Source organism: Candidatus Avelusimicrobium sp. (genome assembly GCF_050873505.1).
In the GTDB taxonomy this organism is placed as follows: domain Bacteria; phylum Elusimicrobiota; class Elusimicrobia; order Elusimicrobiales; family Elusimicrobiaceae; genus Avelusimicrobium.
The window spans coordinates 115,344-160,304 of record NZ_JBNMIY010000005.1; the positions used below are offsets into that span (position 1 = coordinate 115,344).

The following is a 44,961-nucleotide window of genomic DNA, read 5'->3' on the forward strand; positions in this document are numbered from 1 at the left end:
GCTGTACTTGACGGAAGAACTGCCGCAGTTTAAAAACAATATAATCATTTGGTTTAGAATCCTTATATAGGGCTCCCGCAGGAGCGGAATTTTGAAGGAAAATCCTTCCTCATTATTATTGTAGCAAAAAGAAACGCGGCGCGTTTGGATTTATAAAACAAGAACCCCAGGGCGGACCCGGGGTTCTTGTGCGGATACAAATAAGATTAGTGCGCCTTTTTAAGCGTCAGGACGCCGTCTTCAAAGAACCACTCTTCAATAAGCGCGCCCGTTTCGCTGAATTTTTTGGTTACGCCGTGGGGTTTTCCGTCCTTGTGGGGGGAGATAAGCGCAATCGTGCCGTTGGGGTGATAAATAATTTTATCGCCCACGATTTTATCGTTCTTATAGGTGCACTCGGAGCGCAAATCGCCGTCGGGCGTATAGACCTTGCTCACGCCGTTTAAGTAGCCCTTTTTATATTCGGCGCTTTCCAATACTTTGCCGTCCGGGTAGTATTTTACTTCTTTGCCGTCTTGGATGTCGTCCACGTACGACAATTCCTTATACAGGCGGCCCGTCGGGTGGAAGACGCGGGCTTTGCCTTCCAGCATACCGTCTTTGTAGAATTTTTCAATGCTTACTTTGCCGTTTTCAAAATAAATCTTGCAAATGCCGTTTCTCTGCCCGTTTTTAAATTCGCACTCAAAATAGACTTTGCCGTTTTCAAAAAATTCCTTTACAATCCCGTCGGGCATCGTGCCGGAGTGTTTTTCAATATCCAGGTTCTTATCCAAGGTTTCCTGATACACTTCCTTCCCGTCCACATAGTAAGTGCGCACAAAACCAACGTGCAACGGGTCGTTTAAACTGGTTGTCTTTCTAACGATATCTACCATATGCTTATTTCTCCTCCGACGCATTTTTGGCCGCTATATAGCCCGAGGCCCAGGCAAAATGTAAATTAAATCCGCCGCTTTTTCCGTCCACATCCAATAATTCACCCGTGATAAACAGCCCCGGGCATTTGAGGGACTCAAATGTATTATAGTTTATTTCTTTCGTGTTTACACCCCCTGTCGCGGCCATTGCTTCGGTCCACGGGCGCAAGCCCACGGCCGTAAGCGGCCACGCGGTGAGTGTTTCCCCTATACGTTTTAAACTGTTTGGGGTTTGCTCACGCATAGGGATATTTTTACGAAGCCCTATAAAATCAATCAGCAAATTAGCAATGCTTTCGTGCAAAATCCCGGCAAAAAAGTCCTTGGGTTTTCTAGCCGGGAATTGTTTTAGGCGTTCCTCCAAGAATTTTTTAGGTTCCTTTATTTGCGGGAAAAAGTTAATCGTCAGCGGCACATTTCCGTGCGTGAGTGCGCGCGATACGGCGGAACTAACGTTAAGTACCGCGGGGCCGTTTACACCGTAATTTGTAAAAAGAATTTCGCCTTCCGCCCGGGCGAGCAGGGTTTTATCCAGCCAGGCCGACAGTTCCACTTGGCTGCGGATACCCGTCAAGCGGGCGACGGCGGTTTCCTTTACGCAGAGCGCGCTTAACGTGGGGCGCGGCGTGATAAGGGTATGGCCCAGTTTTTTGGCAAGTTCGTAGCCCGCGTTTGTGCCCGTTAGTTGCGGGTACGCGCACGAACCGCACGCAAGCACCAATTTTTTGGCCTGAAAGGTTTGCCCTTGCTTTGTAGAAATTAAAAAGGTTTTGCCGTGCTTTACGCGGATTACTTCTTGCCCGGTTAAAAGTTCGGCTCCGGCTTCTTTTACGGACAGTTTAAGGGGTTCGGCTACGGCGGTGGATTTGCCCGTCTGCGGGAAAACGCGCCCCAAGGCTTCCTCTTGCGTGAGTACGCCCAACTGGTGGAAATAATCAAGTGCGTTTTGGAACGAAAATTGTTTTAAGGCGGACGAAATTAACTCCGGGTCCGCGTGGTAGTATTCGGGCGAAACATTGGCGTTTGTCAGGTTACAGCGTCCGTTGCCGCTAACCAAAATTTTGCGTGCGGGCAGGGCGTCTTTTTCCAGCAAAAGCGTTTTTTTACCGCGGCGTGCGCACTCCCGCGCGCATATCAGCCCGCTGGCACCCGCACCGATAATAATTACGTCGTAGATAGGCAAATTCATTTCATACAGTTTAGCAAAAAAAGAGGCGCTTTTCACTCTTGACAGTCCGCCGGGTAAGTATATACTATAAAAAGTAGCCAAAAAGGAGGGGTTTATGAGAATCGGATTTTTACTTTTTATTTTAGGGTTGAGCGTTACCGCTTCCGCCCAAATGTATCGCGTGGGGGGAACCTCGCGCGCGAGTTTCGGCTCCCAACAGGCGGAAGAGTCTGCTTCCGCACCTGCCACGCGCACTTTTAGCAGTTACGGCGCGAGACAGCAACGCACGCAACGGAGCAATAATTCCCAGACTACTGCTCCCACCGCACAGTCGGATGCTTCCGCTACCCAGCAGACTACCCCGGCAACAACAGGCAACGCGGCTCCGCAAACTCCGGCCGCGGGTAAAGGGAGCAAGGCAGACCAGAAGGCCGACAAAAATCAAAATGCTGGTCCCAAAGAGGGGGATAAAAAGGATAGCGGCGACCAACAGCAAGCGCAAGCCGCTGCAATGAGCCAAGTGCAGGCAATGATGAACAGTTTTGGGCTTTCCGCCCCGCAAACGGGCGTGCCGCAGACGACTGGACAAAAGGACCAAAAGACTGCTGGTAACCGGGGCAATACTTCCCGCGCGGGAAATGCTAACGCTTCTTCTCATCGTAGCGGTTCCTTTAATAAGGATACCAGTACGACTACCCCGCAAGTGCCGGATATGTCTGCCATAATGCAGGCGGCAAGTTCCGGGCAGATGCCGGACTTATCGGCCCTAATGGGCGGGCAAAGCACCGGGAAAAAATAAAACGCAGATAATTTTAGGCTGAAAAAATCCCCGGGCGAGTGCCTGGGGATTTTTATCTTGACTCTTTGCAAACGGAACTTATACTATATAACAAGGAGATTAAAATGAACCGTTTTCTTATTATTAGTGGTATTATGCTGGGGGCATCTGCGTTGCAGGCGGCTCCGGTTACGCAGGTTTCCGTGTCGCACCCGACGACCGCGGTGTCGGTCTCTCGTCCAACGACGGGGGCGGTTTCCGCTAAACCCACTACCGCCGTACAGGTAAAGAAGCCGACAACCTCGGTTACGGTTTCCAAACCGGCCACATCCGCTTCGGCCAGCCACCCGGTTACGGTGCCGATCGCCAGCCGTCCGGCTACTACGGTGGAAGTTTCCCGCCCGGAAACGCAATCCGCCGCCACCCGCCCTACAACGGGGGGAGAAACATCCGTTGCCAAAACGGGGAGCAATGCTTCGGTGGGGGGCAAAAAAGCCGCCGCGCCTGCTCCAATGGCGCAGGCCCAAACTTCTATGAGCAACTACCAGCCGATGAAGGCCAAAGATTTTAAGACAACTAAACCGCAACAGGCAGCGCAGCTAAGCGGGGGCGATTCGGGTTTGCAACCGTCTGCCGCTGAACAGGCCGCCAAGGCCTCGGCCGCGGCTGCTATGAGCGTAGCCAAAGGCAAGGACCCGTCCGCCGCTACCGCACAGACGATTCAGGGGCAAAATTCGGGTACAGGCTCAGCCTTGTTAAACTTACTCAAACAAAAGGCCGCCGGAAATACCGCCAAATAGTTGGCCCATAAAAATTTTTTGCATATCCCTTGGTGTATTATTATGCGCCAAGGGGGTTTTATTGCCTTTTGGGGAGTTCCTAATAAACAGACTGGATCCCGGGTCCACGCCCGGGATGCCCTCCATTTTTATAAGAGGACCTTTTCCATTGTCATCCCCGAGGAATTTAGTCGGGGATCTGTTGTTTCGTAAGAGAACAACAACAGCGAAAGACAGATTCCCGACTACGACACTCGGGAATGACAAGAGAAAAAGACTATGTATTAAACAAGCGGTCACCCTGAATTTATTTCAGGGTCCAGCCGAGGATTGACTCTCTTACGCTGGATACTGAAACAAGTTCAGTATGACGACTAAAAAATGTAGTTTTTGTCGTTGCGTTTTCGTAGTTCTTTTTTAAGGGGTTGTTTCATTTTTTTTTTTTGTTAAAATTTTGATAAATTGCGGTGGTCGTACCCGGATGTATCCGGTGTATAAAAACGCGTATAAAAGGCCGTTTTGCTCAAATATAAAGGTATTAAAAGGAGATAAAAATGAACAAAAATAAAAAGGGCTTTACCCTGATAGAATTGTTGGTAGTAGTTCTCATTATCGGCATATTGGCGGCGGTAGCAATGCCGCAATATACCAAAGCGGTAGAGAAAAGTCGTATGACGGAAGCCTGGACGACTTTAAATGCTATTGAGAAAGCGATTGCTGTTAAAAATTTGGAAACAGGGTCTCTTACGGAACAATATAAATTTGAGGATTTGGATTTATCTTTTGTGGATAAGGATGGAAAACCTGCTACTGGAACTTATTTTAACACGAACAATTTTAGTTATGAAATTACTAGTTCTTATAATGGAACAGGGTATCATGGCCGAGCGATTCCCAACCAAAAGGGAGGATTTGATGAAGAACGGTATATGTTTTTAACCTTGATTAATGGCAAACGCTATTGTGCAGGGGGAAACAGTAACAATACGGGATGTCAAAAATATGCTGGCCTTACTAAGTCAGGTGGAACGGGTTGTATAAGTGGAAATATTTGTTTTACTGAATAGGTCGTTTTTTCGTAAAACTACCCCGCTAATTTATGTTAGCGGGGTAATTTAAAGTATTCCTTTATCCTACATCGTTTTGCCAAATTCCAAGGCTTCTTTCAGTTTGCCTGTTTTGATAATTTCGCCCGGCGCACCTACGCCGCCCGCCAAAACCATACCGCGGTCCTTCCAGCCCAAATAGTTGGCAATGCTGTGATAGGTGGCTTTTAGACCGTCATAGTCGCCGTCTTTTTCGGTGCCTTCGGCCGCGGCCAGCAGTACGCACTCTTTAATTTTCAGTTTGCGCGGGGCAATGTCCTTCATATACGCATACAATTTATCAATAGCGGCCTTTAACTGCGCGCTCATCGTAAACCAATACAAGGGTGTGCAAAATACCAGCATATCGGCCTCTTCCAACATCGGGGCCAATTTGTCAAAGTTATCTTTAAACACGCACGGCTCCTTGGCGGACCAGCATTTGTCGCACGCGTGGCACGGAAGCACCGGGTGAAAAGCCGTCTCAAACACTTTTACCGTGTGGCCCGCAAATTTGGCCCCTTGAATAAACGCATCCGCAAGGAGAGCCGAATTGCCCAGTTGGCGCGGGCTGCCCGTAAGCACTAAAATATTTTTACCCATATAAAAAAGTCCTCCAAACCGTCCGCCCTTTTAAGCGGAAAAAGAATATTTAGATTATAGTTTTTTGCCTGCGTTTTGGCAAGTATAAAAAAGTCCATTTTTCCCAATACAAAAAACGCCCCGCAAGCGTATGAAAAATTGATAAAATATACCTATGCAAACTACTATCTGCGCCTTGGCCAGCGGTATGGGCGGAGCGGTGGCGTTAATTCGCCTCTCCGGCCCGCAGTCGCTCGCCTTATTTTTAACGCTTGCCCACCGCCAAACGGCGCCCGAGCCGCGCAAACAAATTTTCTGTACGCTTTACGACGGTAACGACGTGCTGGATAAAGCCTTGGTAACGTATTTTAAAGCCCCGCACTCTTACACCGGCGAGGACGTGGTGGAATTTGCCGTCCACGCGTCGCCTTACATCAAGGGGCGGCTTTTGGAACTGCTGTGCGAAAACGGGGCCTCTATGGCGCGGCGGGGGGAATTTTCCCAACGGGCGTTTTTAAACGGAAAAATGGACTTAGTAGAAGCGCAGGGCCTGTGCGATTTAATCGCTTCGGGCAATAAACAAGCGCACAAACTGGCTATGGACTCGCTGGACGGCAAACTGTCCGCGCGCTTGGCCGATATGAAGACCAAACTTTCCGAACTTTTGGCGCAAATAGAAGTCCGCTTGGACGATGTGGACGAGGAAATGACGCCGCTGTCCGACGAGTTTGTATCGGGCGAAATAAACGCGGTACTGGCGCATATCAAGGCGTTGGCTGACACCTTTTCCGTCGGAAAATATATTAAAGACGGCCTCAAAACCGCTATCGTTGGCGCACCTAACAGCGGTAAATCCAGTTTGTTAAATGCCCTTGTCGGTTTTGACCGGGCAATAGTTTCCTCCGCTAGCGGAACCACGCGCGATACGGTGGAAGAAACGCTTGAAATTAACGGGCAAAAAATTATTTTGACCGATACCGCAGGCATCCGCGAACACGCCCTGGACCCGGCGGAAAAAGAAGGGATGAAGCGCAGTTTGCGTGCAATGCAGGGCGCGGACCTGATTTTATTTGTGTTGGATTCTTCCCGTGCGCTTACGCAAGAGGAAAAAGATTTATGGCAGGATATCCGCCGCCAACCAAAGCGCACTCTTATCGTGCTGAATAAAACCGACGCCGTGCAAGCCCCGGTTTGCCCGCTGACGGAGTGCGGAAATTATACGGTTTTGCCCGTATCTTGCAAAATGGGCAATGGGTTAAATGCCTTAAAACAGGCCATTACCGCCGACATTACCGAAGCGCAAACGGCGGATGGGCTAATGATTTCCAACCTGCGCCATTACGAGGCGTTAATCAACGCACAAACCGAGTTGGAAAGCGCGTTAATCCGCTTGGCCGCCCACGCGGGGGGCGAAATTTACGCCGAGCACCTGCGCCGCGCGCTTAATTATTTACAAGATTTGATTGGAGAGGTAACGCCCGATGACGTATTGGGGATTATCTTCTCCAAGTTCTGTATGGGGAAATAAATGTTTGTTTGCGAAGATAAGTATGACGTTATTGTAATCGGGGGCGGGCACGCCGGGTGCGAAGCCGCCTTGGCTTCGGCCAAATTGGGGACCAAAACGCTCCTGCTTACCCAAAGTTTGGATACGGTGGCCCAAATGTCTTGCAATCCGTCCATTGGCGGGATTGCCAAGGGGCAAATCGTGCGCGAAATTGACGCCTTGGGTGGTGCTATGGGCCGCGTAACGGACCACGCCGCCTTGCATTATCATATGCTTAATACGGGCAAGGGCCCGGCGGTGCACTCTCCGCGCGTACAATGCGATAAAAAAGTTTACCAGTTTACCTTTAAACATTTTTTGGAATTACAGCCCAATTTGGACATTATGCAGGACGAAGCCGTCAAAATTTCCACTTCGGATAACGGCGTAAACGGCGTGCTGACCCTGCGCAACACCTTTTACCATACCAAGGCCGTTGTGTTGACGACGGGCACCTTTTTGGCGGGGACCATACACATCGGTACCGAAATGTTTAAGGGCGGCCGCTATAATGATATGCCCTCTGACGGACTTGCCAAAAACTTGCGCGAAGATTTACATTTGCATATGTTGCGCTTTAAAACGGGTACGCCGATGCGTATTAACGCACGCGGGTTGGATTATTCCAAATTCCGCTTGCAGCCGTCGGATAATCCGTTGCAGCCTATCTCCCACTTTACCGATGTAAAAGCCCAACAACAGCGCCGGTTTTTAAGTTGCCACATTACCCGCACCACCTTGGAAACGGATAAAATTCTGCGCGCCAATTTCCAACGCTCGGCTATGTATAGCGGGCATATCCACGGGATGGGGCCACGCTATTGCCCGTCGGTAGAGGATAAAATCAAAAAATTCCCCGATGTTACCAGCCACCCGCTGTTTTTGGAGCCGGAAGGCTTCCATACGGAGGAATATTATATACAGGGCTTTTCTACCAGTATGCCCGAGGACGTTCAGCGCGCCTTGATAAAATCTGTGCCGGGTATGGAAAACGCCTCTATCACGCGCCCCGGTTATGCGGTGGAATACGACTTTTCCGACCCGCGCGATTTGTTCCCGTCGCTGGAAAGCAAACTCGTGCCCAACTTGTTTTTAGGCGGGCAGATTAACGGTACGACCGGGTACGAAGAGGCCGGCGGACAGGGGTTAATGGCGGGTATCAATGCGGCCTTAAAAACCTTGGGCAAGGAGCCCTTTGTCCTGCGCCGCGACGAAGCCTATATCGGCGTGCTTATTGACGATTTAGTAAACAAGGGCGTAAACGAGCCCTACCGTATGTTTACCTCGCGTGCCGAATACCGCATTTTACTGCGTAACGACAACGCGGATTTGCGCCTAATGCCCCACGCCTTTGAACTAGGATTACTGGAAGAAAAATATAAAGCGCCGTTTGAAAAATACCGCGCCTTGTGCGAGAAATTAATTGAACACCCCGGCGCACAAGTGGACGAAACCGACGAAGATTTATTCCCGTGGACGGTGGAAAAGGCCCGCACCCACGCCGATATTCACAATAAATACGCAGGCTATTACGAGCGTAATAAAAAGGATGCCGAAAAACTGGCGGAAATGGATAATATCAAAATTCCAGAAGGGTTTGACCCGTCCGCCGTGCGCGGCATTTTGTTTGAAAGCGCCCAAAAACTGCGCGAGGTAAAACCGCAAACCTTGGGGCAGGCCGGGCGTATCCCGGGCGTAACCCCGGCGGATTTACAGTTGCTGGCGGTGCATATTGAACGCTACCGGAGACTCAAAAATGCTCAAAACGCTGACTGATTTTGCTCAAACGCTTAACTTGCCGCTTACCCAGGCTCAGGCCGAAAAAATGCTGGCCTACGCCAATTTGGTTTGGGGCAAAAAGGACTTTTTAAACTTAACCAGCGCGGCGGATTTAAACGAAGTCATCACCCGCCACATTTGCGACGGCCTTACCGCGGCGGCCAAAATAAACGGCCTAATACACGCTAAAAAGGTGGACTCTCCGCAGGTGGCCGATGTTGGCGCGGGGGCCGGGTATATCGGTATTACGGTGGCGCTTGCTTTGCCGGAAATTCAGGTAACGCTGGTGGAAAGCATTGAAAAGCGTTGCTCGTTTATGAACTGGGCCCTTATGCAACTGGGCATTAAAAACGCCAAGGTAAAACAGGCTCGCCTGGGGCAGGGTACTTCGTTTCAATTTGATTTTGTAACCGAGCGCGCGATGGGCCAACTGCCCGATATATTGGAAATTTGTTTGGGCGCGCTTAAACCGGGCGGAGTGTTTATTGCTTTTCAGGGCGAGCACCCGCAGGCCGATATGTGCCACCCGGAAAAATACCAAGGAATTTTGCTAGGTGTAGAGCGTTATACGTTGCCGGATGACAATAAAAAGCGTCATTTGGCGTTGTTTGGAAGAATTTAATGGATACCTTTAAAAAGTTAGCCTGTCTTGCGCTGATACTTGCGGTGCTTTTATGCACGCCGCACGTTTTGCGTTCGTTCGGGCTGACGGCCAAGGACGTGGTAAATGCCTTGTTCTCGGAAACGCCGCGCGAGGATGCCGTTCCGCTCCCCGTGCCCGAAAAGGAAGCCCCGGCGCCCGCTGTGGACCCCAACCGCGGGCACGCGCGCGAAAATAGGCCTGATATTTCGGTGCCGCCCCCGGCTTCGGCCTCGGCGGTGGAATATTCGCCCGAAGAGGAAAAGAAATTTAACGAAATGATTTCCGGCTTGGAACACGTGGCCTTAAATGCGCCCAAGAGCGAAGGGGCCGCCTTGGAAGCCGTCCCCGTTCCGGCTTACCGTCCGACGGATTCCGCGCATAAGGTGCGTTGGTCTCCGCCGCCGCCCGGCTTTTTAACGGCGGATACGTTTAACTATTTGATTTACCGCGAAAAAAATCCCGTAACCGAAAATATCAAAACGGTGTTGGATACGATTCACGGCAATTTGATGTTGGATTTAACTCCGTTTACGCTGGTTATCAAACCCAACAAAATTTTGGTTATGCTGTTTGGCGAAAAGGACAGTTATATGAGTTTTACCAAGCGTCCGGCGTGGTCGGGGGCGTCGTCTGACTTGCGGGCCGATACAATGTATGTAATAGAGGGGAACAGTTTTTATCCGCTTTCCGTACACGAACTGACGCACCTGTATTTTGACGGGTACTTTTTGCCGACGATATCGCCGTTGTGGCTGTCCGAAGGGATGGCGGTGTATATGCAAATTTACGCCACCAAGCAAAAGCCCAGTTGGGTGGACAGAAGCCTCTTGCGCATTGTGAAGGGTACTTATATCCCCTTGGAAGAAATGACCCAAACCGAGGATTTGAGCCAATATCCCAACGATAAAGCGGAACTGTGGTACACACAGGCGTATAGTTTGGTGGATTATTTGTTAAATTCCCGCTCGCGGGACGAATTTTATAAATTAAGCACGGAAATAAAGGCCAAAACGCCCTTGCACCAGGCCTTGTACCGTGCGTTTGGTATGCCCTTTAATAAGGTGAGCGTATTGGAAAATGTGTGGCTGCACGATTTGCAAAAGGCCTATCAGGCGGGAAAACTGGTTTCACCCCAAAAAACACCCGCCCCGCAGAAGCCGGCTGCTAAAAAGCCGGAACCCGTTAAGCAACCGCAGGCCGCAAAACCGGCCCCCAAACCGCAGCCCAAAAAGGCACCCCAGCAAACGAAAATTAACAAATTGCAAATGGTGCCCGTGATGAAGTATTAGGAGAATTTTATGACAGAACAACTTTGGACCCATATCCCCATTATGGCCGCGCAGATAGCAGACTATTTGCTTACCAATTTTGAAGGCACTTATATTGACGGTACCCTGGGCCTTGGCGGGCACACCAAGTATTTTTTAAGCCATTTGGGCGCGCGTGCGCGTGTGTTGGGCTTTGATAAGGACGAGGAAGCCCTGAAAATGGCCCAAGAACGCGTAAACGACCCGCGTTTAAAAGTGTTTCATAAAAGTTATACCGAGGCCCCGGCGGTGCTGAAAGAATTAAATCTTCCGGGTGCGGACGGCGCGCTGTTTGATTTGGGGTTAAGTTCTTACCAGTTGGATAACCCGGCGCGCGGATTTAGCATTTTGCGCGACGGCCCCCTGGATATGCGCTTTGACAAGCAAAATCCGTTAAGTGCGGCCGTTATCGTAAACACTTGGCCAATGGCGGAATTGGAGCGCGTTTTGACCCAATACGGCGAGGAACGCAACGCTACCAGAATTGCGCTTGCCATTATGCACGCCCGCAAGGAAGCCCCCATTGAAACCACCCAACGCTTAAAAGAGGTGGTGGAAACGGTGTACGGTCCCAAGCGCGGTAAAACGCACCCGGCCACGCAAACCTTTCAGGCGTTGCGTATTGCCTGCAATAGGGAATTGGAATCGGTGGAGCAGGCGCTTAATTCGCTGGCGGAAATCATTAAGCCGGGCGGACGGGCGGCTATTTTAACCTTCCACTCGTTGGAGGACCGATTGGTAAAGACCCATTTTAAGGCCTTGGCGCAAAGCGGGGAGTGGAAACTGGTTACCAAGCACGCCCTCGCGCCGGATTACGCAGAAGTCCGCCAGAACCGCCGTGCCCGCAGCGCTAAATTGCGCGTAATTGAAAGAGTGAAAAAATGAAATACTTTGTTTTATTATTTATTTTGTGTTTGTTTGGTTTTATGGTGGCGGCGATGCGTATTGAAATTAACCGCTCGGGCCGGGCGATTAGCCAGGTGCAAAACGAGGTGGAAATCAAAGAAGCCCGCAACCAATATTTGGAACTGGAAATTGCCCGCTTGTCCGGGCCCCAGCACGTTACGGCTTACGCGCAGGAAAAGTTGGGCTTGGTGCCCGCCAAGCCGCACGAAATTATTATTTTGGATGATAAATAAGTATGTTTAAAAGACCCCTCTCATCCCCGGATGTATTTAACGTAAAAAGCCGGATGAAGATTGCCGTAAGGCTCATTTTAATTGCGCCGCTGCTGATTTTTTGCAAACTTTTTTATATGCAAACCTTCCAGCACGACGAGTTTTCCTCCAAGGCCGAGCGCGCCATTTATAACTACTTGGCCGAGGACCGCCTGCGCGGGAAAATCTTGGACGTAAACGGCCGGGAACTGGCCGAATCGGTCCGCACGCACTCCTGCGGTGTAAATAAACGCTATGTAAAGGACAAAAATAAAACGGTAGCCTTTTTGTCCGAAACATTGGGCATCCCCAAAAGCCGCATTTTGGAAAAGTGGAACCGCGCTTCCAACTTCTTCTTTGTGGCTAAAAAAATTAAGCCGGATAATTACATTAAAATTTCCCAAATTCTGCGCACGACACTGGGGCAAGGGTTAGAATTAACCCCGGAGTACGAGCGTATCCACCCGTACGGGCAAAGTGCGCTGGATATTGTGGGCGCGGCCAACTCCAAAAACTTGGGGCTTTCCGGCGTGGAACAAATGTTTAACCGCGAACTCAGCCAGGACATCAGCAAAAAGCGCGCCAAACGCGCCCGCCGCGGCGAAATCATTTACGACAGAAAATTAAAAGAGGAACTTTCCGTCGCCAACGTCTATTTGACGATAGACGAGGTCGCCCAGTTCTATGCCGAAACCGCCCTCAAACGCGCGGTGGATTCCGTAGGGGCAGAGCACGGCATTGCGCTGGTGCAGGAGCCGAAGACGGGCAAAATTTTAGCCGCCGCTTCCTACCCGGTTAAAGACGGTCAGTCCTTGGCGTTCCAATTTACTTATGAGCCGGGTTCTACGTTTAAAACGATTGCCGTTTCCTCCGCGTTGGATGCGGGTGTCGTTAGCGTTACGGACAGTATTGATATGGAAGGCCGCCGCTGGGAAGTGGCCCGCGGGGTCGTTGTGCGCGATAACCAGCACAAAAAGGATTTCCTTTCTATCCCCGAAATTATGCAGCTTTCCTCTAACATCGGCGCCGGGAAAATTGCCGTAGAATTGGGAGCCAAAAACCTGTTCTACTATATTAAGGCCTTCGGTTTTGGCACTAAGACGGATATTAACTTTAACGGTGAGTCCAAGGGCAATGTGCCCCCGTATAATAAATGGACCAAAGTAGATACCGCCACCAAGGGCTATGGCTACGGGGTGGCCGTTACGCCTATCCAGTTGATTAACGCCTATTCCGCGGTGGCAAACGGCGGCGTGCTGATGCAACCGCACCTGATTGACCGCATTGAATACGCGGGCGGCAAGGTGGAAAAACTTTCCAAACCCGTAAAAATCCGCCGCGTCTTGCGCGAGGAAACCTCCCAAACGATGATAAAAGTGTTGGAAAGCGTGGTAGAGGCCGGTTCGGGCAAGCGTGCGCGCATTACGGGCTATAACGTGGCCGGAAAAACGGGTACGGCTGAAAAGTTGAGCAAAGAGGGGGGCTACGCCAAGCGCAGCCATATTGCTTCGTTCTGTGGTTTTGTGCCCGCCAGCGACCCTCAATTTACAATTTTGGTAGTTTTAGATAACCCCGCCAAATACACCTTTGGCGGTACCGCCGCCGCTCCGGCGTTTAAAGAAATTGCCGAGCGGCTGCTCGCCTTAAAGGGCGTTCCACCCGACCAGTTGGACTTTGAGCCGGGCACCAAGATTTGATTTAGTAAGGAGACCGTATGAAACTTAATTTGTCTGTCCGCAAAATTGCGGAAATTACCGGGGCGGAACTTATTTCACCCGCGCCGGATACACTTGTAACCGCTTTCGTTACCGATTCGCGCGTGGTGGCCCCGGGCGATGCGTTCATCGCCTTGAAAGGCCAAAAGCACGACGCCCGCAAATTTATCCCCGATGTGCTTGCCAAAGGGGCAAGCGTTATCTTGGCCGAAAAAGGCTTTGACGTACCCAAAAATTCCAAGGCGTCCTTTTTGCTGGTGGATGATTCGTTAAAGGCGCTCCAAGCCCTTGCCAAATACCACCGCTTAAACAGCACCTTAAAGGTGGCCGCCATTACGGGTTCCAACGGGAAAAGCACCACCAAGCAAATGCTTCGCGCCATTTGCGAAACCGCGGGCGAAACGGCCGCCAATATGGGTAATTTTAACAACCAGTTTGGAGTGCCCTTTTCCTTATTGGAAATCCAGCCCAAACACAAATTCGGCGTGTTTGAACTGGGCGCTTCCCACCCCGGCGATATTTTGGAAACGGCCTCTTTGGCGGTGCCGGATGTGGCGGTAATTACCAATGTGGGGCCGTCCCACCTGGAATTTTTCCACGATTTGGAAACCATTTATAAAACCAAAACCGAAATTGCCCAATGTTTAAATTTCGGCGGAACCTTGGTGTATAACGCCGACGATGAATATTTATCCCGCCTGAAAACGGAGTTTAAGGGCAAAAGTTTGTCCTTTGGCTTTCATCCGGGGGCGGACTTGCAGATTTTAGATACCGAAAAATTCTCGTTTACCTATAAAGGCGAAGCCTATGTGCTGGATTTGAATTTGGCCCGCCACGATAAGTTAAATGCGGCGGCGGCCGCGGCGGCGGCTATTGCCTTAGGACTGTATATGGATAATGTAAAGAAAGGGCTGCTTTCCTTTACGCCGATGCCGATGCGTATGGAACATTTGCATAAAAACGGCGTGGAATTTATCTTGGATTGCTACAATGCCAACCCGGCCAGTATGAAGAACGCCTTGGAAATTTTGGGCCGCGCTTCCGATGAACCGCGCGTAGCGGTGCTGGGCGATATGAAGGAACTGGGCGAAACCTCCAAGGAATACCACCGCTTGGTGGCCAGAGAAGTGCTGGATAATCACATTAACTACTGCTTTTTGGCGGGGCCGGAAATGAAATATGCCTACGAAAAATTGCAAACGGCGCCGGGCGTAAAGGTGTTTTACGCCGAAACGCCCCAAGGCTGGACGGGCGAGTTAAAAAAGGTGCTTGCCAAGGGGGGCACTTGCTTGGTGAAAGCGTCCCGCTCTATGAATTTTGAAAATATTTTAAAGGAGATTTAACCCGTGCTTTATTATTTATCGCAATTTACTGATAATATCAGTTTTTTAAATATATTTAGTTACATCACGTTCCGTACCGGGGCGGCGATTTTTACGTCCTTTTTCCTGACGCTTCTTATTGGACCCAAAGTGGTGGCCAAGTTGCGCTCCTACAAAATCCAGCAGATTGAACGCCAATACGGCCCTGCGTCCCACTTATCCAAAAGCGGTACGCCGACAATGGGCGGACTACTGATTTTTGTCAGTTTGATTGCCAGCGTCCTCTTGTGGGCGCGGTTGGACAGTAACTATATTTGGCTGCTTGTGTTTACCACGGTTACCCTTGGGATTGCGGGCGTAATGGACGATTACACCAAACTCGTTAAAAAGAACCCGGAGGGTATGAAGTCCTCTATCAAATTGGCTATCCAGTTGTTTACGGCGGTGGTTGTTGTGGGCTATTTGGCCTTAAATCCGCCAAACGGGGAATATTCTACCTCGCTTATTATCCCGTATATGAGCAAGATGTTTATTGACCTGTCCGTTTTTTATTTTGCGTTTGCAATGCTCGTGATTGTGGGCTCGTCTAACGCTACGAACCTAACGGACGGGCTGGACGGGCTGGCCAGCGGCTGTATGGTGTTTACAGCGGCCACTTACGGGATTGTGGCGTACCTGGCGGGCAATTTCCACTTTGCGGACTATTTAAAGATTATTTATGTGCCGGGTGCGGGGGAAATTACCGTGTTTATGGGCGCTCTTATCGGGGCGTGTATGGGGTTTTTATGGTTCAATTCCTACCCCGCGCAGGTATTTATGGGCGATACCAGTTCCCTCTTTTTGGGCGGTGTAATCGGTACGGCGGCCCTGTGCGTAAAGCAGGAACTTTTGCTCCCGATTGCGGGCGGTATTTTTGTGTTGGAAACCGTGTCCGTTATGCTGCAAATGGGGTACTTTAAATTAACGCACGGCAAGCGGCTTTTTAAAATGGCGCCAATTCACCACCATTTTGAACTGATGGGCGTGCCGGAGCCAAAAGTGATTGTGCGCTTTTGGATTGTGGGCGCAATGCTGATGCTGTTGGCCTTGGCCTCGCTTAAAATCCGCTAACGCTTATGAAACTATTTAACAAGGCGCCCCAGCGGCGCAACACCTTTACGCGGCGCACCCCGTCTATGGCGGGGCGCGGGTTTTCCGCCGGGCGGCAGGCCGGGTGGAGCCCGCTTAAACTGGATATGCGCATAGCGTTTATTGCGTTTGCGTTTGTGCTCTTTGGGCTGATTTTTACCTATTCGTCCAGCGCGTTTGATTCCACGCTGTTTTTTAAACGCCAAATGCTGTTTGATTGTATGGGCGTGTGTGCGGCGTTGTTTTTGTCTCAGACGTTTGACCGTTTAATGCGCATTAAACTGTTTAAGCCGATAAACCTAATGTATTTTACCTGGGTGCTGCTAGTCATCGTGCTTTTTACGCGCCAGCAGGCCAATGTGCACCGCTGGATTGACTTCGGCTTTTTTAAGTTGCAACCTTCGGAAATCGCCAAAGTAACCTTGGTAATTTACATTGCCGATTATTTGGAAAAGGTAGCCGGACGGCTGGCCAAAAATTGGAAACTCCTCATTAACCCTATGCTGGTGGCGGGGATTACGCTCGTGCTTATTTTGGCGGAAAAGGACTTGGGTACGCCTATGCTTATGGGCGGCGTATTTGCCTTAATGCTGTTAATGGCGGGGGCGCGCTTTTTGCACTTGTGCGTGCCGGGCATTGTTTTACTGCCTGTGCTGTACCGTTTGCTCTTTGGCGTGGGGTACCGGCGCGACCGTATGTTATCCTTTTTAAACCCGTTTGCCACCGAGGGCTCCACGGGCTACCAGTTGGTGCAATCGTTTTTGGCGGTGGGTTCCGGCGGTTGGTTCGGCAAAGGGTTAGGTAATAGCGAACTGAAACTGGAATATTTGCCTGCGGCCCATACGGACTTTATTTTCTCCATTATGTGCGAGGAAGTGGGGTTGTTTGGCGGGGCGATTATTTTGGGCTTCTTTTGCTGGTTGCTTATCCAAGGGGTCAGTTTGGCCCGCATTGCCAAAACGCATTTCCGCAGTTTTACCATTTTCGGGCTGACTTGTACCATTTGCTTGCAGGCATTTTTTAATATGGCTATGGCTATTGGCTTGCTGCCCACCAAGGGTATCGCCTTGCCGTTCTTTTCCTACGGCGGTTCGTCTGTGATTATGACGCTGGTGATGATTGGCATTATCCTAAATTTGGCCGCTGTGGATAACACGCAAAATAACGTGCGCGAGGACATCACGCACTTTAAAAACAGGAAAAAATAATATGAACAAACGCTTTTTAATTGCTTCCGGCGGAACGGGCGGGCATTTTTACCCGGGTTTTGCGCTGGGGGAAGAATTTAAACGCCAAGGGTGCGAGGTGCTTTTTGTAGTCAGGAAAAATGACCCCGCCGCCAAGGTTTTGTCCGCACACGGACTGGCGTATAAGGAAATTGACTTTATGGGCTTGCCGCGCTCTATTAATCCCGTTCGGCACGTTAAATTTGCGGGCAAATTGGTTAAAGCCTTGCGCCAAACGCGCCAAATCGTGCGCGAGTTCCGGCCGGAGGTGGCTATCGGCACGGGTGGATATATTTCGTTTCCGCTTATTTTTACGGCGCATTTTATGGGTGTAAAAACGGCGGTGCACGATTCCAACGCCCGCTTGGGCTTAGCCAATAAAGTATGCGGCAAATTTACGGACCTTTTTATGCTGGGTTTGCCTACGCCCGAAAAGGTGAAAAACGGCGTACTTACCAGTACCCCGGTGCGTGCGGAATTTGGCCTGCCTGCGGACCGTGCGTCCCAATTAAAGGCGCTTCATTTGGCCCCAACAAAGCCGACTGTGCTGGTAGTGGGGGGGAGCCAAGGAGCCAAGGATTTAAACGGGGCGGTAGCCGCTTGCGCCAAGGCGTTTTCCGCTTGGCAATTTATCCATATTACGGGCGAGCGTTGGTTTGAAAGCGTGCGCGGGTTGTATGCGGGGCTTTCCAATGCGGCGGTATTGCCGTATTCACACGAAATTTACGCGCTGATGAAATCGGTAGATTTGATTATTTGCCGCAGCGGCGCGAGCACACTCGCCGAACTAATGTGCTGTAAGTTGCCCGCTATATTGGTGCCGTTTCCGCACGCGGCGGCCAACCACCAATATTTTAATGCTAAAATTTTTGCGGACGCCGGGTGCGCGCAAATCGTGCCGGACGACGCCCATTTGCCCGCGGCGCTTGCGCAGGCCTTTAAGGCGCTTGTGCAGGGGAATACGGCTGAAAAATTGGCCGCTATGCGTGCCGGGTATGACAAGTTGGCGCTTCCTAATCCTTTAACGGCTTCCCACGCCATAGCCGAACGGTTAAAGAGTTTGTAGGTATAAAGCGGGGGGCTGTTGTATTGTCATTCCCGAGTGTCGTAGTCGGGAATCTGTTGTTCATCATTGTTACACCCTTCCGAAACGACAGATCCCCGACTAAATTCCTCGGGGATGACGACAATGCCAAAAGCCCCGAGCGGTAGATTCTGAAACAAGTTCAGAATGACCGCCTTTTTAATAAAAACAGATCCCCGAACCCAGCGGGCCGCCAATTCAGGCTCCCCTCAAATAAATAACGGCTCTTGTCTTATGTCGTCATCCCGGAGGGTTTTTATCCGGGATCTCGTTGTTTGTCGTGGATGTCATTCCCGAGTGTATGCCGACGCGGAGCGTTCGGGAATCTGCCGTTGTTGTTTAACATATAAAAAGCACCCCGGGGTTAAAATACCCCGGGGTGCTTTTCAAATTAGGCTAAGTTACATACCTTTAATAAATTTACACATTTGTTCACCGGTTTCTTTGTCAGCAGAACCAACAATACAACTTTTATTCGCCGTATTATCAGGTCCATACCAAAAATTATAAATGTATGGTGTTCTAGTGGTACCTGTTACGGTCCCGTCAATACGCCAAACATCTACTTTTCCCTCGCTTCCCCATCCCAAATCATAAACAAAGTATTTAGTTTGATATGCTTGACAGTTTTGCCCGCCGTTTGTATATTTACCAGCAATCCAACTTCCGCCTTTTAAAGTAACATCGGCAATTTGTGCTTGCGTGCAGGAATTGGTAGCATCCGGGTTGGCCTGCAAATATCTTTGCGTGGCATCCACAATCGCCTTGGCGTTAATAAGCCCTTCCGTCAGGCGCGCCTTTTCCACGGCGGTTTCGTACTGAGGCAAGGCAATGGCCGATAAAATGCCAATAATCAGCACCACGACCAAGAGTTCAATTAAAGTAAAGCCCTTGTTATTCATAATTTCTCCTTAAAAAAGTTTACACACATAGTATAGCAATTTTGGCGCGCTCTTCAAGCACTAAACTTGACATAAAAGACAAAATTCATTATACTAATATATGAACATATGTTCATATATTTAAATTAATAGGACTTAACAATGAACAAAACCCCTAAACACATTTGCAAGCCGTCCTTGCAACTGCCCGAGGATACCCTCTACGATTTAGCCGACCTTTTTAAAGTGTTTGGCGACAGCACGCGCCTGCGCATTTTGTGCGCGCTGTTTAATTGCGAGCAATGCGTCCAGCACATTGCGGACGAACTGGGTATGACCCACTCGGCCATTTCGCACCAGTTGCGCTTTTTAAAGCAAAACAAACTCGTCAAAAACCGCCGGGAGGGGAAAACGGTGTTTTACTCGCTGGCGGACGAACACGTCAAACGCATTTTTGACCAAGGGTTAGAACACATACAGGAGGGGTTATGAGTCATCATCACGAACACGCTTGTTCTGCTTGCCACGCCTGCGCGTGCGCCCACGGGCACGAAAGCGAACCGCAAGGCGGAGAGTGGAAGAAATTAGCCGTAGCGGCGGGGCTATTTGTTATAGGTTTTGCCTTGCCCGTGTCGCTTTATATAAAATTGCCCCTTTATTTGGCGGCCTATTTTATCAGCGGGGCCGAGGTGTGGCAGGCCTGCTACCACAATATAAAAGAGGGCAATTACTTTGACGAAAATTCCCTTATGGCAGTAGCCACTTTGGGCTCGTGGTGCATTGGCGAATTTCCCGAAGCGGTGGCCGTAATGCTTTTTTACCAGGTGGGGGAATTGTTGCAGGAGTACGCGGCGGGCAAATCGCGCAGCAGTATTGTAAGTTTAATGGATTTGCGCCCGGATTTTGCGCGCCTCGTTAAGCAAGGCAAAGAGGAAAAAGTCGCCCCGCAGACGGTTAAGGTGGGCGATACGGTGCTTGTGTTGCCGGGGGAACGCGTGCCGCTTGACGGGGTGATTGAAAGCGGACGCGGCCATTTAGATACGTCCGCCTTGACGGGGGAATCCCGCCCGGTAACCGCCCAAGCGGGCCAGCAAGTGTTGGCGGGGGTAATCAGCGTGGACGGTACCTTGCGCGTAAAGGTGGCAAAGACGTACGAAAATTCCGCCGTTGCTAAGATTTTGGAACTGGCCGAAAATGCCGCCAGCAAAAAATCGTCCGCCGAAAAATTTATCACGCGTTTTGCCCGTATTTATACGCCGGCTGTGGTGTTTGCCGCGGTGGCGGTAGCCGTGTTGCCGCCGCTTATTTTGGCGGATGCGTCGTTTAAAACGTGGTTTTACCGCGCGCTTATTTTCTTGGTGATTTCTTGCCCGTGCGCCTTGGTAATTTCTGTGCCGCTGGGGTTCTTTGGCGGGATTGGCGGCGCGGCCAAAAACGGCGTGCTGATTAAGGGTAGTTCGTACTTGGAACAATTATCGCACCTTTATACGCTGGCGTTTGATAAAACGGGCACGCTCACGCAAGGCGTATTTGAGGTTACGGGTACTTTCCCGGCGGGGAACGCCACGGAAAAAGATTTGCTTAAATTGTCGGCGGCGGCCGAGCATTATTCCAACCACCCGATAGCCAAGGCTGTTTTGCAGGCGGTCGGGAACGAAAGCGAACCCGCCGAAAATGTGCAAGAGGTGGCGGGCGAGGGGATTTGCGCCCAGATAAGAGGCGCGCAAATTTTGGCCGGAAACGAACGCTTAATGGCGCGCTACAAGGTGGAAAATGTGCAGACGGGGCGCGGAACGTGCGTATATGTGGCCGAAAATGGCGTTTTTAAGGGTCGTATAGAATTGGGCGATAAGGTAAAACCTGGCACCAAAGAGGCTTTAAAAACCTTACAAAACGGGCTTGTTCACCAAGTGGTGATGTTGAGCGGGGACAGTATTTCCGCCGCCGAAAAAACCGCCTATGAACTGGATATCAAGCACGTTTACGCGGGGTTGTTACCCGCCGGAAAGGTGGAAATTTTGGAAAAATTAATGGCAAATACGCCCAAGGGATTTGCTACGGCTTTTGTGGGCGACGGCATTAACGATGCACCCGTTTTGGCGCGCGCTGATTTGGGTATAGCAATGGGTGCGCTGGGCTCGGATGCCGCCATAGAAGCCGCCGACGTGGTACTAATGACGGACGAGGTAAAAAAGATTATCTCGGCAGTTAAAATATCACGCAAGACCCTGCGCGTGATTAAGCAAAACATTGTGTTTGCGCTGGTGATTAAGGCCGCTGTGTTAGCCTTGGGCGCGGCGGGCGTAGCCAATATGTGGAGTGCGGTATTTGCCGATGTGGGCGTATGCTTATTGGCGGTGGCGAACTCTTTACGCCCGTTATACTTTAAGGAGTAGTCAAATATGCTATAATAAACGCAGTGCGCAAGGTCAGCCTTGCACCGACAATTTAATGTTTTTGGAATCCTATTGAAGAATAGGAAGGCTTTGGAAAATCCAAAGTTCTGAGAGAGTCCAAAAAACAGTTAGTTTAGGCAGAAGATGAGGGGAAGTCATGAGCCCCTTGTCTTCTGCCGAGTGTTTCGCACATATTTATATGGGCGGGACCACGGCTGTTTATTGGCAAGACTTCTCTCAGACTTGTCCTAACCAGCCGTTTTTTTCAGCCTTCCTTTGTTTTTCATCCTAGTTACCGCTTCATTTTTCATAGGTTCCGTTCGCTTTCATACGTTACAGCACATACGTATGAACGGGAAAGGGGCTTATGCACATCTCCGCCAAGAGTCAGGCCCCTTTCTCCTGTTTAGTGGAGGAACTTTTTTATGCAAATTTCCGTAGTTATTCCGTCTAAAAATGGCTTGCACCATATGAAGGAGTGCCTGCCTACCGTATTGGCCGCCGCAAAAAAATCCACCGTCCCCGTTACTATTACCGTAGTGGTGGGGGACTCTTCGGACGGTTCTATGAAGCAGGCTCCTGCGCTTTTCCCGCAAGTTAAATTTTTGGAAAATCCCAAACACGGGGCATCGTCCGCGCGCAATTTTGGTGTAGAGGCCGCGCAGGGCGAGTGGATTTGCTTTTTTGATAACGATGTGTTTGTGGAGGAAGATTTTTTTAATACGGCCCAAAAATATTTTTTGCCAGCGGAGTTATTTTGACCTGCTTGGCGGGTTTGATGAAAATTTGGACCCATATATGCTGGAAGAAACGGACCTGGTATATCGCGGGTTAAAGCGCGGGTGGAAAGTGATTTATGCGCCCGATACCAAGCCGCGCCATAAATGCGGCGGCACCATTAACAGCAAGAAAAATAAATTTACACAATTTTTATCCAAGCGCAATCGCACTTGGTTTGTATGGAAAAATGTACACGATACCTCGCTCTGTTTGTCGCACTGGGTACGGTTTGGGTTTGCCTTTTCGCCACGGTTGTGGAAAGAGTGCCTGAAAGGATATCCTGTTTTTCGTCAAGCCGCCCAGCACGAAAAGTCCGCCCGAAAAAAGACGGATTTGGAACTGTTGGAAGAATCCAAAGCGTTTGAACATAAGTGCAACACAAAAGAGGTGGAATTGCAGCAACAGAAATTAAATATTAAGTTAGGGGTGGATTATTTACAGGCCCGGTTAAACCGATACACTCATAAATATACTTCTGTAAATAAAATTGCAACGCATATGCTGTGGGCCTGTTTTTTGGCGGCTGTCAGTAAAAGACAACAATCTCAACATAATTCTGGCACAGTGCGCATTTGTTTAACCATAGAAGGCGGTATGGGGGATATGTTAATGAGCCTAAATTTAGCCACGGCCTTTTACAAAAAATTTTGTAAAGATCAAAATATAGAATTTTTTGTATGCAGTTATAATGTTTCTTTGTTACCGCATTTAACCTCAACACAGTTTCATTTTTTATCACAAAATGAACGCGATGCCCAAGTGTTTGATTTAAAAATAACTTGCAACAGAACTCCTATTGTTCAGTATGCAAACTTGCAAAGGCTATCTTCGGACCTGCTGGGCTATGTAGAAAAACTGCTGGATTTGGAAAGGGAATATAAATATTTTTTAACTGTTCCTTACAAAGATTGTATTACTCAAAATATTGTATCTAATCTTCAAAAACGTTGGGCACAGCCGGATTTAGTAAATGAATTTAATTTACAGGAGGATTGGCTCCTTGATGTTCCAATAGATCGGGAAAAAGAAACCTTGCAGAAATTTGGTTTAACAACGAAACCATATATAACTATAAACCGCGAAGTTGGCGACACTCAATTAGTGGATAGCACCAAGTTGTGGCCAGTGGAGTATTACCGAAAATTGGTAGATGAGTTAAAGAAAGTAGCCCCGCAATATCAAATTGTTGAGGTGGGGCGCGGAAAGGGCGAGCGGTTGGGAAATACCCATAAAAATTTGGCGGGGAAAACCTCCATAGAAGAAATAAAAGTTATTTTGAAAAATGCTGTGCTTCATATAGACAGCGAGGGCGGCCTAGTCCACTTGCGCCACGCATTAAAGGGCGGGCCTTCCTGTGTGTTTTTTGGGCCGAGTTCCCCTGAGGTTTTGGGGTATTCGGAAAATATTAATTTGTGCAGCCATGCCTGCCCTATCCATTGTGAATTTTATTCCCGCACTTGGCAGGAAACCTGTATTAAGCAAAAGCACATTTGTATGAATACTATTTTGCCTGAATATGCTTTAAAGCAAATTAAAATTAAATTAGGGCTTTAATATGGAAAAAGAAGATAAGTTATATTTAAAACGCAAGTATGGACATTGCAAATTTCTGTTTTTTGTTCATTTAATGGGGAGATATATTAAAGGTTTATATCATCCAAGTATTAACATTAAGAAGCCATTAGTGTTGGGGCACGGTAATATTATTTCGTTTGTGCCAAAAGGAGTACAAATAGAAATATACGGAAATAACAATAAGATAGAAATAGACCCAAGTGTAAAAAAGTGGGATGGCCGTATTGTAATAGGTAATCCCGGCACCAATACGCCAACGCATAACTGTCTTGTGCATATTGGCAAAAATTCTGATTCTAATGGCGTATGGATTGATTTGTTAGAGGATAATTCCTCTGTTATTATTGGTGATAATTGTATGTGCTCGTGGAATATCCATATTTTTGCAAGTGATTCTCATACTATTTATGATGTTACAAGTAAAAAATTGCTAAATTGGGGTAAAGAAATTATCATTGAAGATAATGTATGGTTGGCTATGGATTGCACTATATTAAAAAATACTTTTATCGCTAAAAATTGTATTGTGGGGCTTCGGCGGTGGTGTCTGGTAAGTTCACGGAGGAAAACTGCGTAATTGCCGGGAACCCCGCAAAGGTTGTAAAGCGTGGCGTGGCTTGGGATAGGCGCAGACCAAAGGAATATATTAAAGAATATCCAATGAATTAAAAAACCCCGGGGAAAGTAAATCCCCGGGGTTTTCCTCACATAAAACAACTTTTATTTGCGTTTGTAGGCCAATACATCCTTGGCGGCGGCTTGCGCAGCAGCCAAACGCGCTATCGGCACGCGGAACGCGGAGCAGGACACGTAGGTAAACCCTTCGCGGTGGCAAAATTCTACGCTGGCTGGGTCTCCGCCGTGTTCGCCGCAGATACCCACCTTCAAGTTGGGTTTCGCGTCGCGTCCTTCGGTTACGGCGTGTTCAATCAGCATCCCTACGCCACGCTGGTCAAGCGTTTGGAACGGGTCTGCTTCCAAAATACCTTGCTTCAAATATTCGGGCAGGAACGCGCCAATATCGTCGCGCGAGAAGCCGAACGTCATTTGTGTAAGGTCGTTGGTGCCGAACGAGAAGAAATCCGCTTCTTGCGCTACTTCGTAGGCGAGTACGGCCGCACGCGGGATTTCAATCATCGTACCGACTGAAAAGTGGAGTTTCTTCACTTTCGTTTTGGCTACCACTTCGTCATAAGCGGCGCGGATGAGTTTCTTTTGCGTGATGATTTCATTCACGTCGCAGGTGAGCGGAATCATTACTTCGGGTTCCGCCTTTACGCCCTCTTTAATAAGTTCGGCGGCGGCTTCAAAAATTGCGCGGGATTGCATCGTGGTAATTTCCGGGTACGTTACGCCCAAGCGGATACCGCGGTGCCCCATCATCGGGTTGACCTCGTGCAGGCCAGCGGCGCGTTCTTTAAAAACATCCAGCGTAATGCCCAACGCTTCCGCCAGTTCGGCCTGCTTGGAAGGCAAGGTCGGCACAAATTCGTGGAGCGGCGGGTCCATTAAGCGCACGGTTACGCCATATCCCGCCATCGCCTTCATCGTGGCCTTGATTTCCTTCTTCATATACGGGAAAAGTTCCTCTACCGCGGCTTTGCGTTCGGCTTCGTTGCCGGAGAGAATCATTTTGCGCAAGATAAAGAGCGGTTTTTCGGAGTTTTTGCCGTAGAACATATGTTCAATGCGGAAGAGGCCGATACCTTCGGCGCCGAATTTGCGGGCGTTGATGGCGTCTTCTTCCGTGTCGGCGTTGGCGCGTACTTTAAGGACGCGTACTTTGTCGCAAAGGGCCAAAAAGTGCATTAAGTTTTTGTTGCCCTCGCCGGCGGCCAACATTTTCAAAGCCCCGTCATAGACGTAGCCTTTCGTACCGTTTAAGGTTAAAGCGTCGCCCTCTTTAAAGGTTTTGCCGCCCATTTTAACGGTTTTGGCTTCCAGATTGATTTCCAGTTCGCCACAGCCTACGATGCAGCATTTACCCCAACCGCGCGCAACCAAAGCCGCGTGAGAGGTCATACCGCCGCGCTGCGTTAAAATACCCGCGGCCGCACGCATACCCTCAATATCTTCGGGGTTCGTTTCTTCGCGCACTAAAATAGCCTTTTTGCCCGCTTCTTGCAGTTTAATAGCGTCAGCGGAGTTGAAAACGATTTCGCCACACGCACCGCCCGGGCCCGCAGGCAGACCTTGGGCAATGGGCTTTACGCCCGCTTCGGCCTTGGGGTCAATGGCGGGGAGGAGGAGTTCGCCCAACTGGGCGGGCGTTACGCGCAGGACGGCTTCTTCCTTGGAAATTAAGCGTTCTTTTACCATATCCAAGGCCATTTGCACGGCGGCGGTGCCGTTGCGCTTGCCTACGCGGCATTGGAGCATCCACAATTTTTGGTCTTCAATCGTAAATTCAATATCCAGCATATCGTGGAAATGCTTTTCCAGTTTCTTTTGGATAGCGTCCAATTCTTTATAAACTTTCGGCATTACCTTTTCCAAGGTGGGCAGGTGGGCCGAGTGGGCGTTAGCGGACCATTTGTTCATCGGCGAGGGTGTGCGGATACCGGCCACCACATCTTCGCCCTGGGCGTTAATTAAATACTCGCCATAGAAATGGCTGTCGCCGTTGCCGGGGTTGCGCGTAAAGGCTACGCCCGTGGCGCTGGTGTCGCCCATATTACCAAAAACCATTGTCTGCACGTTGACGGCGGTGCCCCAATCGTGCGGGATGTTTTCAATATTGCGGTAAGCAATGGCGCGTTTGCCGTTCCAAGAGGCAAACACCGCGCCGATAGCACCCCAAAGTTGTTCCATCGGGTTGTCCGGGAAGTCCTTTTTCAAAACTTTTTTGACGGTCTTTTTAAATTCTACGCACAGTTTTTTAAGTTCGTCCGCCGGGATATGCGTATCGTCCGTTACGCCGAGTTTGGTTTTTAAATCGCCCAGCATACCGTCCAAAATTTTGCGGATGCCTTCGCCGTCTTTGGGTTCAATTCCGGCGGCTTTTTCCATTACCACGTCGGAATACATCATAATCAGGCGGCGGTAGGCGTCATATACAAAGCGTTCGTCGCCCGTTTTAGCAATCATACCCGGGATAGTTTCCTCGGTCAGGCCAATATTTAAAATGGTTTCCATCATACCCGGCATAGAAGCGCGCGCACCGGAGCGGACGGACACCAAAAGCGGATTTTTGGCAGAGCCGAAAACCTTTTTGGTTTCGCGTTCAATTTTTTTGAGGTTGGCCTCTACGTCGGCTTTCAAGGTTTTGGGATAGGAACGGTCGTGGTTCCAATAATAGGTGCAAACTTCGGTGGTAATCGTAAATCCGGGAGGAACGGGCAATTTTAATTGTCCGGCCATTTCAGCCAGATTGGCGCCCTTGCCGCCTAACAATTCCTTCATTTTGCCATTGCCTTCGGCACGGCCTGCGCCAAAAGAGTAAATATATTTAGCGGTTTTTTTGAGAACGGCTTTCTTTACGGCTGCTTTTTTTACAGTCTTTTTAGCGGCGGTTTTGGTGGCCGCTTTCTTGACGGTTTTCTTTACCATATATGGTCGTTTCTCCCTTGTATTAAAATAACAGTTTTAACGGGGCACTCCCGTTTTAATTTCCTATATTGTAATACATTTCCGCCATAAAACAAAATTTTTTTGAAAAAGAAAAAAGGATTAGTCGGTAAACGGGGTAAAAAAGAGGGGGCTCTTTATTTGTTTTTTGGGGTGGAAGCGGCGTTTTTATTCCTTAAATATTCGCCGTGAAATCCGTAAGACATTTGGACGGTGCGCCCGATAGACTCAATCTTGCCCGCAATACAGTAGCGGCATTTTTGCGGCGTGTCCCCGGTACAGATTTTGCCCGGGTACAGTTCATACATTTTGCGCGGTTCGCCCTCGGTTACGTTGGGCATAACCACATTGGCCCCGCTTTGCAAGGCTAATATGCGCCCCTGCGGGTGCAGGGTTTCCATTGCCGTGGTAGCCGGGATGTTAATATCCGGCAGTAACAGGCGCATTACAGCCATCATTTTAAGGGCCAGTTCAAAGTGCCCGTTTGTGGTGTTGTTGGCTAATGGCGTGTGCGGGTGGGGGATAAACGGCCCGATTCCCGCCATATCCACGGGAAGTTGCTTAAAAAATAAGAGGTCATCCGCCAAACTTGTTATGGTTTGCCCGGGCAGCCCCACCAAGGAGCCGGAGCCGACTTCGTAGCCGAGTTCCTTTAAATCGGTTAAACAGCGGGCGCGGTTGTCCCAACTCATTTGCGGGTCCAGTTTTTCGTAAAGGGCTTTATCGGTGGTTTCAATGCGCAAAAGGTAGCGGTCTGCCCCGGCCTTACGGTATAGGGCGTATTCCTCGCGTGTCTTTTCGCCGATACTTAATGTAACAGCCAGGCCCATTTTTTTAATTTGGCGGACAATATCAGCCATTTTATCAGCGGAAAACCACAAATCTTCCCCGGATTGCAAAACCACGGTTTTATAGCCGTAGCCCGCGGCCTTTTGGGCCAAGGTTACAATTTCCTGCGGGGATAAGCGGTACCGTTTGGCGCAGGTATTGGAACGGCGGATACCGCAATACATACAATCGTTTTTACAGTAATTGGAAAATTCAATAAGTCCGCGCAAATAGACCTCATCTCCCACGAATTGGCGGCGGACCTCGTCGGCTGCCTGAAAAAGCGCGCGCGCATCCGGGAGCGACAAGAGCGCAATAATTTCCTCTTTCGCAAGCGTATGAGTGGCCTTTGCCTTGGCTAAAATTTCCGTTTCAGCAAGCATATATTAAAGTATATCAAATTGAAAAAACAGGCCAAAAGACCTATTTTTAGGTAGGTCTGCCCGTCGGAGAGAAGTAGGCCCAAAAAGTTCCGTCGGTTAGGCCCAATGACCCTGTTAATTCTCCGTCGTAAACAATATTATATAAGTATAATCTACCGCGGAGGAGGCGCAACAATGAACACTTTAACCCAAAAAACAAAGCAAGACCAACTGCTTAAAAAACAGCGCCTGGACCGGGAGTTTTCCTGGATTAGCCGCGAATTTAAAGATATACTTACTTCCGGTGATGTAAAACTGGACAATGCGGAACTATATGCGGCCTTGTTTCTGGGCTTTGCACAATAAACTTTAAAAACCTCCTACAAGAACACCCTGCGCCCGCAACTTCTCCTGCGGGCGCTCTTTTTATATAATAACATTATGTTAAAAGATGTCTTTATTTATACGCTTAAATGCCTGCTCTATTTTTGGTGTCCGTTTGGACGCGCCAGCCGCAAGGAATATGCTTACTACAATAATACCACGCTGGTTTTGGCGTTGTTGGTGGTTGCGGCTATAAAGTACTTGCCCCCTCATAAGTTGGAGTGGTTATATGTGTTGGCAAATGAATTTAAAGTGGCGCTGTGTTGTATTTGTGCCGTAGTGGTTTTGGCTTCGTATAGCGTATTGGTGCGCCGCGGGCACGACTTGGGGTATAATTGGTTTTCTACGCTGTTCCGCTCATCAGAGTGTATGATGTTCAAAGGCTGGCAGTTTAACCGCCGGTTGTTTAAAGAAGAAGGCTCCCCTTTCCCCAACGAATACGGTCCCGCGCCCGAAGAAAATCGGTAAACCTTCCCCAAGGCCCGGATAATTTGTCCTCATTCGTCTGTGTTTTACGGCTTAAAGGGGGGATAGTTTTTGCTACAATATATTATGCAAATCATTTTAGATGGGTTAAAATACTCGCTTAAATGCATGGCCCTCTTCTGGTGCCCGTTCGGCCGTGCCAGCCGCATAGAATACGTTTACAGCCACCGGGCCCCGGCGTTTGCGGCTTTTACTGCTATTATCATTATGCTGTTCTTGCCACCCCATAAGTTGGAGCAGGCGTTGGCGTTGATAAATGAATACCAAGTTGCCCTGTACAGCGTGTGTGCCGTAATGTTTGTGGGGTCGTGGACCCTGCAGGTACGCCGCGGGCACGATTTGGGGTATAGTGGATTTGCTACCCTGCGGCGCACTTTTAATTATTGGAAAGGTAGCAACTGGCAGTTTTATGACCGGTTAATGTCGGAGGAAGGCTCCCCTTTCCCCAATGAATACGGCCCCGCACCCGAAGAAAACAAGTAGCCCTTTCCTAAATACAAATCAATTTGCTATAATTAAACTGTACTTTAAGTAAGTATAAATTAACAATAGGAGAAGGCCCTTACTCCGGCTCGGTACTCTTTCGGATAAAGAGTGCTTGGTCGCGTAGCAAACGGTCTAAGTGTACAAAAAAATGGTACTTTCCATGCAAGACAGAAAAGACATCATCAGCAAATTCCAATCCAGCGCCAACGATACCGGCTCTGCCGCTGTCCAAATCGCGCTCATTACGGAACGCATCCAATATATTTCTAACCACCTCAAAGCCAACCCGAAAGATTTTGCGGGCGAAAGAGGCCTTAACAAATTGGTCGGTCAGCGCAAACGCTTGCTCGCTTATTTGAAGAAATCTGACTTTGAAAGATATCAAAAAGTTACTCAGGAACTTAAATTAAGAAAATAACTTTTATTATGCAAAATTTCAACCACAAATTTGATATTCAAGAAGTGGAAGTTACCGTCGGCAATCAAACGATTAAACTCCAAACGGGCTTAATCGCCAAGCAGTCCGACGGCGCGGTTGTGGCCACTATGGGTGATACTATGGTGTTGGCTACTGCCGTTTCCACCAAAGAGCAAAAACCGGGCATTTCCGATTTTACTCCGCTTACCGTCAATTATAAAGAAAGAACCTACGCCGCGGGCAAAATCCCCGGCGGTTTTTTCAAACGCGAAGGCCGCGCCAGCAAAAAGGAAACGCTGTCTTCCCGTATTATTGACCGCACCATCCGCCCGATTTTCCCCGAAGGCTTCGCTTGCGAAACCAACGTAACGGCTATGGTTATTTCCAGCGACGAAAAGCACGATGCGGATGTGTTGTCCGTATTGGCTTCTTCCGCCGCGTTAGTCATTTCCTGCATCCCGTTTAACGAGCCTGTCGCCGCTGTGCGCATCGGCCGCAAAGACGGAAACTACATCGTCAACCCCACCAAAGAAGAACAAGAAACCTGCGATATGGACTTGGTTATTGCCGGTTCCGCGCAAGGCTTGTTAATGGTGGAAGGCGGCGCCAAAGAAGTGGAAGAAGACGCCATTATCAAAGCGATGGAAGTTGCCAAGCCGGAAATTGACAAGATGTGCGCCGTGCAGTTAAAACTGCGCGAATTGGCCGGCAAACCGAAATTTGAATACGTCGTGGAAAAACTGCCGCAAGAAGTGGCGGACCTCGCCAACGGCAAATTCCGCGAAGAAGCCAAAAAGATTTTGCACGCGTTTTCCGATAAGCAAACCCGCGATACGCAGGTTGCCCAGTTGAAGGCCTCTTTTACCGAAGAGTTGACCCCCAACTACGGCGATAATGCCGCCACCTATGCGGGCATCGCCTTGGAAAACATTATGTACGAAGAATCCCGCAACTTGGTGTTGCACGAAAACGTCCGCGTGGACGGCCGCAAACCCGACGAAATCAGACCGTTGAGTTCTATGGTCGGTTTGTTGCCCCGCGCCCACGGTTCTGCCTTGTTCACCCGCGGCCAGACCCAATCCTTGGCGGTAGCCACCTTGGGTACGCCCGACGACCAGCAAATGGTGGAAGGGTTGGACGACACCACTTACGAACGCTTTATGTTGCATTATAACTTCCCGGGTTTTGCTACCGGTGAGTGCAAACCGGACCGCTCTCCGGGCCGCCGCGAAATCGGCCACGGGGAACTTGCCCGCCGCGCTTTAATGCCGCTTATCCCGAGCGAAGAAGAATTCCCGTACACGATCCGCGTGGTATCCGATATTATGGAATCTAACGGTTCCTCCTCTATGGCCAGCGTCTGCGGTGGTTCTTTGGCCCTGTTTGACGCGGGCGTGCCGATGAAATCGGCCTGCTCCGGTATTGCTATGGGCGCCATTTCGGGCGAAGGCAAATTTGTCGTGCTGTCCGATATTATGGGCTTGGAAGACCACTTGGGCGATATGGACTTTAAACTTACGGGTTCCCGCAAGGGTATTACTGCCTTCCAGATGGACGTAAAACTCAAAACGGGTATTCCGTTGGACGTTTTGCGCCAGGCTATCTCCCAGGCGACCAAAGGCCGTATGTTCATTATGGACCATATGGAGAAAACGATTGCCGAACCGAAGAAAAACATTTCCCGTTTCGCGCCGATCATCTTCAAAATGAGAATCCCGGTGGACAAAATCGGTGCCTTAATCGGCCCCGGTGGCAAGAACATTAAACGCATTACGGAATCTACCGAAGCCAAGATTGACATCGCCGAAGACGGTACGGTAACTATCGCCGCCGCCAACAGCGACCGCTTGGACCAGGCCAAAGCCGAAATTGATATGATGACTGCCGAACCCGAAGTAAACAAAATTTACAAAGGTAAAGTAGTGTCTATCCAGCCGTTTGGCGCGTTTGTAGAAATCTTGCCCGGTAAGGACGGACTTTTACACATTTCCGAAATTGAAAAACACCGCATTAACAAGGTGGAAGACGTATTGAAACTCGGCGACATCGTTGAAGTGAAATGCGTTGAAATTGACAATAACGGAAAAGTAAGACTTTCCCGCAAAGCCTTGCTCAAATAGTTTCACTTGATGTATATAAAAAGCCCCGGAGCCTAACCCGCCCCGGGGTTTTTATTTTGTATAATAAGCATATGCTCCGTTTATCTTCCCGCTTGGCAAAAAATAGTTGGCTGGTTTTATCCTTACTGTTGTGTCTGTTCTCTTCCGCCTGCAATTACCACGGGCGGCTAAAAAGAGCCCTTTATAAAGAGCCTTCTTTTAATGATAAAATAAACGCTTCCGTCTTGGTGGCGCACGATAAACTCCCGCAAGAACCCTTTACTTTCAAAGATTATAATCTTACCCCGGTAAACGCGTACAAAATTGACGTTGCGGACGGCGCAGGCGTGGCCACGGCGGACGCCTTGGGTACGTTATTTGAGCGCGTGGAACTTGACTCTTCTAAACTGCGCCAAAATTACGATTACGAGGCCGATTTAAACTATTCCGTCTACGCCGAGTGGTTAAACGGAACCATAAAAGGCACCGACAGCCAAGATTTTCTGTGGGTCAAGCATTATATGTACCCGTATTTTCACACGCAGGTAACGCTTACCTTGCGCAATACGCAAACCCGCTTGCCCATTATCCAATTATCAGCCGCCCGCAAAACACCGCTTGAATTTAGCAATACGGCGATTGGGTTTTATTGGTTTAACCGTTTAACGGGTTCCTTGCTCTTCCCGGTATTGGCCCCGGGATACACGCAGGCCGCGGGCAAAAGTATCCGCCGTACGTTAGAGGATGATTTACGCGCCTGTTTAAAAGAAATTATGCGGGATTTAGAGGAAAACCGCGTGCTCTTTGCTCCCCGTTACGCAGGGGCCGCTTTCCCGCGCAGCGACGGCGCGTATAAGGAACTTCTCGCCAAAACCGTGTATGTAGAAACGCCCGGCGGACACGGAAGCGGATTTTTCATTTCGCCCGACGGATATATTTTGACCAACGCGCACGTTGTCGGGCGGGAAAAAGAGGTCCGCTATTATCTGTACCAAGATTTACCCTTTGAGCCTGCCGCCGCGCGTCCGCCGTTCCGTTATGCGCGGGTGGTAAAACTTAACAAATCGCGTGATGTGGCCCTGTTAAAGGCGGAGGGGGAGTTCCCGTATTTTAAACTGGATACGGACCGCTCCCATTACAAAACAGGGGAAACCGTGCAGACTATCGGCCAGCCCATAGATCAGTTTTGGACGGTCAGCGAGGGGATTATCAGCGCGCTTCAAAATACAAACGGGATAGACGATATCCAAACCGACGCCGCCATTAATAATGGCAACAGCGGCGGCCCGCTTGTTTTGCGCTCGTCCGGCGAGGTGGTGGGGATAAACTCCCGCGCCTTAAAACCCGCCTTGGGGTCGGGTATGGGGTATGCCATAACGGCCTTTGAAGCGGCGCGAACCCTGCAATTAACCTTCTCTGCCGACGGAAAACTGATTTCGCCCGCCGGGGAAAAATAATACTTTTTGTTTCAAGGCTCTCAAAATTATGTAAAATAGAATAAAGTAGTTTTGGGATTACTTACAAAACCGAGGTCATTTTGATTTATGAAAAAAACAGCAACTAAAAAAACGGCTTCCAAAGCGGCCGCTAAAAAGCCCGCCGTCAAAGAATCTCCGATTTTGAAGGACGTAAAACAACTGTACGGTTTTATGAAGGATAACAACCTGGACACCATTGAATACGACCAGAAAGGGTTGTATCTGCGCTTGGTGAAGGCCAAACCCGCTATGGTGCCGGTGCCCGTTAATGTGGGCGGTGCGGTCAGCGCTTCGGGCGCGCGTGCGGCTGTTCCCGTGCAGGAACAATACAAAGAAGTAATCAAATCTTCCCTTATGGGTATCTTCTTCCGCGGTTCTACTCCTTCGGCCCCGCCCTTTATTAAAGAAGGCGCCCGCGTGGAAAAAGGCGACGTAATTTGCTTGATTGAAGCAATGAAAGTTTTTAACGAAATGCGCGCGGAATTCCCCTGCATCATCAAAAAAGTGTTAGTGGAAAACGGCAAACCGGTTAAACAGGGCGATGCTTTGTTTGCCATTGAACGGGTGTAACTATGACGCCGCTGCAAGAGAATATTCAAATTGCCGTTACCCGTATGAGCGAGTATTTGGCGGAGCATAAAACGGCTACGTCTTGGCAATTAAAATTGATGTTGCGCGTTTCCAGTTCGGTGCTGTTTTTGGCCTTGGGCGTGCTGTACGGACAGGGTAAAATTTCCTTGGTGGCGGACGGTATTAATTACCACGTCATTTGGGGAACCACCCCCGAACCGCAAGCCCCGGTGCCACCCACACCGGCCGTGCAAGAAAATATGTAGTTTTTATAGCCCCCGCGCAAGCGGGGGTTTTGCTTTCCGGGGGGATTTTTTCGCCCGGCCAGGGCGGTTCGTTTTATCTTGGAAAATGAGCCTAAAAAAAGGTAAAATATCCCTATATGCAAAAGCGTTACTATTACACCCCTAAAAAATCTAAAAAACGCACTAAAAAAACAAATTCCTCGGCGTGGATCCGCACGGTACTGTATATTCTTACCGGCGCGCTTACGCTGTGGCTCTTTTGCATTTTGTGGTTTAACGTTTCCAACGGTGCGGCGGGGCAGGCGGTAGCCAAGCAGTTACGCCAGATGTTGGGGCAGTCTGCGGGGTTAATACCGCTGTTTTTAGGGTATTGGCTAGTGCAAACGGTGCGCAAGAAAAGCGCGTCTTTCCTGTTTTTTATTATCGGCTCGTCGGTAACCTTGGCGGCCTTTTCCTGTTTTTTAACGCTTTTAAGACTTGTTTTTAAGGATTCCCTTATTTCCGGCGGACACGTCGGCGAGAGCCTTTGTACGGCCTTGCAGGGCGTAGCCGGGGTGGCAGGCGCGGCGGTGTTTTCGCTCGCATTTATTTTGGTGGGGATACACTTGCTTTTTGCTATTCCGTGGGCCGTTGTTTTGCAAAAGACGGGCGAATTTGTCCGCAACGATTTTAACGGCTGGATGGAAGCCCGCGCCGAACTTAAAGAAAAAGTGCGCGAGGGCAAGGCGGAACTCAAAGAAAAGCCCCTTAAAGAAACCTCTTCCCGCCCGGTAGCGGAGGAAATCCACGAGGTGCCGGAAATCCACCGCTCCAAGCCCGAAATCCGCCGCCCGGTGGCCGAACCCGTCCACTTGCCGCGGCGCGAGGAAATTTCGTCCGCGCATTTGCAGCAGGATGAAAACGCCAAGGCGCCTACGGATGAAAACGGCGAAGTGAAGAAATTTGACCCTAAAACCTTTAAACTCCCGCCGCTTGACTTGTTAAACGACCCGGCCGGGGACGGTATTGTCGGCCCGACGGATGACGAAATCGCCCAGGCCACCCGCCGCTTGGAAGACACTTTAAAAAGTTTTGACATCCGCGCCACGGTTACGGGCGTTTCGCCGGGGCCTGTGGTTACCCGCTACGAAATCAAGCCCGATCCGGGCGTAACCATTGCTTCTATCACGGCCCGCACGCAGGATATTCAGGCCAGTATGGAGGCCCGCTCCGTGCGTGTCCAAGCGCCTATTCCGGGTAAAAACGCCGTCGGGTTTGAAATCCCGAACGAACGCCCTGTAATGGTTACGATGAAGGAGATTTTGCAATCTTCCGTGTATGCCAATTCCAAGGCCGTGTTGCCGATTGCCTTGGGCCGCTATGCTGACGGCGAACCCGCCGGTTCCGTGGCCGAAAAGTGGCCGCATATTTTGATTGCCGGTGCCACCAACAGCGGTAAATCCATTTGTCTGCATACGATTATTATGTCCCTTATTTACAAGCACACGCCCGACGAGGTAAAGTTCCTAATGATTGACCCCAAGCGCGTGGAACTTACGCTTTACGAAGGGATTCCGTACCTCTACGACCCCAAAACCTCGTGCGACGATGTAGACGTGGTTACCGACGCTAACGGGGCCGCCAAGTCCTTGCAAATGCTGGTAAAGGTAATGGAAAAACGTCTGTCTATTATGCAACTGGCCAAGGTAAAAAATATTGAGGGGTACAACCAATGGGCCAAGCAAAATAACGAGGAAAAGATGTTCTACATTTTCGTTATTATTGATGAAATGGCCGACTTAATGCTCCAAACCAAGGCATCTATTGAAGACTCCGTCCAGCGTTTGGCGCAAATGGGCCGCGCGTTGGGGATTCACTTAATCCTTTGTACACAGCGCCCGTCCGTTAAGGTAATTACGGGTATCATCAAGGCCAACTTGCCCTCCCGCATTGCTTTGCAGGTGGCTTCGGGCATTGACTCCAAGGTAATTTTGGACGCCACCGGGGCCGAGGATTTGCTGGGCCGCGGGGATATGCTCTATCAAAGCACATCGGACAAAACGCCGTTCCGTATTCAGGGGGCGTATGTGTCCGAAAAGGAAATCAAGGCGGTTGCCGATTTCTTGCGCGCCCAAGGCGGGCCGGATTACCCGGTGCAAATTGTGGCGGAGCAGAATCCGCACCAACGCCCGCAGGACGGCCTCGGCACGAGCCCGGAGGAATTGTTGCAGGCGCTTAATTTGATTAAGGAGCGACGCCGCGTGTCGCAGGATTTGCTCAAAGCGCACTTTGGTTCCTCCGCGCGTGCTACCAATATGTTAAGCGTGCTGGAAATGAAGGGCTATATTTCCAAGCCGGAAGGCTCTAACCGCTGGGAAATCCATTACGAAATGATTGACCAGGCCATTGAGGATTTGAACAGTTTACCGTATGACAAAAACTATCAGGAAGAAACATATGAAACCGTCTATAAATAAAGTCATTTTTCCGTTCGCCTTATCGTTCATTTTAGCGGCTTGCGGCGGTTCCTCTACCGAGGAGCCAGTTGTCCCGGAACCGGCGGCCCCGGAAGTAGTCGCCCCGGCGCCTAAAAAGCCCGTGCAAGAGGTAAAAGCGCCCGTTAAAAAGCCTGCTCCTGCACCCAAAACCACATTAAGCGCGGCTGAATTAACCGCGCGCTTAAAGGAGTGGGATAAAAAATTAGCCACCTTGGAAACCGCCTTTAATCAAACCACTTCTTACGACGGCGTGGAAGTCAGCCGCTCCGGCGGAAAACTGTTTTATGACCGCGCCCAAAACCGCCTGCGCCTGGATACAATGAGCCCGGAGGGCGACTTGGAGCAGACGGCCATTACGGATAAAAAAGATATCGTTATTTTGGACGAAGCGGGCAACCAAGTTACCACGCTTTCTTGGGCCGATTGGCAGCAGGGCCAACCCAATCAGGCGCTCTTTGACTTTGGCAATTACACAGCCTTGGTGGAACGCCATAATGCCGTTGTAAAAAGCCAAACCGCCAAGGAAGCCGTTTTGCTTTTAACGCCCAAAGAGGGGGAGGAATACCAACTTTTGCTGACCTTAACCGCGCCGGATTATTTCCCGCAGACCATTACCATTACGTCCGACTTAATGACGACGGAAGCCGTCTTAAAAAATATTCAAAAAAACCAGCCGCTGCCCGGGGCTGTGTTTGGAGGATTTAAAAAATGATGACACTTGCCAATAAAATCACGCTTACGCGCGCCGCGCTGTCTATTGTAATGTTTCTGTTTATTTTGCTGCCTTACGGCTGGGCCCGCATTACGGCCACGCTTATTTTTATTTTAGCGGCCAGTACGGACTGGGTGGACGGCAAAATCGCCCGCCAAACCAACACCATTACGCCCTTTGGCGCGATTGTGGACCCGTTTGTGGATAAGATTTTGGTGGCGGCGGCGTTCTTTGCCTTTGTGGGCATTAAAGAGTTGGACGTGCCGATTTGGGCGGTGTTCTTTATTTTACTGCGCGAACTGATGATTTCCACCCTGCGTGTGATTGCCGCCTTGGAAGGCAAAGTAATGGCGGCGGAACGCTGGGGCAAATTCAAAACCGTTATCCAAATGGCGGCTATCGGCACGATTTTCTTTGTGCTGGACGTATATCACTTGTCCCACTTGGTGTCCGGCCCGGCGCGGGAGTGCTTTCAAATCACCTTTTTAACGCTCCAAAAGGTGCCTTACGCCATTACGGCTATTGCGGCGGTGATTACGTGGATTAGCGCCGTTTCGTACTTAAAAAACAACTGGGATTTGCTTAAAAAATCGTGGAGTCTGCCCGTATGCAAATAGTTTGGCGCGCCTTGGCCACGGGACTGTTTGTCAGTTATCTGCCGCCAATGGTGTTTAAGTACAAAAAGAATACCGGGGCGGGCTTTTTGGGAACCTTATGGGGAATCCCCTTGGTGTTGTGCTTTCCGCAGGATTCTATGCTCTATATGGTGTGTATGCTGGCGTTTTGGGCGGTTGCCGTATGGGTCTGTAAAAAAGTACAATTTAAAGGATTCACGGGCCACGATAATCCCAAAATTGTAATAGACGAAATGGCCGGATATATTACGGCTATGGCGTTCTTACCGCGGACGTGGCCGTATCTGCTGGCGGCGTTTGTGCTGTTTAGGACGTTTGACACGTTAAAACCGTGGATTGTTAAGACGTTTGATAAAATGGAAAACGCTTTCGGCGTAGTTTTTGACGATGTAGCCGCCGGGCTGATTTCCAATATACTGGTGCAGATTTTTATTATATTCGTAGTGAACAGGTAATAAGGAGATAAAAAAATGGATTTTTCCAATATGACAAACTTACGCGAACTTTTGGCGGCGGGCGGACCGATTTTAATCTTACTGCTCTTGCTGTCTGTGTATTCTATTTCTATTATTTTGGAACGATTTTTTAAGTTGCGCTCCACCATTTCGCTTTCCCGCAAATTAATGGCGTACTGCCGCCACCCGCTCCGCTCGGAAAATTACCAAAAGGTGGAGGACGCCTGCCGCAAGGAAGTCGTCAAAAACACGCCGGCGGCCGCGCTTATTTTGCGCCTGGTGCAGGAACGCACCCGCCCGCAAGCGGAACTGGAAAAAATCGCGGCGAGCGTGATTGACTGGGAAGTTACCAAATTACAGCGCCGCCTGACCATTTTGGGTACCTTGGGCAGCATTACGCCCTTTATCGGTTTGTTCGGTACGGTTATCGGCGTTATGCACGCATTTAAAGATTTAGCCGCCAACACCGCCACCAGCGCGGGCGCCTCCGTAGTGGCCGCCGGTATTGCCGAAGCGTTGGTAAACACCGCCGCCGGGCTTTTTGTGGCTGTTCCTGCCGTAATTGCGTACAACTATTATTTGTCTAAAACCAATTACTTTGCCAAAGAACTGGAAAATATCGCCGACGAAATTATTTACCGCCGCGGCGACGTGGAAGAATTTTAACCTATGCGCACACACAAAACCAGAACCGTAATGGCGGAAATCAATATGGTGCCGTTTATTGACATCACATTGATTTTGCTGATTATTTTTATGGTAATGAGCCCGATGCTGGTGCAAATGCAACTGACGGTGGATTTGCCCAAATCCAAGGCCATTAACACGCAGGCGGAGGACGACGTCATCCGTATTGAAGTTACGCGCGACGGCACTATTACCGTAATGAACAAAAAACTGACGCTCAAAAATTTGGAGCGCGAGTTGATTTTGCGCTTGGGTAAAGCAAATAAAAAGACGATTCTCGTCCAGGCCGATAAAGACGTACCGATACAGCAGGTGGTGGACGTCTTTGACGTAGCCAAAAAGTTAGGCGCGGCCAAGTTGGGAATCGGGGTACTTTCTAAAAACTGATGAACCGCTATTTTGCTATCTCCGGCGGACTGCACGTTTTAGCCGCCTTATTCTTGCTTTTGATATTGGCTCCTTCGGCTAAGAAGGCGTCCGCTACCTATACGATTGATTTTATCGGCAGCGGCAAGGTGGTTGCCACCACGGGGCAGGAAGCCGCCGCGCCCAAAGCGCCCAAGGCCGCCGTGCAAGCCCCAGCCGTAGCCAAAGAGGCCCAGCCCAAGGCCGAGCCTGCCAAAACGGCTAAAAAGGCTTATGCCTCCAAAAGCGAAATTACCACCAAAAAGCAACCCGCCAAAAAGGCTCAGCCGGCTGCTCCGTTAGCCGCCCCCAGCGTATTGGACGACGCGCAAGAGGGGGGGCAATCTGCCGAATCTTCCGAAGCCGCCAAAGAAGGCCAATTTGCAGGCGGTAATATTCAAACCGATTTTGCTAACTTTCCTTATCCCTGGTACATTACCCAGGTGAGAAATTCCCTCTGGATTGAGTGGGAAAAACGCCGCCCCGCGGGCAATACGCTGTCAGCCTTGGTGTCCTTTGCCATTGCGCGCGACGGAAAGATTAAAGATTTACAGGTAGAACGCAAATCCGGCGATGACACCTTTGACTTTGCCGCCTCTTCCGCCGTAATCAACGCCGGGCCTTTTGCGCCGCTGCCGATGTATTACGAAAAAGACGAACTCACCGTAAGCGTGGAGTTCAAACAGGAGAAATAATATGAACGGATGGCAACGCTTTGCCGTATTGATTATTTGTTGTTTTGCCATTATGGTCTTATACCCCGATTTTGGCACCTCGGGCTGGACGTTTATCGGGATGGCGATAGCGATGTGGACGGGGGTAATCGTCATTTTGTCTATTGTATCTAACTTGTTTGGTTTGTATAAGTGGGAAAGTTTAAATAAGTTGATTTTCTTTGTGCTTACCTGTGCAATTATGTATTCCTTATTGTGGTATTTCCCGCAGGAAGATAAGGTTACGCCGATTAACAAAATTAAATACGGCGAAATCCCCACCAAGGCGGATATTGACCGCGGGTTAAAGCGGTTTACCTTTAATTTTGACTTTGTCCGCCGCAACGCCCGCAGAAAGGAAAACTTTACCAACCAAGATATGGATGAAAAAGCCATTAAAAAGGAAATCAAAAAGACGGTTTCCCAAAAGACGGACGAACTGGTGGATAAACTGGATTTGCAGGGGGACTAACGTATGAAGAATACCATTTTGATTACTGGCGGAAACGGTTTTATTGGCCGCGCCTTGACGGATAAACTGTTGCAGGAAGGGTACAATGTGCGTATTGTTACGCGCCGTACGCCTAAACAACAACCCGCCAACCCGGCAGTAACCTTGGTGCAGGCCGATTATAATGATGTAAAATCGCTTGAAAAGGCCTTGTCCGGCTGTGTGGGTGTCTTCCATTTGGCTGCGGCTATTTTCGGCTTTAACCGCGCAGATTTTGAGCAGGCAAATGTCATCGCTGCGCAAAATGTAGTGGCGGCGGTAAATAATACGCCGGAAATCAAAACCTTTGTACACGTTTCCAGTTTGGCGGCCAGTGGCTATGCCGCGGATAAAGACCACCCGCGCACCGAGGATATGGAGCCGAAGCCCGTGTCCGATTACGGTATTACCAAATTAGGGGGGGAGAAGGCCGTTAAAACGCTCCGTCCGGGCGTAAAATGGACGATTATCCGCCCGCCGATTGTCTATGGCAAGAACGATTCCGGCGTGTCTAAAATCGCGCTGTGGGTCAAACGCGGCCTGATGGTGAATACGTCGGGCAATGGATATTTCAGTTTTGTGCACGTTTCCGACTTGGTGGAAGCCTTGTGGCAAGCGTTTATCCGCCCGGAAACGGATAAAGAGACGTATTTTATTACGGAAGAGGCGGTTTACTCGTGGGACTATTTTATTACGCAAATGGCTCGCGCGATGAATTGCCACAAGCCTTTTATGCCGTCTGCCCCCAAGTGGATGATGCGCGTGGCGGCGTGGGTGTATGAACTGGTGGCCCGTATTACGGGTGCACAGCCGGCCTTAAATTATGACAAAGTAACCGAAGCCACTATCCCCGGCCATTGGATTTGCTCGGGCAAAAAATGGCAAGCGCTGACGGGGCAGAAGTTTACGCCACTGGCTGAGGGCTTAAAAAAGAGTTTTTAATTTGCCCGCCGGGCGGCGCGCTGTATAGGGAGAATTTAGCCAAAAAATGCGGCCCGCGGATAAATTAGGAAAAGTTTGTAAAATTTTGTTATAATATAGAGGTTGACGGTAACACTACCGTTGGCACAAATTTTGGAGAGGTGGCTGAGAGGCCGAAAGCGGCGGTTTGCTAAACCGTTATACGGGTTAATTCCCGTATCGAGGGTTCGAATCCCTCCCTCTCCGTAGGAATTAAAAACCCCGCGCAAGCGGGGCTTTTTATTTCTACGGAAATATAGGGTGCGGCATAAGTTTTATGCCGCAGGGATTTGAAGCCCGCAGCGTTGTGTGAGTTTGAGGCCATAGGCCGAAAGGCGAACACCGCGAGGGCGGGCCCGGGCAAAATTTCCGTCAGGAAATTTATGCAGGGCGGATCCCTCCCTCTCCGTTTTTTTCTTCCTAAAACCCGTTTATTCGTTGTTGTTCATTCGGTCGGATACCTCCGCGCTGCCGCGCGTGTGCGTACAGTATTTCTCCCTTTGCTCACGCCTAGAATAAACGGGTTTTCGTTTGAAAAATCCTTCCCTTCTAAAAATACAAACCGCGCAAGCGGGGTTTTTTATTTCTACGGAAATATAGGGTGCGGCCCGCAAGGTGTCGTCATCCCGTAGAGTTTTTATACGGGATCTCGTTGTTTGCTGTTGTCGTTGCTGGCATTTCCCGAGTGTCTGCCGGCGCGGAGCGTTCGGGAATCTGTTTTTGTCGTTGTTGTTGTCTTTCAAAACGTCAGATCCGAACCCTGTGGAATGCCCAGCACTCGGGGATAACGCCCTTGTTTTATTGCTTTTTGTCGTCATCCCGGAATTTGTCCGTCCGCAGGGTGAGGCGTGCAGGGTGTCGTCATCCCGGAGAGTTTTTATCCGGGATCTGTCGTTGTTAAATAAGGAAGTCATCCTGAATTTAGTTCAGGATCTACCTGTTGGGTAGTTTGCCTTTGGTATTGTAGTTGTCGTCATCCTGGAAAGTCGTAGTCCAGGATCTGTCGTTACGCTAAAAGAGGAAAACAACAAATACTGGAACGCTCCGCGCCGGCTAACCTTCCAGAATGACCTTTTAGATAACAACACATAAGGTAGATCTTGAAGCAAGTTCAGAACGACGATAAAAATGTTGTGTTTGTCGTTGTTTTTCCGTCGTTCTCTGTAAAGGGGTTGTATCGTTTTTTTTTTGTTAAAATCTTGATATTCCTCGTCGGATATACCCGGATGTATCCGCTGTATAAAAATGTGTATAAAAGGCCGTTTTGCTCAAATATAAAGGTCTAAACAAGGAGAAAAAATGAAAGTATTTCTAAATATTTTGTCATTCCCGAGTGTCGTAGTCGGGAATCTGTCGTCATTTAAAAAGGCAACGACAACAACGGATCCCTGAACCCTGCGGGGTCGCACCCTAGCGGGCCGCCAAACACTACGGGATGACGATTTTATGAAACAAGAAGGTCATCCTGAACTTGTTTCAGGATCTACTTCTTGGGTTGTTAGCCGTGGTTTTACCCTCATAGAACTCCTAGTAGTCGTTCTTATTATTGGTATTTTATCCGCGGTGGCGTTGCCGTCGTATCGGGTGGCGGTAGGGAGCAGTAGGGTGGCTACAATGTACGCCCTTGTGCGCGCGGTGGACCAAGCCCAACAGCATTTTTATATGCAAACGGGCCGTTATGCAAGCAACTTGGATTCGCTTGTTATTTCAATGCCCGCCGGGTTTACAAAAAGATCTAGGAGTATAGAAAATGACAAAATGCTTTGCCAACTTATAACAAAAGAAATCGGAAATTCGTTTCGCTGTGATGACCTTGTACGCCATTTAGGGTTGGAAAAATATCACCAAGATAATTTTTTCCGATGTTTTGCTAATCGTGATGATAAGTTAGGGCAACGGATTTGTTCCAATATTTCTGGGCAAGATAATTGGAGTGGGAGAAATTCCACACAAGTGGCTTATTATATCTATTAAAGTGAAGCTCCTAAAAGTTTTGGTGCAAGACTAGGCGGGGGGGAATAAACCCCGCCTTTTTGCGGGCTATATGCCAAAGTGGCGGGGAAAAAATAGAGGGGAAGAAAGTATTTATCATATGGGGGAAGTTATGGCAGGGGCACCTTTGGGGGGAGCCTTTCCCTTTATGCCAACGCCTTTATTTACTTGTTACCCCCTGGTTCTATTCGTTAGACTTCTCTATTGGGCCAGTGTAACACTTTATAGAAATTCCGCTTATCTCTTACGACGCCGCGCCACCTATTTTTTCTTCCTCTTTTTCCCCTTTTTATTTAGATGTGTACCTTCGTTGTTTTTGGTCTTTTAAAGCCTATTTTCCTCAAATAAATTGGATTTGACTCCGCCGATAAATAAGGGCTCTTGTAATATATTTTCTTCATCTATTGTCCTGTTATGTAGTGCTTTGGTATAGAATTGTTGCCCCCGCCGGAACGCGCCTTAATAGATTACTATTTACGCTTTATGGCGGTAGATATAACTTACAGGGGAAAAAGGTATATTTGCTAACAAAACTACCCGCGAGCGCCGGGGCGCACAATATTCCCCCGCTCCCCCAACGACCCAACGACCCAACGACCCAACGACCCAACGACCCAACGACCCAACGACCCAACGACCCAACGACCCAACGACCCAAACG

General features: G+C 49.4%; 45 protein-coding genes and 1 tRNA gene (1 of these 46 cut by a window edge). 39 read left to right on the forward strand and 7 right to left on the reverse strand.

Translation table 11 applies throughout. The features are described from left to right. The 3 genes from ACR0QV_RS04385 to ACR0QV_RS04395 form a co-directional block, all read right to left on the reverse strand. Window positions 1–48 carry the start of an acetate kinase gene (locus tag ACR0QV_RS04385; protein ID WP_428060600.1) on the reverse strand. It extends 1,317 nt beyond the left edge of the window, so only the first 48 of its 1,365 coding nucleotides appear in the window; its start codon is at window positions 46–48; the stop codon falls past the left edge of the window. 158 nt (window positions 49–206) lie between these two features. Further along, a complete protein-coding gene (locus ACR0QV_RS04390) occupies window positions 207–878 on the reverse strand; it encodes a toxin-antitoxin system YwqK family antitoxin (protein ID WP_428053411.1) in 672 nt (223 codons plus the stop codon). A gap of 4 nt (window positions 879–882) precedes the next feature. Further along, window positions 883–2,109 carry an NAD(P)/FAD-dependent oxidoreductase gene (locus ACR0QV_RS04395; RefSeq protein WP_432634897.1) on the reverse strand — a complete coding sequence of 409 codons (1,227 nt, stop codon included), beginning with the start codon at window positions 2,107–2,109 and terminating at the stop codon, window positions 883–885. A 94-nt stretch (window positions 2,110–2,203) separates the two neighbouring features. Between ACR0QV_RS04395 and ACR0QV_RS04400 the strand changes: the two genes are divergently transcribed. The 3 genes from ACR0QV_RS04400 to ACR0QV_RS04410 all read left to right on the forward strand — a co-directional run bounded on the left by ACR0QV_RS04400 (window position 2,204) and on the right by ACR0QV_RS04410 (window position 4,712). After that, window positions 2,204–2,887, forward strand: a complete 684-nt coding sequence (locus ACR0QV_RS04400) for a hypothetical protein (protein ID WP_432634899.1) — start codon at window positions 2,204–2,206, stop codon at window positions 2,885–2,887. Between the two features lie 104 nt (window positions 2,888–2,991). After that, the gene (locus tag ACR0QV_RS04405; protein WP_432634901.1) at window positions 2,992–3,666 is read left to right on the forward strand and encodes a hypothetical protein; all 675 of its coding nucleotides are present in this window, start codon (window positions 2,992–2,994) and stop codon (window positions 3,664–3,666) included. A 533-nt stretch (window positions 3,667–4,199) separates the two neighbouring features. Beyond that, window positions 4,200–4,712 carry a type IV pilin protein gene (locus tag ACR0QV_RS04410; RefSeq protein WP_432634903.1) on the forward strand — a complete coding sequence of 171 codons (513 nt, stop codon included), beginning with the start codon at window positions 4,200–4,202 and terminating at the stop codon, window positions 4,710–4,712. A 66-nt stretch (window positions 4,713–4,778) separates the two neighbouring features. Here the strand turns inward: ACR0QV_RS04410 and ACR0QV_RS04415 are convergent, their stop codons facing one another. After that, entirely contained in the window at window positions 4,779–5,333 is a 555-nt protein-coding gene (locus ACR0QV_RS04415) for a flavodoxin family protein (protein ID WP_428052743.1), read from the reverse strand. A gap of 154 nt (window positions 5,334–5,487) precedes the next feature. On the opposite strand from ACR0QV_RS04415, the gene mnmE reads away from it, so the two are divergent. Genes mnmE through ACR0QV_RS04475 form a run of 12 tightly spaced genes read left to right on the forward strand, consistent with a single transcriptional unit; the run spans window position 5,488 to window position 18,347 of the window. Next, window positions 5,488–6,840 carry a tRNA uridine-5-carboxymethylaminomethyl(34) synthesis GTPase MnmE gene (gene mnmE / locus ACR0QV_RS04420; protein ID WP_432634905.1) on the forward strand — a complete coding sequence of 451 codons (1,353 nt, stop codon included), beginning with the start codon at window positions 5,488–5,490 and terminating at the stop codon, window positions 6,838–6,840. Then, window positions 6,841–8,634: a tRNA uridine-5-carboxymethylaminomethyl(34) synthesis enzyme MnmG gene (gene mnmG, locus ACR0QV_RS04425; protein WP_432634907.1), complete on the forward strand. Its 1,794-nt coding sequence runs from the start codon at window positions 6,841–6,843 to the stop codon at window positions 8,632–8,634. Continuing rightward, window positions 8,615–9,259: a 16S rRNA (guanine(527)-N(7))-methyltransferase RsmG gene (rsmG, locus tag ACR0QV_RS04430; protein ID WP_432634909.1), complete on the forward strand. Its 645-nt coding sequence runs from the start codon at window positions 8,615–8,617 to the stop codon at window positions 9,257–9,259. The genes mnmG and rsmG overlap by 20 nt, the downstream gene beginning before the upstream one ends. Next, complete coding sequence (locus tag ACR0QV_RS04435; RefSeq protein ID WP_432634911.1) at window positions 9,259–10,569, forward strand: hypothetical protein; 1,311 nt, start codon at window positions 9,259–9,261, stop codon at window positions 10,567–10,569. Before rsmG ends, ACR0QV_RS04435 begins: the two co-directional genes overlap by 1 nt. A gap of 9 nt (window positions 10,570–10,578) precedes the next feature. Next, the gene (gene rsmH / locus ACR0QV_RS04440; protein ID WP_432634913.1) at window positions 10,579–11,472 is read left to right on the forward strand and encodes a 16S rRNA (cytosine(1402)-N(4))-methyltransferase RsmH; all 894 of its coding nucleotides are present in this window, start codon (window positions 10,579–10,581) and stop codon (window positions 11,470–11,472) included. Beyond that, window positions 11,469–11,726 carry a septum formation initiator family protein gene (locus tag ACR0QV_RS04445; protein ID WP_428052754.1) on the forward strand — a complete coding sequence of 86 codons (258 nt, stop codon included), beginning with the start codon at window positions 11,469–11,471 and terminating at the stop codon, window positions 11,724–11,726. Before rsmH ends, ACR0QV_RS04445 begins: the two co-directional genes overlap by 4 nt. A 2-nt stretch (window positions 11,727–11,728) precedes the next feature. Then, the gene (locus ACR0QV_RS04450; RefSeq protein ID WP_432634915.1) at window positions 11,729–13,441 is read left to right on the forward strand and encodes a peptidoglycan D,D-transpeptidase FtsI family protein; all 1,713 of its coding nucleotides are present in this window, start codon (window positions 11,729–11,731) and stop codon (window positions 13,439–13,441) included. Window positions 13,442–13,458: 17 nt separating this feature from the next. Further along, a complete protein-coding gene (locus ACR0QV_RS04455) occupies window positions 13,459–14,802 on the forward strand; it encodes a UDP-N-acetylmuramoyl-tripeptide--D-alanyl-D-alanine ligase (protein WP_432634917.1) in 1,344 nt (447 codons plus the stop codon). Window positions 14,803–14,805: 3 nt separating this feature from the next. Then, the gene (gene mraY, locus ACR0QV_RS04460; RefSeq protein WP_432634919.1) at window positions 14,806–15,891 is read left to right on the forward strand and encodes a phospho-N-acetylmuramoyl-pentapeptide-transferase; all 1,086 of its coding nucleotides are present in this window, start codon (window positions 14,806–14,808) and stop codon (window positions 15,889–15,891) included. Between the two features lie 5 nt (window positions 15,892–15,896). After that, the gene (locus ACR0QV_RS04465; RefSeq protein ID WP_432634921.1) at window positions 15,897–17,117 is read left to right on the forward strand and encodes an FtsW/RodA/SpoVE family cell cycle protein; all 1,221 of its coding nucleotides are present in this window, start codon (window positions 15,897–15,899) and stop codon (window positions 17,115–17,117) included. 1 nt (window position 17,118) lies between these two features. Continuing rightward, window positions 17,119–18,201 carry a UDP-N-acetylglucosamine--N-acetylmuramyl-(pentapeptide) pyrophosphoryl-undecaprenol N-acetylglucosamine transferase gene (locus tag ACR0QV_RS04470; protein ID WP_432634923.1) on the forward strand — a complete coding sequence of 361 codons (1,083 nt, stop codon included), beginning with the start codon at window positions 17,119–17,121 and terminating at the stop codon, window positions 18,199–18,201. Window positions 18,202–18,224: 23 nt separating this feature from the next. After that, window positions 18,225–18,347, forward strand: coding sequence for a hypothetical protein (locus ACR0QV_RS04475; RefSeq protein ID WP_432634924.1), 123 nt, complete (start codon window positions 18,225–18,227; stop codon window positions 18,345–18,347). A 273-nt stretch (window positions 18,348–18,620) separates the two neighbouring features. Here ACR0QV_RS04475 and ACR0QV_RS04480 read toward each other — a convergent pair whose 3' ends face one another. After that, on the reverse strand, window positions 18,621–19,121 hold the full coding sequence (locus tag ACR0QV_RS04480) for a type IV pilin protein (RefSeq protein ID WP_432634926.1): 501 nt from the start codon (window positions 19,119–19,121) through the stop codon (window positions 18,621–18,623). Between the two features lie 141 nt (window positions 19,122–19,262). Between ACR0QV_RS04480 and ACR0QV_RS04485 the strand changes: the two genes are divergently transcribed. The 5 genes from ACR0QV_RS04485 (at window position 19,263) to ACR0QV_RS04505 (ending at window position 24,428) form a co-directional block, all read left to right on the forward strand. Then, window positions 19,263–19,592 (forward strand): ArsR/SmtB family transcription factor, encoded by a 330-nt coding sequence (locus ACR0QV_RS04485; RefSeq protein ID WP_432634928.1) that lies wholly within the window; start codon window positions 19,263–19,265, stop codon window positions 19,590–19,592. Continuing rightward, the gene (locus ACR0QV_RS04490) at window positions 19,589–21,496 is read left to right on the forward strand and encodes a heavy metal translocating P-type ATPase (protein ID WP_432634930.1); all 1,908 of its coding nucleotides are present in this window, start codon (window positions 19,589–19,591) and stop codon (window positions 21,494–21,496) included. The genes ACR0QV_RS04485 and ACR0QV_RS04490 overlap by 4 nt, the downstream gene beginning before the upstream one ends. 425 nt (window positions 21,497–21,921) lie before the next feature. Continuing rightward, window positions 21,922–22,257, forward strand: coding sequence for a glycosyltransferase family 2 protein (locus ACR0QV_RS04495; protein ID WP_432634932.1), 336 nt, complete (start codon window positions 21,922–21,924; stop codon window positions 22,255–22,257). Window positions 22,258–22,609: 352 nt separating this feature from the next. After that, a complete protein-coding gene (locus ACR0QV_RS04500) occupies window positions 22,610–23,830 on the forward strand; it encodes a glycosyltransferase family 9 protein (RefSeq protein WP_432634934.1) in 1,221 nt (406 codons plus the stop codon). A gap of 1 nt (window position 23,831) precedes the next feature. Continuing rightward, complete coding sequence (locus tag ACR0QV_RS04505; protein WP_432634936.1) at window positions 23,832–24,428, forward strand: hypothetical protein; 597 nt, start codon at window positions 23,832–23,834, stop codon at window positions 24,426–24,428. A 143-nt stretch (window positions 24,429–24,571) separates the two neighbouring features. Here ACR0QV_RS04505 and ppdK read toward each other — a convergent pair whose 3' ends face one another. Together ppdK and hydE are read right to left on the reverse strand one after the other, a co-directional pair. After that, window positions 24,572–27,400 (reverse strand): pyruvate, phosphate dikinase, encoded by a 2,829-nt coding sequence (ppdK, locus tag ACR0QV_RS04510; RefSeq protein ID WP_432634938.1) that lies wholly within the window; start codon window positions 27,398–27,400, stop codon window positions 24,572–24,574. Window positions 27,401–27,555: 155 nt separating this feature from the next. Then, on the reverse strand, window positions 27,556–28,629 hold the full coding sequence (gene hydE / locus ACR0QV_RS04515; protein ID WP_432634940.1) for a [FeFe] hydrogenase H-cluster radical SAM maturase HydE: 1,074 nt from the start codon (window positions 28,627–28,629) through the stop codon (window positions 27,556–27,558). Window positions 28,630–28,803: 174 nt separating this feature from the next. Here hydE and ACR0QV_RS04520 point away from each other — a divergent pair, with 174 nt between their 5' ends. The 19 genes from ACR0QV_RS04520 to ACR0QV_RS04610 all read left to right on the forward strand — a co-directional run bounded on the left by ACR0QV_RS04520 (window position 28,804) and on the right by ACR0QV_RS04610 (window position 44,282). After that, the gene (locus tag ACR0QV_RS04520) at window positions 28,804–28,974 is read left to right on the forward strand and encodes a hypothetical protein (RefSeq protein WP_432634942.1); all 171 of its coding nucleotides are present in this window, start codon (window positions 28,804–28,806) and stop codon (window positions 28,972–28,974) included. Between the two features lie 75 nt (window positions 28,975–29,049). Continuing rightward, entirely contained in the window at window positions 29,050–29,460 is a 411-nt protein-coding gene (locus ACR0QV_RS04525) for a DUF805 domain-containing protein (protein ID WP_428039668.1), read from the forward strand. Between the two features lie 84 nt (window positions 29,461–29,544). Then, a complete protein-coding gene (locus ACR0QV_RS04530; protein WP_428042925.1) occupies window positions 29,545–29,961 on the forward strand; it encodes a DUF805 domain-containing protein in 417 nt (138 codons plus the stop codon). 151 nt (window positions 29,962–30,112) lie between these two features. Next, a complete protein-coding gene (gene rpsO / locus ACR0QV_RS04535) occupies window positions 30,113–30,382 on the forward strand; it encodes a 30S ribosomal protein S15 (RefSeq protein ID WP_177746373.1) in 270 nt (89 codons plus the stop codon). Between the two features lie 8 nt (window positions 30,383–30,390). Then, window positions 30,391–32,502 carry a polyribonucleotide nucleotidyltransferase gene (gene pnp, locus ACR0QV_RS04540; RefSeq protein ID WP_432634944.1) on the forward strand — a complete coding sequence of 704 codons (2,112 nt, stop codon included), beginning with the start codon at window positions 30,391–30,393 and terminating at the stop codon, window positions 32,500–32,502. A 71-nt stretch (window positions 32,503–32,573) separates the two neighbouring features. Beyond that, window positions 32,574–33,938: a S1C family serine protease gene (locus tag ACR0QV_RS04545; protein WP_432634946.1), complete on the forward strand. Its 1,365-nt coding sequence runs from the start codon at window positions 32,574–32,576 to the stop codon at window positions 33,936–33,938. An 87-nt stretch (window positions 33,939–34,025) separates the two neighbouring features. Further along, window positions 34,026–34,529, forward strand: a complete 504-nt coding sequence (locus tag ACR0QV_RS04550) for an acetyl-CoA carboxylase biotin carboxyl carrier protein (protein ID WP_428052784.1) — start codon at window positions 34,026–34,028, stop codon at window positions 34,527–34,529. A gap of 2 nt (window positions 34,530–34,531) precedes the next feature. Then, window positions 34,532–34,795 (forward strand): hypothetical protein, encoded by a 264-nt coding sequence (locus tag ACR0QV_RS04555; RefSeq protein ID WP_432634948.1) that lies wholly within the window; start codon window positions 34,532–34,534, stop codon window positions 34,793–34,795. 116 nt (window positions 34,796–34,911) lie between these two features. Next, window positions 34,912–37,230, forward strand: coding sequence for a DNA translocase FtsK 4TM domain-containing protein (locus ACR0QV_RS04560; RefSeq protein ID WP_432634950.1), 2,319 nt, complete (start codon window positions 34,912–34,914; stop codon window positions 37,228–37,230). Beyond that, window positions 37,211–37,963, forward strand: coding sequence for a LolA family protein (locus ACR0QV_RS04565; RefSeq protein ID WP_432634952.1), 753 nt, complete (start codon window positions 37,211–37,213; stop codon window positions 37,961–37,963). The genes ACR0QV_RS04560 and ACR0QV_RS04565 overlap by 20 nt, the downstream gene beginning before the upstream one ends. Then, complete coding sequence (gene pgsA / locus ACR0QV_RS04570; RefSeq protein WP_428052792.1) at window positions 37,960–38,580, forward strand: CDP-diacylglycerol--glycerol-3-phosphate 3-phosphatidyltransferase; 621 nt, start codon at window positions 37,960–37,962, stop codon at window positions 38,578–38,580. Before ACR0QV_RS04565 ends, pgsA begins: the two co-directional genes overlap by 4 nt. Further along, window positions 38,571–39,053 (forward strand): phosphatidylglycerophosphatase A family protein, encoded by a 483-nt coding sequence (locus ACR0QV_RS04575; RefSeq protein ID WP_432634954.1) that lies wholly within the window; start codon window positions 38,571–38,573, stop codon window positions 39,051–39,053. Before pgsA ends, ACR0QV_RS04575 begins: the two co-directional genes overlap by 10 nt. Window positions 39,054–39,068: 15 nt before the next feature. Continuing rightward, entirely contained in the window at window positions 39,069–39,719 is a 651-nt protein-coding gene (locus ACR0QV_RS04580; protein WP_432634956.1) for a MotA/TolQ/ExbB proton channel family protein, read from the forward strand. A gap of 3 nt (window positions 39,720–39,722) precedes the next feature. Further along, the gene (locus tag ACR0QV_RS04585; RefSeq protein ID WP_428052796.1) at window positions 39,723–40,127 is read left to right on the forward strand and encodes an ExbD/TolR family protein; all 405 of its coding nucleotides are present in this window, start codon (window positions 39,723–39,725) and stop codon (window positions 40,125–40,127) included. Beyond that, window positions 40,127–40,840, forward strand: coding sequence for a TonB family protein (locus tag ACR0QV_RS04590; protein WP_432634959.1), 714 nt, complete (start codon window positions 40,127–40,129; stop codon window positions 40,838–40,840). Before ACR0QV_RS04585 ends, ACR0QV_RS04590 begins: the two co-directional genes overlap by 1 nt. Window position 40,841: 1 nt before the next feature. Next, complete coding sequence (locus tag ACR0QV_RS04595; protein ID WP_432634961.1) at window positions 40,842–41,330, forward strand: hypothetical protein; 489 nt, start codon at window positions 40,842–40,844, stop codon at window positions 41,328–41,330. A 3-nt stretch (window positions 41,331–41,333) separates the two neighbouring features. Then, a complete protein-coding gene (locus tag ACR0QV_RS04600) occupies window positions 41,334–42,290 on the forward strand; it encodes an NAD-dependent epimerase/dehydratase family protein (protein WP_432634963.1) in 957 nt (318 codons plus the stop codon). A 134-nt stretch (window positions 42,291–42,424) separates the two neighbouring features. Next, window positions 42,425–42,515: transfer RNA gene (locus tag ACR0QV_RS04605), tRNA-Ser, on the forward strand. 1,239 nt (window positions 42,516–43,754) lie between these two features. Then, the gene (locus ACR0QV_RS04610; RefSeq protein WP_432634965.1) at window positions 43,755–44,282 is read left to right on the forward strand and encodes a type IV pilin protein; all 528 of its coding nucleotides are present in this window, start codon (window positions 43,755–43,757) and stop codon (window positions 44,280–44,282) included. Window positions 44,283–44,961: the final 679 nt, after the last annotated feature.

What these genes read in the sequence shown, in the direction of transcription:
- rsmG (WP_432634909.1), top strand. Translation starts at nt 8,615, where the DNA reads ATGCTCAAAACGCTGACTGATTTTGCTCAAACGCTTAACTTGCCGCTT.
- ACR0QV_RS04610 (WP_432634965.1), top strand. Translation starts at nt 43,755, where the DNA reads ATGAAACAAGAAGGTCATCCTGAACTTGTTTCAGGATCTACTTCTTGG.
- ppdK (WP_432634938.1), bottom strand. Translation starts at nt 27,400, where the DNA reads ATGGTAAAGAAAACCGTCAAGAAAGCGGCCACCAAAACCGCCGCTAAA.
- ACR0QV_RS04525 (WP_428039668.1), top strand. Translation starts at nt 29,050, where the DNA reads ATGTTAAAAGATGTCTTTATTTATACGCTTAAATGCCTGCTCTATTTT.
- ACR0QV_RS04405 (WP_432634901.1), top strand. Translation starts at nt 2,992, where the DNA reads ATGAACCGTTTTCTTATTATTAGTGGTATTATGCTGGGGGCATCTGCG.
- rsmH (WP_432634913.1), top strand. Translation starts at nt 10,579, where the DNA reads ATGACAGAACAACTTTGGACCCATATCCCCATTATGGCCGCGCAGATA.
- ACR0QV_RS04575 (WP_432634954.1), top strand. Translation starts at nt 38,571, where the DNA reads ATGCAAATAGTTTGGCGCGCCTTGGCCACGGGACTGTTTGTCAGTTAT.
- ACR0QV_RS04470 (WP_432634923.1), top strand. Translation starts at nt 17,119, where the DNA reads ATGAACAAACGCTTTTTAATTGCTTCCGGCGGAACGGGCGGGCATTTT.
- ACR0QV_RS04505 (WP_432634936.1), top strand. Translation starts at nt 23,832, where the DNA reads ATGGAAAAAGAAGATAAGTTATATTTAAAACGCAAGTATGGACATTGC.
- ACR0QV_RS04400 (WP_432634899.1), top strand. Translation starts at nt 2,204, where the DNA reads ATGAGAATCGGATTTTTACTTTTTATTTTAGGGTTGAGCGTTACCGCT.
- ACR0QV_RS04455 (WP_432634917.1), top strand. Translation starts at nt 13,459, where the DNA reads ATGAAACTTAATTTGTCTGTCCGCAAAATTGCGGAAATTACCGGGGCG.
- rpsO (WP_177746373.1), top strand. Translation starts at nt 30,113, where the DNA reads ATGGTACTTTCCATGCAAGACAGAAAAGACATCATCAGCAAATTCCAA.
- hydE (WP_432634940.1), bottom strand. Translation starts at nt 28,629, where the DNA reads ATGCTTGCTGAAACGGAAATTTTAGCCAAGGCAAAGGCCACTCATACG.
- ACR0QV_RS04435 (WP_432634911.1), top strand. Translation starts at nt 9,259, where the DNA reads ATGGATACCTTTAAAAAGTTAGCCTGTCTTGCGCTGATACTTGCGGTG.
- ACR0QV_RS04580 (WP_432634956.1), top strand. Translation starts at nt 39,069, where the DNA reads ATGGATTTTTCCAATATGACAAACTTACGCGAACTTTTGGCGGCGGGC.
- pgsA (WP_428052792.1), top strand. Translation starts at nt 37,960, where the DNA reads ATGATGACACTTGCCAATAAAATCACGCTTACGCGCGCCGCGCTGTCT.
- ACR0QV_RS04545 (WP_432634946.1), top strand. Translation starts at nt 32,574, where the DNA reads ATGCTCCGTTTATCTTCCCGCTTGGCAAAAAATAGTTGGCTGGTTTTA.
- ACR0QV_RS04555 (WP_432634948.1), top strand. Translation starts at nt 34,532, where the DNA reads ATGACGCCGCTGCAAGAGAATATTCAAATTGCCGTTACCCGTATGAGC.
- ACR0QV_RS04485 (WP_432634928.1), top strand. Translation starts at nt 19,263, where the DNA reads ATGAACAAAACCCCTAAACACATTTGCAAGCCGTCCTTGCAACTGCCC.
- ACR0QV_RS04530 (WP_428042925.1), top strand. Translation starts at nt 29,545, where the DNA reads ATGCAAATCATTTTAGATGGGTTAAAATACTCGCTTAAATGCATGGCC.
- ACR0QV_RS04415 (WP_428052743.1), bottom strand. Translation starts at nt 5,333, where the DNA reads ATGGGTAAAAATATTTTAGTGCTTACGGGCAGCCCGCGCCAACTGGGC.
- ACR0QV_RS04495 (WP_432634932.1), top strand. Translation starts at nt 21,922, where the DNA reads ATGCAAATTTCCGTAGTTATTCCGTCTAAAAATGGCTTGCACCATATG.
- ACR0QV_RS04585 (WP_428052796.1), top strand. Translation starts at nt 39,723, where the DNA reads ATGCGCACACACAAAACCAGAACCGTAATGGCGGAAATCAATATGGTG.
- ACR0QV_RS04390 (WP_428053411.1), bottom strand. Translation starts at nt 878, where the DNA reads ATGGTAGATATCGTTAGAAAGACAACCAGTTTAAACGACCCGTTGCAC.
- ACR0QV_RS04595 (WP_432634961.1), top strand. Translation starts at nt 40,842, where the DNA reads ATGAACGGATGGCAACGCTTTGCCGTATTGATTATTTGTTGTTTTGCC.
- ACR0QV_RS04480 (WP_432634926.1), bottom strand. Translation starts at nt 19,121, where the DNA reads ATGAATAACAAGGGCTTTACTTTAATTGAACTCTTGGTCGTGGTGCTG.
- ACR0QV_RS04490 (WP_432634930.1), top strand. Translation starts at nt 19,589, where the DNA reads ATGAGTCATCATCACGAACACGCTTGTTCTGCTTGCCACGCCTGCGCG.
- ACR0QV_RS04560 (WP_432634950.1), top strand. Translation starts at nt 34,912, where the DNA reads ATGCAAAAGCGTTACTATTACACCCCTAAAAAATCTAAAAAACGCACT.
- pnp (WP_432634944.1), top strand. Translation starts at nt 30,391, where the DNA reads ATGCAAAATTTCAACCACAAATTTGATATTCAAGAAGTGGAAGTTACC.
- ACR0QV_RS04410 (WP_432634903.1), top strand. Translation starts at nt 4,200, where the DNA reads ATGAACAAAAATAAAAAGGGCTTTACCCTGATAGAATTGTTGGTAGTA.
- ACR0QV_RS04565 (WP_432634952.1), top strand. Translation starts at nt 37,211, where the DNA reads ATGAAACCGTCTATAAATAAAGTCATTTTTCCGTTCGCCTTATCGTTC.
- ACR0QV_RS04395 (WP_432634897.1), bottom strand. Translation starts at nt 2,109, where the DNA reads ATGAATTTGCCTATCTACGACGTAATTATTATCGGTGCGGGTGCCAGC.
- ACR0QV_RS04590 (WP_432634959.1), top strand. Translation starts at nt 40,127, where the DNA reads ATGAACCGCTATTTTGCTATCTCCGGCGGACTGCACGTTTTAGCCGCC.
- ACR0QV_RS04445 (WP_428052754.1), top strand. Translation starts at nt 11,469, where the DNA reads ATGAAATACTTTGTTTTATTATTTATTTTGTGTTTGTTTGGTTTTATG.
- ACR0QV_RS04600 (WP_432634963.1), top strand. Translation starts at nt 41,334, where the DNA reads ATGAAGAATACCATTTTGATTACTGGCGGAAACGGTTTTATTGGCCGC.
- mnmE (WP_432634905.1), top strand. Translation starts at nt 5,488, where the DNA reads ATGCAAACTACTATCTGCGCCTTGGCCAGCGGTATGGGCGGAGCGGTG.
- ACR0QV_RS04450 (WP_432634915.1), top strand. Translation starts at nt 11,729, where the DNA reads ATGTTTAAAAGACCCCTCTCATCCCCGGATGTATTTAACGTAAAAAGC.
- mnmG (WP_432634907.1), top strand. Translation starts at nt 6,841, where the DNA reads ATGTTTGTTTGCGAAGATAAGTATGACGTTATTGTAATCGGGGGCGGG.
- ACR0QV_RS04465 (WP_432634921.1), top strand. Translation starts at nt 15,897, where the DNA reads ATGAAACTATTTAACAAGGCGCCCCAGCGGCGCAACACCTTTACGCGG.
- ACR0QV_RS04550 (WP_428052784.1), top strand. Translation starts at nt 34,026, where the DNA reads ATGAAAAAAACAGCAACTAAAAAAACGGCTTCCAAAGCGGCCGCTAAA.
- ACR0QV_RS04520 (WP_432634942.1), top strand. Translation starts at nt 28,804, where the DNA reads ATGAACACTTTAACCCAAAAAACAAAGCAAGACCAACTGCTTAAAAAA.